A 51,833-nucleotide genomic window follows, 5' to 3' on the forward strand; every position below is an offset into this window, starting at 1 on the left:
CTGAAATGACGTGCAGTGACGATTAAAAAGTGTGAAGGCGATCCTGACTATAAAGTTAACTGCATATCACAGGCCTATAAGTATTTGTTTTGTAGGCAAAAAACTATTTTTAATTTTTAACAAAATGTTCACGATCTCGCCCTGGCCCAGAGTGCGACCAAAACGTGCAAATCGGCAGCAGAAAAACACTACAATCGACCCCGCACCTGAAGGACATCTGCGGTTATGCTCGGGTTAAGCCCGCCGCATTACACTCATTTCCACCGAACACGACTCGAGGACATCATGAACAGAACGACGGCTTTGTTGCTCTCTCTTTTTCTGATCACAGGTAGCGCCCTGGCACAGGACGAAGGGAGCCAGACCTTCTCCGTGGATGCGCTGACCTTCAATCTGGACTGGAATGACACGCAGTTTGACTGGTCCCAGAGCAACTGCTTCGATCTCGGGAGCGGTGACACGGCCGCCGCCGACTGCAAGAGGATCAACCTCAGTCTGGAGGACGAGACGCAGCGCAACCAGCCCCCCAGCACCAACCAGATCAGCACGCAACCGGATCAATGATCCCCCTGACAGGAGCCTTGATGCGATGACCCACATGACCATGACTTCCCGCGGCGCACTGCTGCTCTCCCTGCTTCTGGTTCAGGGAATGGCCTTTGCTGCCCCCCCTTCCAAACACGATGACGACATCCGGATCTCCACCGACCAGGGTCGGGTAAGCCTGGATTGGGACGACAAGGAGTACGAGTGGTGGCAGCACAACTGCCTGGATGTCAGCACCCGGACCAGCCGCATCCAGCTCAACTGCGACAACATGGATGGAAAATACCGCGACCATTACAACCGCAGCATTCACAGTGGCAACAACCCGGGTCAGGGCCATGACAAGCCCAAGAACAAGCACGGCGGCAACGGCCACCAAAAACACTGACCAGCATGCCCATGGACATGGTTGAGGGGCCTGTGGCCCCTGGAGTCATGTCCCCTACCAGTAGTTTTCCATGCTGATATTGCCGGGGGCGCGACGCAGGTTCTTGGCAAGCCCCAGCCCGAGCAGGGTCTGCTGAGTCTCTTTCACCATGGCGGGGTTGCCGCAGATCATCACCTGGCTCAACTCGGGGGAGAAGTTCAGCCCCACCCTCGCCTGCAAGCTGCCATCGACGATGGCTGCCGGGATGTGCCCTGCCATCGCCTCCGGCCAGGTCTCACGACTGACGAAGGGAACATAGCGAAAACGCTCGCCATGCTGCTCGGCAAAACGGGCGATAAGCGGCTGATAGCTGAGCTCTTCCCCTTTTCTCACCCCGTGTACCAGCACCAGATGCTCGAAGCGGTCGAAGACCAGTCCCTCGGCCAGCATGGCGAGGAAGGGGCCGATGGCGGTGCCGGTTGAGAGCAGCCAGAGGTCCCGTCCCGGGGGAATCTCATCCAGGGTCAGAAAACCGGTGGCCTGGGACTGCACCAGCAGGCTGTCGCCCACCTGCAGGGAACCGAGAGAGGGACTCAGCTCACCGCTGGGGATCTCCACCAGATAGAATTCGTGATAGGGCGTGCCGGGAGGATTGACGAAGGAATAGGCACGCTGGACTCGACGCTCGCCCTGCTCCAGGGCCAGCTTGGTGAATTGACCCGCCTTGTAGGGGGCAAGTTCCGCCTCCACACGCAGGGAGAGCAGGGTGGGTGTCCACTCGATGCGCTCGATGACCCGACCTTCGACCCAGGCAGCCATAAAGGTTCTCCTCCAGAGGAACAGACCTTCACTTTACCCCTTGATCTGAAAATAAAAAACCCGCGCATGTGCGCGGGTTTTTCTGCAAGAGCGGAACGCTATTACAGAGCAACAACCTGGATTTGTACGGTTGCTTTGACGTCAGCGTGCAGCTGAACAACAACTTCGTACTCACCGGTGTTACGCAGAACGTTGCCCATGCGGACTTCGCTCTTGGCAACGGCTACGCCGGCAGCAGTGATGGCTTCAGCCACGTCACGGGTACCGATGGAACCGAACAGCTTGCCTTCGTCGCCAGACTTGGAGGCGATGACAACGGCAGCCAGCTCACCCAGCTTGGCAGCGCGCTCTTCGGCAGCAGCCTTGTTGGCAGCCAGTTTGGCTTCCAGCTCAGCGCGACGAGCACCGAAGGCTTCGATGTTGGCCTTGGTGGCCATAACAGCTTTGCCTTGCGGGATCAGGTAGTTACGGGCATAACCAGCTTTTACGGAAACTTGGTCACCCAGACCGCCCAGTTTGGCGATCTTATCGAGCAGGATAACTTGCATTACCTTTCCTCTATAAATTTCGTTGAGTTAGGCGTAAGCGCCGGGCCGATTCTTACTTGTTGTGCAGATCGGTGTACGGCAGCAGAGCCAGGTAACGAGCACGCTTGATGGCGCGTGCCAGCTGACGCTGATACTTGGCGCGGGTACCGGTGATACGGCTCGGTACGATCTTGCCAGATTCAGTGACGTAGTTTTTCAGAGTAACGATATCTTTGTAGTCGATCTCGGTAACGTTCTCGGCGGTGAAGCGGCAGAACTTACGACGACGGAAATAACGTGCCATGGCCTTTATCCTCTAATGCGGTGATCTAAGAATTACTCTTCGGAAGACGCTTCAACAGCATCTTCGCGACGCTCGTCGTCACGACGGGTGAAGCGCTCTTCCTTGGCCTTGGCCATCGGAGAAACTTCAGTCACGGCGTGCTTGGTGCGCATGATCATGTTGCGGATAACGGCATCGTTGAAGCGGAAGTTGGTTTCCAGCTCATCGATAACGGCCTGTTCAGCTTCTACGTTCATCAGAACGTAGTGAGCCTTGTGCAGCTTGTCGATCGGGTAAGCCAGTTGACGACGGCCCCAATCTTCCAGGCGATGAATGGTACCACCAGCGGTGGTGATAGCGCCGGTGTAACGCTCGATCATGCCAGGTACTTGCTCGCTCTGGTCCGGATGAACCATGAAGACGATTTCGTAATGACGCATTTTAGCTCCTTACGGATTAATTCAGCCTCCGCCCAGGTGCAGCCAGACCTCGGAGGCAAGGAACATAGTGATGTTTAGACGCTGCTTTCTAGGGCGGCGTATTGTACGAAATCACCTCTCCCACTGCAACTGGCGAAGCAAGATGTTTTTCTCGATGAGCCCGATACAAAACTTTAATTGATAACAATTATCATTTAGATCCATACTCTCCTCATATCCCCACGGAGGATGACAGTATGCAACCTGCGCTCACCACGGCCATCCCGGCCCGCAAATTCAAGCTGACCCTGCTCGGCCCCGCCTTCATCGCCGCCATCGGTTATATCGACCCGGGCAATTTTGCGACCAATATCCAGGCCGGCTCCACCTTCGGCTATCAACTGCTGTGGGTAGTGGTGTGGGCCAACCTGATGGCCATGCTGGTGCAGACCCTCTCGGCCAAGCTCGGTATCGTCACTGGCAAGAACCTGGCGGAACACATTCGTGATCGTCTGCCCAGGCCCGCAGTCTGGGCCTATTGGGTGCAGGCCGAGATCATCGCCATGGCCACCGATCTCGCCGAGTTCATCGGCGCTGCAGTCGGCTTAAAACTGCTGCTCGGCATCACCCTGCTGGAAGGAGCCTGCATCACCGCCGTGGTCACCTGGGGGATCCTGATGTTGCAATCCCGCGGCCAGAAGCCGTTGGAGTTCGTGGTGGGAGGCCTGCTGCTGTTCGTGGCCGCCGCCTACATCGTCGAGCTGATCTTCTCGCGCCCCTATCTGCCGAGTCTGCTGGAAGGGGCACTCTTCCCCGGCCTCCCCAATGGTGATGCTGTCTATCTTGCCGCCGGTGTGCTAGGTGCCACCGTGATGCCCCATGTCATCTACCTCCACTCGGCCCTGACCCAGCACACCCAGGAGCAAGGCACGGTGACCCAGCGACTGCACAGCACCCGGATCGACGTGGCCATCGCCATGACCATCGCCGGCTTCGTCAACCTGGCCATGATGGCCATGGCGGCAGCCGCCTTCCACAGCTCCGGCAACCAGCAAGTAGCCGAGCTGGAGTCGGCCTACCAGACCCTCACCCCGCTGCTGGGCCAGGCGGCCGCGACTCTGTTCGGCCTCTCCCTGGTCGCCTCCGGCATCAGCTCTACCGTGGTGGGCACGCTGGCCGGCCAAGTGGTGATGCAGGGCTTCGTGCGCTTCACCATCCCGCTCTGGCTGCGCCGAGCCATCACCATGGCTCCCGCCTTCGTGGTGATCGCCATGGGCCTCAACACCACTGAAATCCTGGTGTTGAGCCAGGTAGTGCTGAGCTTCGGCATCGCCCTCGCTCTCATTCCGCTGCTGATCCTGACCGGTGATCGCGCCCTGATGGGGGCACATCGCAATCACCCCGTCACCCAGGCCGTGGGGCGCCTCATCGTCGCCCTGGTGATCGGCCTCAATGCCTATCTGCTGGTCACCACCCTCTAACGCCATCTTGAGGCTCATTGACCCGGGTTGATGAGCCTCTTCGCACTTTCGCGTATGCTGCCCCTTTCCCTTCTCATCATCTCGTTGCGGGAGCCCTGCCATGGAACATACCCGAGCCAGCTTCGTACTGGGCCACCATCAGGAACAGGCCAGCGTTGTCTGTTGCAAACAGGGGGATCCGACTCTGCTGGTCACCGACCTCACCCCCTTTCATCCCCAGAGCCACCTCTGGCCCGATCAACCCGGTGACGTGGGCACAGTGCGCTGGGAAGGGGGGGAAGCGGCCGTGGGCCCCTGCCGCATGGGCGCCATCAGTCCCGAGGGCGAGCTGTTCGTGGATACGGAGATTCCGGTCAAGCGGGGGGCGGATGGGTGGGCTTTCGTGGTGGTGCATCCCCTCGCCGGTTCCCATCACCTTGCCATTGGCTCGCCTGTGGAACTGACAGTGGATGCCGAGGCACGCCATGCCCTGAGCCTGGGCCACAGCGCCTGCCACCTGGTGGCACTGGCCCTCAATCGGGCGCTCACGCCCTATTGGCGAAAGGAGACAAGCGAGCTGGACGCTCTCGGGCAGCCGGATTTCGACCGCCTCGCCACCCAGCACTCCCGGGTCGAGCCCAGAGGATCAAAGGAGCAGTACCGGATCGGCAAGAGCCTTCGAAAAAAGGGAATTAACAGCGAGGCACTGCTGGCCGACCTCGACAGGATAGCGATCCAGGTCAACGAGCAGCTGATGCGCTGGCTCAAAGAAGGAGGCGAGATCCGCCGCAGCCGGGCCGGTGATGCCATCATCGATTCCCGCTACTGGCATGGCATGGTGGACGGTCGGGAGATCACCATTCCCTGTGGCGGCACCCATGTGGGCACTCTGACCGAGTTGGGCCAGGTTCAGGTGACGCTGGCCTCCAGTGAAGAGGGATTTACCCTCACCACCCGGGTCACCCCCTGAACCACCCCAGCCCTCCTGATGCCGCACCGCCCTGACCGGGGCGGTGTCCCGACAGAGAGACCGCAGGCAGATCAGCGCGGCGGTATCTCACCCCGGGCTGCTACCCCATGGCCACGGGGTAGCAAAAAACCATGCGATGCACCACGGGTGAGGGGCCACTTGCCCCTTTCCTGGCGCCTGACGGCGTCAGGCAGGCTCCCTTCGCATCCCCATGTGAGGGATGTCATCTTCCAGATATCCTTCCCCTTCGGCCACGAAACCATGCTGGCCGTAAAAACCTTGCAGGTGGGCCTGTGCACCGAGCCAGATGCTGTGTGCAGGCCAGCGAGCCTCGCACTCTCTGACCGCTTGCGCCAGCAGGCGGTGACCCAGTCCGCCCCCCCGCGACGTGGGAGAGGTGACCACGCGGCCGATGGCGGCGCCGCTGTCATCACCAATGCCGGGTGCCATGATGCGGGCATAGGCCGCCAGGTGATCCCCCTCACGACCGAGCAGATGCAACACGCCGTCACGGCGATCCAGCCCGTCCAGATCCTGGAAGGGACAGGTCTGCTCCACCACGAACACCTCGGCGCGCAGGGCAAGCAGCTCATACAATTCATCCGTGGTCAGCTCGGACCAGGATTTCATACTCCAGTTCATGAATGACTCCTGTTTAATGGGGTCTGACAGCATAATCTTGCTCCCGACGAGGGGCATTAACCTTGGTTAAGTTGGCCCCCTTCTCATCCAATGCGGACATGGTCGACAAAGAGCCGATCTCTGCCCAGGTTCATCGGCAATCCCTTCTGGCTCAACCCTGAACGCGCGTTTTCAGCCGCCTGCGGATGCGGCTCAGGCTGATGGGGGTGATCCCCAGATAGGCGGCAATCTGGTGATCCGGAACCCTGGCATCCAGCGCGGGGAAGCTTCGCAGAAAATGCTGATAGCGCGCCTCTGGGCCCCCGGTCAGCAGCAACAGCTCTTTCTCCTCCTTGATGCGCAGTTGCACTTCAAGGAGATGGTGATACCAGGCGGGCCAGCAAGGGAGTCGGCGCAGATCCGCCAGCGGAAGAAGCTGCAGCCGGCAAGGCTCCAGCGCCTCCACGCTGTAGCGGGCGGGCTCACCACTGAGCAGGTGGTGGAAGTCGATAAACTCGTCCCCCTCCCAATAGAACTCCTTGATGTACTCGCGGCCATCCGCCAGCACCACCTTGGCCCGCAGCAACCCCTCCTCCACTCTGACCAGCAGCGCCGGACTGTCACCGGCATGCCAGAGGCAGGAGCGAGGGGGCAAGGTCAGGGAGCGGACAAAAGAGAGGAGGCGCTCGGCCTCCTGCTCATCTGCAACCCGTTCCCAGACAAAGGGGGGTCTGTCGGTCATCGTCTTGTCAGACGCGGCGCTGGCGCACGGCTTCGAACAGGCAGACACCGCTCGCCACCGAGACGTTGAGGCTGGATACTGCCCCCGCCATGGGGATGCTCACCAGCTCGTCGCAATGTTCGCGGGTCAGGCGGCGCATCCCCTTGCCTTCGGCCCCCATCACCAGCGCCATGGGACCGGTGAGTTTGGCCTGATAAAGATCGTGATCCGCCTCGCCGGCGGTACCCACGATCCAGACGCCGCGCTCCTGCAGCTCGCGCAGGCTGCGGGCCAGGTTGGTGACCTGGATGAGCGGCACCACTTCGGCAGCGCCACAGGCGACCTTGCGCACCACGGACGTGAGGCCTGTGGCCTTGTCCCGCGGCACGATCACCGCATGCACCCCGGCCGCATCGGCACTGCGCAGACAGGCGCCGAGATTGTGCGGATCTGTCACCCCGTCCAGTACCAGCAGGAAGGGCGCTGTCTCTTGCGCCGCCAGACCGTCCAGCAGGCTGGCCAGGTCGTGCTCGGCCAGCTTGGGCGCTTCAATCACCTTGGCCATGATGCCCTGGTGATTGTTGCCTTCCGCCTTGTCATCCAGCGTCTTGCGGTTCACGCTCTGCACCCTGATGCCGAGTGACTCCAGCTCGGCCAGCAGGGGATGCAGCCGCTCGTCATCGCGGCCCTTGAGAGCCCACACCTCGATGAAGCGCTCGGGGGTGCGCTCCAGCAGCGCGGAGACGGCGTGAATGCCGTAGATCAGTTCAGTACTCATTTAGTGCTCTTGGCCTTGTCGCGAGCCTTTTTGCTCGGTCGTCTGTTGCTGGGCTTGGCACGGCCACCCTTGTCGGATTTACCGCTCTCCTTGCCCTCTTTGCGTTTCTCGTGGCGCTGGGCGCTCTTGGCCTTCTCTTTCTTGATCTCGGCCTGCTTGCGCGCCATCTCCTTGGCGTTCTTGCCGGTGGCCTTGAGGGGCTCTTCCACCATCACGAAGTCGATCTTGCGATCGTCCAGGTTCACGCCCATCACCTTGACCCGCACCTTGTCACCCAGACGATAGCGACGGCGGAAGTTCTCGCCGATCAGCTGCTGGTGCAGCGGGTCGAACTGGTAGTAGTCGTTGGTGAGGGTGCTGACGTGCACCAGACCGTCGATGTGGATCTCCGCCAGACGCACGAAGAAGCCAAAACCGGTGACGCTGGCGATGACGCCGTCAAACTCGTCACCCACGTGATCCAGCATGTACTCGCACTTGAGCCAGTCTGCCACGTCGCGGGTGGCATCATCGGCACGGCGCTCCGTCATGGAGCAGTGCTCGCCCATGGGGTCCACTTCTTCCAGCTGGTAGTGGTAGCCACCGCTCGGGGTCCACTTGTGGCGCAGGTTGCCCTGCTGCTCCTTGGCGGTCTGATACTTGATCGCCCGGTGCAGGATGAGATCCGGGTAGCGACGGATTGGCGAGGTGAAGTGAGCGTAGGACTTCAGGGCCAAGCCGAAGTGACCGATGTTGTCGGCCTGATAGATGGCCTGACGCATGGAGCGCAGCAGCATGGTGGAGAGCAATTCCGCATCCGGGCGCCCTTCGAATTTGGCGGCCAGGTCGGCAAAGTCCTTCGGCTCGGGCTCCAGGCCTCCCTTGAGCTCCAGACCCAGTTCGGCCAGGAAGTCACGGAAGCCGGTCAGACGCTCCTCGCCCGGGCGGTCGTGCACCCGGAACAGGGCGGCGGCCTCGTTCTTCTCGATGTAGCGGGCGGCTGCCACGTTCGCCTGGATCATGCACTCTTCTATGATCTTGTGGGCGTCATTGCGCACCAGCGGTACGATACGGTCGATCTTGCGCTGGGCGTTGAAGATAAAGCGGGTCTCCTCGCTTTCGAACTCCACCGCACCGCGTTGATGGCGAGCATGCTTGAGCGCCTTGTAGAGGTTGCTCAGCTCCTCGATGTGGCCCACCAGCGGATCATACTGCTGACGCAGCTTGGGATCGCCATCCAGGATCGCCGCCACCTTGGTGTAGGTCATGCGGGCATGGGAGTTCATCACCGCTTCGTAGAACTTGTAGCCGGACATGCGGCCAGCGGCGGAGATGGTCATCTCGCACACCATGCAGAGGCGGTCAACCTGCGGGTTCAGGGAACACAGGCCATTGGAGAGCACCTCCGGCAGCATGGGCACCACGAACTCGGGGAAATAGACCGAGTTGCCGCGCTGATAGGCTTCGGTGTCGAGGGCCGTGCCCGGTTTCACATAGGCAGAAACGTCGGCAATAGCGACCCACAGGCGCCAGCCGCCTCCGCGCTTGGCTTCACAGAAGACAGCGTCATCGAAGTCACGGGCGTCTTCCCCGTCGATGGTGACCAGCGGCAGGGCACGCAGGTCGATACGGCCCTCTTTGGCCTTCTCCGGCACCTGCTCGCCGAGACCGGCGACCTCCTTGGTCACCTCTTCCGGCCAGGTGTGCGGAATGCCGTGGGTACGCAGGGCGATCTCGATCTCCATACCGGGCGCCATGTTCTCACCCAGGACTTCCAAGACGGTACCGACCGCATTGAAGCGGGCAGTGGCGCGCTGGTTGATGCGCACGACCACGACCTGGCTCTGGCGAGCCCCCTTGTTCTCCCCTTCCGGGATGATGATGTCCTGGCCGATGCGGCTGTCATCGGGTACCACAAAACCGACGCCGTTCTCGACGAAGTAACGACCGACGATGTCCGCCTCGCGGGATTTGAGCAGGCGCACCAGACGCGCTTCCTGACGCCCCTTGCGATCGATCTCGGTCGGCTGCACCAGGGCATAGTCGCCATGCATCAGGCGCTGCATCTCGCGGTTGTTCAGGAAGAGATCCGCTCCACCACCCTCGGGGCGCAGAAAACCGAATCCATCTTTGTGGCCAAGCACATAGCCTTTGACCAGATTCAGGCGATCCGGCAGGGCGTAACATTGGTTGCGGGTGAACACGAGCTGCCCGTCGCGCTCCATGGCGCGCAGACGACGTCGCAAGGCTTCCAACGGCTCTTCATCGGTCAGCTTGAGGACCTTGGCCAGCTCTTCCCGGGACATGGGTTTCTCATGGCCCTTGATGAGCTCCAGCAGCATCTCGCGACTGGCGATGGGGTTTTCGTATTTTTCGGCCTCGCGTTGGAGGAAAGGATCTTTTTGAGACATAAGCAGGCCTTAGGGTAGGTAATAACGCAGACATTATATCGGAGGGGGGAGCTAATGGCATCCATCGACTGCCTTTTGGCCATTCTCTCTGTCATACTGGACACAGTTTGCAGGTATGTGAGACTCGGAACTCATGAGCAAGGACTCGTTCGCCCAATCTGCCGCCTATTTGAAACAGGCGGTTCCCCTGATGATCAAGTATCAAATTCCCACCACGCCGAACAACTATCACCTTTGGTACAGCTATGTCTCCGGCGACATGCCCGAACTCAACCATGCCGTCGATCAGGCGATAAAACAACAGGGGACCTTCTCCCTGACCACCTGTGAGCGTCTCTACCACCAGCACCTTGCGGCTCAGGACGAGCAGCAGATGGAGGCGATGAAACTCAACCTGGCGGCCATGGCCAGCGAGCTGAGTCACTCGATGCAGGATGCCATCTCCGATACCGGGCTGTTTCAGGAGATGCTCGACAAGAGTTTCGACAAGCTGAGCAAGATAGACGACGAGGGGCTCAGCCTGGAAGACACCATGGGGATCCTGCGGGATCTCGTGCGCGAGTCACGTGACGTACGCATGTCCACCCTCCACTTTCGCAACCAGCTCAGCAGCGCCGAGAAAGAGATAAAGGAGCTGAAACAGGCCCTGAACGAGACGAGAAAGCTGGCCACCGAGGACCCGCTCACGTCTCTGCTCAATCGACGCGCCTTCGATCTCGAGATGGACAGCCTCATTCGCAGCAAGCAGCCCTTCTCCCTGATCCTGACCGATATCGATCGCTTCAAGAACTTCAACGACGAATACGGACATCTGCTGGGGGACCAGGTGCTGCGCATCGTCGGCAAGCGGCTGCGAGAGGCCAGCAAGGAGGGCATCACCGCCTATCGCCTGGGGGGTGAGGAGTTTGCCCTCTTGGTGCCAAACCGCGCCCTGGCGCTGACCCGCCAGATGGCCGAGAGCCTGCGTCGCGTCATCGAGCGGATGTCGATTCTGGATCGCAAATCCGGGCGACGCATCGATCACATCACCGCCTCGTTCGGTGTGGGGGAATACATCCCCCAGGAGACGGCAGACACCCTGATCGAGCGTACCGACAAGCTGCTCTACAAGGCCAAGGAGCTGGGACGCAATCGGGTGATGCCACTGCCCTCCTGATCCCACCAGATGCAAAAAGGCCGGTCATTGACCGGCCTTTTTCATGCTTCCCTTATCGGGATCAGAGGCTTTTCAGCTTCTCTTCCGGCAGGGCCAGCTCGTCATTGTGGTTGACACCGATACCGCGCTCCAGCACATGGCGGGCGATGGCATGGGCCTCTTCCAGCGAGTGCATGCTGTAAGTACCGCACTGGTATTCGTTCAGCTCGGGGATCTTGCTCTGCTCCTGCACGGTCAGCACGTCGCTCATGGCGGCCTGCCAGGCAGCGCCAACACGGGCTTCATCCGGCGCACCGATCAGGCTCATGTAGAAGCCGGTGCGGCAACCCATGGGAGAGATGTCGATGATCTCCACCCCATTCCCATTGAGATGGTCACGCATGAAGCCGGCAAACAGATGCTCCAGAGTATGGATGCCGCGTTCGGAGAGGATCTCCTCGTTCGGCACGCAGAAACGCAGGTCGAACACGGTGATGGTGTCCTTGTTCGGGGTCTGCATGGTCTTCGCCACCCGCACTGCCGGGGCGGCCATGCGGGTATGGTCGACGGTAAAACTGTCCAATAACGGCATTTCTGACTCCTGATTTGGTTACCAGAACCAGCCCCCGCTGGAGAGCTGATCCTTGCATTGTCGATACTGGGCACCGTAGCGTTGGGCACGGGCCTCCACCTTGCGGGAGACCTTCATCAGCCATCCCTTGCTGCGGTAGCTGCCACGTCGATAGCCCCCCCAGCCTTCGTGATAATTCAGATACTGGCCATAGGCATCCCACTTGGACGTGCCATTGAGCCGCTGTGCCTTGTGAGTGTACCAGCCCATGAAATCGATGGCGTCGGCAAAGTCGTCGCGATCGCTCCAGCCGTTGCCGGTTTCCCGCTGATAGTCGGCCCAGGTTTCGTCTTTCACCTGGGCATAGCCGTAGGCTGAACTGGCCCGCCCGGTGGGGATGAAGAGGAAATACTGCATCGGCGGCTGGGCATCATGCACGAAGGAGGACTCCTGGTACATCATGGCCATCACTACCTGGACAGGTGTCCCCCACTTCTCGTTCATCTTGAGCGCCGCCTCGTGCCACTCGGGTTTCTCCCGAAAGATCTGGCACAGGTTTTCCGGCTGTGCCGGCGGCCGGGTACTGCACGCGGTGATCGCCATCAAGCACGCCGCCACGACCCCGATACGGTACAACGACATCAGGGCAACAGACTCTTGCTGTTCATCACAGGGCACATCCACCACATCAGATCGCGTCTTCGTTCTCTTCACCAGTACGAATACGAATGACGCGCTCTACCTCGCAGACGAAGATCTTGCCATCACCGATCTTGCCGGTACGCGCTGTGTTCTGGATGGCTTCCAGGCAGGCATCGAGATCCTCGTCCTGCACCACCAGCTCCACCTTGACCTTGGGCAGGAAGTCGACCATGTACTCGGCACCGCGATAGAGCTCGGTATGGCCCTTCTGGCGGCCGAACCCCTTGACCTCGGACACTGTCATGCCGTTGATGCCGATCTCGGCCAGGGCCTCGCGCACATCGTCCAGCTTGAACGGTTTGATGATGGCTTCAATCTTCTTCATGGTGACTCCTTACCAGTTCTGTTTGCCGAACCCGGACGTGATGGGATAGCGGCGGTCCTTACCAAAGTTGCGAGCCGTGATGCGGGGGCCGACGGCGGCCTGACGGCGCTTGTATTCGTTGAGATCCACCAGACGGATCACCTTGCGTACCACCGCCTCTTCGAAACCTTCCGCCACCATGTCGGCGACAGACGCATCCTCTTCCACGTAGCGCTTGAGGATGGCATCCAGAATGTCATAGGGGGGCAGGCTGTCCTGGTCCACCTGATCAGGTGCCAGTTCGGCCGACGGGGGACGATCGATGACCCGCTGCGGGATCACGTACTCCACGCTGTTGCGATATTCGCACAGCTTGAAGACCAAGGTCTTGGGGACGTCCTTGAGCACATCAAAGCCACCCGCCATATCGCCATACAGCGTGGCATATCCCACGGCCATCTCGCTCTTGTTGCCAGTGGTCAGCACGATACGGCGGCGCTTGTTGGACAGCGCCATCAAGAGTACACCGCGGCAGCGGGCCTGCAGGTTCTCTTCGGTGGTGTCGCGGGCGGTCCCTTCAAACAGAGGTGCCAGCTGCGTCATGAAGCCTTCGAACATGGGTTCGATGGAGATGATGTTGAACTCCACCCCCATCCGCTCGGCCTGCTCCTTGGCATCCTCCACGCTCATCTGGGCGGTGTATCGGAACGGCATCATCACCGCCTGCACCTTGTCCGCCCCGATGGCGTCGGCCGCAATGGCCAGGGTCAGCGCCGAGTCGATACCACCGGAGAGGCCCAGCACGGCGCCCTGAAAACCGTTCTTGGTGACATAGTCGCGCACCGCCAGCACCAGGGCCTGATAGGTCTCGGCCAACGGCTCCAGCGGTGCGGCGGGTTCCCGCTCCTTCACCGGCTGACCATCGGCAAAGCGCACCAGCGCCAGCTCTTCGGCAAATGGAGCAAGCTTGTGGGTCAGCTCGCCCTGGCTGTTGAACACCTTGGAGCAGCCGTCGAAGATCAGCTCGTCCTGGCCGCATACCTGGTTGAGGTAGATGAGCGGCAGGCCGGTCTGATCGCAGCGTTCCGCCATCAGCTCGCGGCGGATCCAGGGTTTTTCCTGATCATAAGGAGAGGCATTGATGGTGAGCAGCAGCTCGGCCCCCGCCGCCTTGGCGGCCAGCGCCGGACCCGGCTGCCAGAGATCTTCGCAGATGAGCAAACCCAGCTGATGGCCACGGAACGGCACCACACAGGTATCGGCCGCCGCAGTGAAGTAGCGCTTCTCGTCGAACACCCCGTAGTTGGGCAAGTCCTGTTTGAAATAACGTGCCCGCAGTTGACCGCGCTCGTAGAGAGACGCCGTATTGTAAAGCGCCCCCTCTTCGCGCCAGGGATGGCCCACCAGAATGGCACATTGTCCCTGCCATGCCGCGATGCGGGACAGAGCGGCCTCGACCCGGATCATCAGGTCGGCGCGCAACAGCAGATCCTCAGGCGGGTATCCTGTCAGGGCCAGCTCGGAGCAAACCAGCAGATCGGCCCCTTGCTGATCGGCCAGGGCTGCTGCCGCCAGTACCTTGTCACAGTTATCTTCGATGGCGCCTACCGTCAGATTTAACTGGGCAAGCATCAGAGAGAGGGCTTTTGCCATGGCGATGCATCTTGAATTCGAAAATGATGGGGAATAATAAAGAAAAGGCGCTGGCTGTGCCAGCGCCTTGGCTCCCTCAGCAAGCCTTAGGGAGAACAGGTCAGGTTTGCGGCATTGGTGACGCCGTTGTTTACCAGCAAGGTACAGGGACCGCTGATGACCTGACCGCTGGCTGGCGGAGTCATGGGGATACTCAAAGAACTCGGCTTAAGCAAGAAGGTCGAGTTGCCCGAGTAGGAGAAGTTCACCACCAGAGTGCTGTTCTGCTCAGCCGTGCAAGTATAGATTGCCGTCTGGTTGTCGCTGCTCGGCTTGTCTATCTGGCAAGTGGCCCCGGAGGTCGAGGTATTCATCGACAGGTTATTGAAGACATTTTTCTTGCAGGCGATAGGGGTCGGATCATTGTTCTTGGTTTTCTCCAGGCACTGTACCTTGCCTGTGACCGTCAGCAGAGGCTGCGTGACAATCCCAGAGTCAATCTTGACGGCCAACTCTGTACTGAGAGCCAGGCTCTGATCCCTTGGTGAAATCAGCGTAGCGGTAATCCCCGAGTTACCCTGATAAACGGTGGCCCTGACCTTCACGTTTTGCAGCACCTGGTTACTGTCCTTGGTGGATTTCTTGGCAACCAGATAACCACGGCTGTAACTGCCGAAGTAATAGTTATTGAGATCCACTATGGTATCGACCGGTTCATTGCTGACGGTGGCATAGTCGGTCACGGCCCCCCCGAGCTGGCCACTGAGCGGTGTCATGGACCACTCAGCCAACATGGTCAGGTTGATATCCTGAAATGGCACCTTGGCCAGATAACCAGTGACACTGGTGTCTATCCCGGTCAGATAGGTAGGATTCAGAACATCGACATATATTCCACGGGCAATCAGCTGGCGCGTGCCGGTATTGATCGTGATCCCCGTAACGGCGTCTCCACCAGGCGCAACGTTGGCAGGAATCTGAAGCCATGTGGGAAAATCACTTATCGCAGGCGCGCTCACCGTCGGGGTCGAGGTCCAGTTCAGGGTCTGTTTCTGCCAGTCGATATAAGCCTTGACCACATACTGGATGTAATTCTGGTAACTGACCTGATTCGCCGCCTTGGCCAAGAAATCCGAGGTAGTGACAATAACCTGGACCAGGTTCCAATCAGGGAGGGAGCGATAGTACCCATCCAGTCGCACAAACCGGCAAGCATCCACATAGGTGCCGCTGGCCGCTACGGACAGGGCGCTGTTATAGCGCTGCCTACTGGTATTGAGCGGTGCGTAGTAGCTGAGAAAACTTCCTCCCGAACCATCAAAATGATCTTTGCAGCAGCTTGTGCAGAGCGCTGGCTGATTATTGCCGCTGACTGTTCCGGTCTGCTTGGTCTGTTGTGCCCCTGTCTTCCAATAGAGCTGGCTGGTGGCAGTACTGTAGGGCTGGCCCGGCAGATAGGCACTCAAAGTGGAACCATAAGTGCAGGCGCAACTTACCGAGCTGATATCTTGCTGGATTTGCTGGGTATTTCCCTGGTTTGCAGGCTGGTAGGTCACTGTTTCAAACTGCACCTCCTTGCCGACAGTGTTGTTTTTGGCCACCACTGTTGGAGAAGGTTTGCTGGTTTCCTGTCTGCTGCCGTTGCCGAGATCGATTGAGATCACGTCCGGCGCAACCCCCGGGGTGTAATTGATCTTCGGCCCTGTCCGAGCTGTATCCAACCCCCCATTCAACTGTTCCACGGTCAATGATTCAGTGGGGGAGACATAACCCGTAAGCGCGACCGAGGTAGTCACCCCTTCGCTGTTGGTCCAGCTCACTGTGGTATTGATCTGCTTTCGCCCAGGGTAGTTCAGCAAATACCCTGCAGGAGCGGTGTTCTGCCATGCAGAAGTGGCTCCGTTCCAATATTGGTTGACCACAGTCCAGGCCAACGTGTAGCTGTCGCCAGACTGGCTCTTGGTCGTATTGCCACTCGCAATGGCCGTATAGGCAGTGAGCGGGGCCGTCGCCGTCACCAGACTGTTGAAGTTACGAAATTCCTCGATCTTGGATTCTGCGAGTCGCATGGCAATTTCATAACGCCGCCCATCCTGGGAGGCCGTCAGGGTCGACTTCGACAGCATCACCAGCCCGACCACCCCCACCCCCAGCACAACCAGGGTTACCAGTATCTCAAACAGGCCAAATCCTTTTTGCCGTTTCATTTACTTGTCCTCTACCAGTCGCGCCAGCTGCCAGGCACCTGTTTAAGAGTCTGGAAGGCGGCGCCTGTCTTGATATTGCTCAGCGCGGCCGCATCATACTTGGCATCATAGGTACCATTCGCCTTGCCCAGCTTGAAGTTGGCTGCCAAGGCACCATTGACTATGGCCCCACCGGTGAGCTTGATATCCGTGGTTACCGTAGCTGGATGTGAAGAGTACGCAAATACCAGCCCATATAATTGACGGTTACCATTGATGGTCAGGCTGCCATCCTTGATGATCAATACCACTGGAGCTGATTGAGTTCCAATATTGGAACCGGGATTACAATCGCCATTGACAATGACAAGCCCCGTCGTCGTCGGCCCCAGACCATTGCAATTATTGACTATCTGGTTGGCTCTTGACTCTATGTTGGCCCAGCCAGCGGCATCGTCATTCTCATTGAACAAATACCACACCAAGTCGGTTGGAAAATCGGGATCACTATCCTTGATATCCGACTGTTTATTGCCCGGCTGGCTGATGTTGGCACTGCAACCACCAGCGTAATCCCCCTGATGGCAGGTCTGGCCGGACCCCGTATTCAGATCTACATAATCATTGGTCCAGATGGAAAGTGGTACTCCGGGCCCCCCTCCATTGGGATTGGCAACAACGGTAAAGTTACCCCCGACCGCCATTCCCCCTGCGACAGTCAGAGGCGCGGCAGGTGTCCCTGCCAGCACGTTGCTTTGCACATATCGAGCCTCGACAGCCGCCTGCGCCTGGCTGTTGCTCAGGCTGGCCGCAGAGCGAATCCGGATAGGTGCGATGGGCGTGGTACTCCCGGCAACCACGGAAAAGGGAGTTATGCATTCAACCGTCAGGGTATAAGTCCCACCTGCACCTGATGGAGAAAACGAGTTGCCTGACCAGGCAGGGATAGAAGAGGGGCAAGACGCCCCTTCAGCAGATAGTCGGCCAAAACCATAGGAGAGCCCCTGCTCTGCCAATGCCATCACTTGACGATAGAGGGTTTCATTCAATGTGATGCGGCGATCCGCCACCAACAACTTGCCCACCAGCAGAGTGACCGCCAGCAGGATCAACAACAGGATCAGTGTGACGGTGAAAGTCGTAAAACCGGACTGGATTCTCATATCAGTATCCGTCATTGCGCAACTTGATATCACGCTGCAAGTTCAAGGTCAGCTCAGTATTGTCCTTGTAGCGGCCCGAAATGTTGAGTTGAATTGCCCTGGCACCGCTCACCTGACTGCTGGAAAGCAGACGATAAGTAAGCTGGGTTATTTCTATGGTGTTATCGGTCGAAATGAGGCTACCGCTATTACAAGTGGGACTGGCCCCCGTAGCGAGTTTGACTCCCTTATCTGTGCTGCTGTAACTATAAAGCCGAGTTTCCAAGCTGCTGGACGGGCTGTTGTTCAGCACACCGTTTTCATTGTCATCATAACTAATCCTGATGCAGCGATAGATGTTGGAACCTGTTGCGGTTTCATCCATCAGGTCGGTGCTCGCATCGAAATAGAAGGGGGATGGGAGTGCACCAGATGCCAATCGAGTCGAGGTAGCGGCACTGGCATCATAACCTGCCCGCTCGATATCGCGGGCCATCATGTCGGTGATCGCCTGAACCTCCTGATTGAGTCGACTCACCTTCATGGCCGTGCCATTTGCCCTGAGAATCGTCGCGAAAAGCGTCGTCACCGCAGCCACCAGTAGCAAGCCCGCCACCATGGAAACCATCAACTCCACCAGACTGAAGCCTGCATGTCGCCTCAACATGTCGGCACCCCGCTCACATTGCTGACGGCACAGGTACGAACCCGTCCAACATTGTTGGTAACGACCCGCATGGCGTAGCTACCGGATGAGATGGCAATGTTACCAGCCGTCAGCGTTCCTCTGCGAGGAGAAATATTGAGCGGCCTGATATTGGTCGCCGACTCACTGTAACTCGCCACCAGAGTGATACCGGGGAATTCGCTGGCATTCACCCCTTTCCGCCCCTCGATGCTGGAACAAGCATCGGCACAGCTATTGCAGCTACCGTCGATATGCACCCGGTAGCACCAGTTACTGGTACCACTATTGAATAGCAGCAGATTGAGCGTCTGATTGCGTTTGACCGCCTCGGATTTGAGCAACATGACATCGGTATAGATAGCCTGTGTGGCAGCCCTCACCATCTGCTCCTGCCGCAATGACTGATAGCTGGGCAAGGCAACGGCAAGCAGCAATGCAGCCACCGTCATTGCCAGTAACAGCTCAATCAGGGTGAAACCGGAAACACGTCCTGCTGTGCGCATCATTTAGCCCAAGACTCCTTTCTTTTTGCCCATGCCAGTAGAGCCCACCGTCAGTACTATTCTATAGTATCAAACCGTTTCCAGAGCGTGCCGCCCATGAGAACCAAACAATCAGGTATTACATTGCTGGAGCTGCTGGTTGTGGTGGCTGTCGTCGCCATCCTGGCGGCTGTAGCCTACCCGAGCTTTACCGATGGGTTGCATAAGTCTCGTCGCGCCGAGGCAATCAAGGGCCTGCTGAGCATGCAGCTCAAGCAGGAGGAATTTCGCATATCCAATACGAGTTATAGCGGAACACCAGCTCAAGTGGGTAACCCAACAAGCGATTACTACACCTTCACCATCTCTGGCGCTACCGCTACGGTTTATACCCTGATAGCCACAGCCAAAGGCAGCCAAAGCAATGATTCAGGCTGTACTACTCTGACCCTCAACAAGGCCGATACCAAGACGCCATCTGACTGTTGGAAGTAACTCACTGCGGACCAGTTACACCGAAGCCACAAGCTGATTCGACTGCGTAGTCAGTTTCGTGTTTTGGATCAATGAGTTAAATGATGTGGCCCCAGCGTCAGCTGGATAGACAAGAGTGCTATGGTGACCATCGGCTTGATGAGCGTGAAACCAAGGTGCGCAAACATCCTGTTATGCACAGTGCCAAGCCCTCCGTAAGTTCCATCCATGTTGGGGTCGGCATCAGGAAATGTCGAAATTTCAACCAGAACTATCGACATTGTTAATGGCAAAGCAGGCTTCAAACGAGAACACCCGCTGCTTTTATTATGGAAAACGAAACGCTAGTCACAAAAATGCCGGCGCTGGGCCGGCATTTCTATTAGAGGATACGAAGTTCGGGGGGGACCTCAAACACCACGTTTTCCTCGCGACCCGGATGTTCGGTCACTATCTTGCCCCCCAGCTCGCGCAGGCGACCAATGACGTTCTGTACCAGCACGTCGGGTGCAGAAGCCCCTGCCGTCACCCCGATACGTTCCACACCGTCCAGCCACTGTGTCTCAATCATGGAGGCATCATCGATGAGGTAGGCACGAGCCCCCACCTTCTCGGCCAGCTCCCGCAGGCGATTGGAGTTGGAGGAGTTGCGCGACCCCACCACCAGCATGGCATCCACCAGCCCGGCCATCTCCCGCACCGCGTCCTGACGGTTCTGGGTGGCGTAGCAGATGTCGTCCTTGCGCGGCCCCTGGATCTTGGGGAAGTGCGCACGCAAGGCATCGATGACGTCAGAAGTCTCATCCACGCTGAGGGTGGTCTGGGTGACGAAGCAGAGATCGTCCGGATTCTTCACCCGGAGTTTCGCCACATCCTCCGGCGTCTCTACCAGATACATGCCCCCCTCGGGATTTTCGTACTGGCCCATGGTACCGATCACCTCGGGGTGGCCGGCATGGCCGATGAGCACGGCCTCGGAGCCCTTGCGACTGGCGCGATGGACCTCCATGTGCACCTTGGTCACCAGCGGACAGGTGGCATCGAACACCTTGAGGGCGCGGGACTTGGCCATCTCGCGCACCGTCTTGGCCACGCCGTGGGCGGAGAAGATGACGATGCTGTCGTCCGGCACCTCGTCCAGCTCCTCGACGAAGACGGCGCCCGCCTCCTTCAGCTTGTTCACCACGTAGCGGTTGTGCACCACCTCGTGGCGGACATAGATGGGGGCACCGAACTTCTCCAGCGCGCTCTCGACGATGCTGATGGCCCGGTCGACACCGGCGCAGAAGCCACGGGGGTTAGCCAGCAGAATATCCATCAGTGAACCTTCTCCTCGTCATCAACCCCCAGGATCTCCACCTCGAAGGTGACGGTGTGACCGGCCAGGGGGTGGTTGAAATCGACCGTGACCGACATCCCTTCCACCGCCCGGATGATCCCGGGCAGCTCGCTGCCGTTGGGCTGGTCGAACAGTATGATGGTACCTACCTTGGGCTCTACATCGGCACCGAACTTGGCGCGGTCGAGATGGTAGATGTTATCGGGGTTGGAGAGGCCAAAGGCCTCTTCCGGCACCAGGGTGAAGCTCTTGCTCTCCCCTGCTCGCAACCCCAGCAGGCATTGCTCGAAGCTCGGCGTCAGACTGCCGTCTCCCATCCGCAGACGGGCCGGCTTGCCGTGCAGCGCCGTGCTGTCGGCCACCGAGCCGTCTTCCAGTTTGATAGAGAAGTGGAACAGCACGCTGCTGTCCGCAGCAATCGACTGGCTCATGAGGTCGCGTCCTGTTTTTTCTCGCCACGGAAGCCATCCAGCACGATCATGGCGGCACCGATGAAGATGAAGCTGTCCGCCAGGTTGAACGCCGGCCAGTGGGCACGCTGCCAGTAAAAGTCGAGGAAGTCGACCACATGGCCCAGCACCAGCCGGTCAAACACGTTGCCGAGCGCCCCGCCGATGATCAGGCTGTAGGCGATACCGCTCCAGCGCTGGGTCACCGACTGCTTGCGCAACCAATGGATCAGCAGACCGCAGATGGCAAACGCCAGCAGGGCGAAGAACCAGCGCTGCCAGCCCCCCTGATCGGCCAGGAAGCTGAAGGCCGCCCCCTTGTTGTAGACGTGGACCAGGTTGAAGAAGGGGGTGATCTCCACCCCCGGATAGCCAAACGGCAGCAGCTTGACCACGGCGAGCTTGCTCGCCTGGTCCAGTACGAAGGCCAGCACCGCCAGCCACAGCCAACGCAGGCCGGTTTTGTTGTTCATCTCGTTCTGAGTCATGTTCATCAGGCAAATTGACGCGTTTCGCCGTCACCCTCGACGTTGGTGACACAGCGGCCACAGATCTCTTCGTGACCCGCGATGGTGCCCACGTCTTCCACATGGTGCCAGCAGCGGTCGCACTTGGCGGCGGCAGACTGCGCCACGCAGAGCCACAGGTCGTCGCGCTCGGTCGCCACGGCCTCTGCCGGTGCGGCATCGACGCTGACCACCCTGGCCTTGGAGGTGAGCAGCACGAAGCGCAGCTCATCGGCCAGGGCGTTCAGGCGGGCAGCCAGTTCCGGCTTGGCGAACAGGGTCAGTTCGGCCTGCAGGGAGCCACCGATGCGCTTCTCCCCACGAGCCACTTCCAGCGCCTTGTTCACTTCACCGCGCACGGCGAGGATCTCGGCCCAGAACTCGTCGTTCAGCACTTCGCCCGCTTCCAGCCCGAACAGGCCGTCGTACCACTCCTCGGTGAAAACGAATTCGCCACGCTCACCTGGCAGCAGAGCCCAGATCTCGTCGGCGGTGAAGCTCATGATGGGCGCCATCCAGCGCACCATGGCCTCGGCGATATGATAGAGGGCAGTCTGGCAGGAGCGACGGGCCAGGCTGTCAGCCTTGGCGGTGTACTGACGGTCCTTGATGACGTCCAGATAGAAGGAACCCATCTCGATGGAGCAGAACTGCATCAGCTTCTGGGTCACGCCGTGGAAGTTGTACTCGTCGAACGCTGCCACAATCTCGGCCTGTACCGCCTTGGCACGGCCCACGGCCCAACGATCCACCACCACCATGTCGGCAGGTGCCACCATGTCGGTCGCTGGATTGAAGCCGTTGAGGTTGGCCAGCAGGAAGCGGGCGGTGTTGCGAATACGACGATAGGCGTCGGCCGAGCGCTTGAGGATCTCGTCGGAGACGGTCATCTCGCCGGTGTAGTCGGTGCTGGCGACCCACAGACGCAGGATGTCGGCCCCCAGCTTGTTCATCACGTCCTGCGGGCTGACCACGTTGCCGATGGACTTGGACATCTTGCGGCCCTGACCATCCACGGTGAAGCCGTGAGTCAGCACCTGGTTGTAGGGAGCCTTGTCTTTCATGGCGACGCCGATCATCAAGGAGGACATGAACCAGCCACGGTGCTGGTCAGAACCTTCCAGATACATGTCGGCCGGCTTGCCGTTGAACTCGGGACGGGCATCGACCACGGAGGCATGGGTAGAGCCGGAGTCGAACCAGACGTCCAGGGTGTCGGGCACCTTCTCGTAGTTGTCGGCGTCCGCGCCCAGCAGCTCGGCCTTGTCCAGATCCCACCAGGCCTGGATGCCGGACTGCTCGACCCGCTTGGCCACCTCTTCCATCAGGCGGACGGAATCCGGGTGCAGCTCCTGGGTATCCTTGTGAACGAACAGGGAGATGGGCACGCCCCAGGTACGCTGACGGGAGATGCACCAGTCGGGACGATTCTCGACCATGGCCTGAATGCGGTTCTTGCCCCAGGCCGGCACCCAGCCGCTCTGGCCGTGCTGGGCAATGCCCTCTTTCTCGATGCGCTCGATCTCTTCGAGGGCACGCTTGCGCAGACCCTTCTGCTCCATGCTGATGAACCACTGCGGGGTGGCACGGAAAATGATCGGGGTCTTGTGGCGCCAGCAGTGCGGGTAGGAGTGGTTGAACACCTTGTGGTGAAGCAGGGCGCCGCGCTCGGTCAGCACCTCGACCACGGAGGCGTTGGCCTTAAACACGTGCTGGCCGGCAAACAGCTCGGTATCCGGCAGATAGACGCCGTTGCTGCCAACCGGGTTGGCCACTTCCAGGCCGTACTTTTGACCGACCACGAAGTCTTCCTGACCGTGGCCAGGGGCGGTGTGCACCGCACCGGTACCGGCGTCCAGGGTGACATGGTCACCCAGCACCACGGGCACGTCGAAGTGGTAGAAGGGGTGGTTGAAGCGCAGCAGCTCGAGCGCCGCGCCCTTGGCGTAGCCCAGGTTGTGGAACTTCTCGATGCCGGCCCTGTCCATCACGTCCTTGACCAGCTCGGCGGCCAGGATCAGGCGCTCGGGATTGTCGCCCTCAACCTGCACCAGTGCGTAGTCGAGATCGGCATGCATGGCGATGGCGCGGTTGGCCGGCAGGGTCCAGGGGGTGGTGGTCCAGATCACGGCAGAGATCACGCCCTTGCCGGTGTGGCCTTCGGCGCAGTCAAACTTGGCGGCGACGGCAGCCTCGTCGACGGCCTTGAAGCGCACGTCGATGGAGGGGGAGTTCTTGTCGTAGTACTCCACTTCGGCCTCAGCCAGCGCGGAGCCGCAGTCGGTACACCAGTGCACCGGCTTGGAGCCCTTGTGCAGGTGGCCGTTGGCCACGATCTTCGCCATGGAGCGGATGATGTTGGCTTCAGTGCCGAAATCCATGGTCAGGTAGGGATGTTCCCAGTCACCCAGCACGCCCAGACGGATGAAGTCGGTCTTCTGCGCTTCGATCTGGGTCTTGGCGTATTTGCGGCACTCGGCGCGGAACTCGGCGGCGGAAACCTTCTCCCCCGGCTTGCCGACCATGCCTTCCACTTTCAGCTCGATGGGCAGACCGTGGCAATCCCAGCCCGGCACATAGGGGGAATCGAAGCCGGAGAGGCCCTTGGACTTGATGATGATGTCTTTGAGGATCTTGTTGACCGAGTGACCGATGTGAATGCTGCCGTTCGCATAGGGGGGGCCATCGTGCAGAATGAAAGAAGGCTTGCCCGCTTTGGCGCGGCGAATGGCGCCGTAAAGATCCTGATCGTACCAACGTTTCAGCATGTTGGGTTCGCGCTTGGCCAGATCGCCACGCATCGGAAACTCTGTTTCCGGCAGATTCAGGGTGTGTTTATAGTCGCTCATCAGTCCTGGGTTCCCTTCTTTTCTAAAAGAGTGCTGGGTAAATGAAATTGTGGCAGCCCGAACCAGGCTCGGGCCGCCAGGGCATCTCGTTCGATCTGCTCTTTCAAGGCGGTGAAAGAGTCAAACTTCTGCTCTTCGCGCAGCTTGTGGCGAAGCAGCACCTTGACCTGCTGACCATATAGATCACCAGAAAAATCAAATAGATGTACTTCCAATCTGGCTTGTGTACCGCTCAAGGTCGGCCGTACACCCACATTGGCGACACCGGGGAAAGTCTTGCCGGAACATATCACTTCCACCGCAAACACGCCACCGACCGGGACAACCTGGCGTTTGAGGGCCAGATTCGCGGTGGGAAAACCTATGGTGCGCCCCAGCTTGTCACCATGGGCCACCCGGCCGCTGATGGCATAGGGGCGACCGAGCATCAGCTCCACCTCCGCCATGCGACCCGCTTTGAGGGCCTCGCGCACCAGGGTACTGCTGACCCGCTGGCGGGAAAGCTGGAAACTCTGGGTGCTGATCACCTCGAACCCGAAGCGCCGACCGGCCTCCTCCAGCAGGTGGAAGTCCCCTTCCCGCCCCTTGCCGAAGCGAAAGTCGTCGCCGACCACCAGATAGTGCACGCCGAGTTTCTCCACCAGCAGTTGCTCGATGAAGGTGCTGGCTGCCTGCTCGGCAAAACGATGGGTGAAACGCACGCAGAGCATGCGATCGATCTGCATTCCCTTGAGAGCTTCGTACTTCTCCCGCCAACGGCTGAGGCGGGCGGGCGCGGCACTGCCCGCAAACAGCTCCAGCGGCTGGGGTTCAAACAACATGACGCAGGCCGGCAGGCCAAGTTGGGCGGCCTTCTCCTGCAAACGGGCCAACACCGCGTGGTGCCCCTGATGAACCCCATCGAAGTTGCCTATGGTCAATACACAGCCCCGGTGACGGGGCTTGATATTGTGAATGCCGCGAATAAGCTCCATCAGTGCCTTGTGCGTTGCTGCCATGGAAATCGGCGGATTATATATCAGGCAGCAGGCAGGGTCAGCCCTGCCGTTGACCCGATTTAGCCATCCCGCCCGCTTCTCGGACTCGGCCAGGAGCATCGCACCTCGTTGGCGGGTCAACCCGACAGCCCCTGAGACCGCTCCCCTATCTCCCCTGTACTGTCCCCATCCCTTGCAGCTAGCTCCTTATTGCTGATCGGCTCTCAGGTGACGTGGCCGGATCCCCAATGCCAAGAGGACAATGCCGTACAGTGCTCCGCCCAGGCAGAGCAGCAGGGTCAACTCCAGGCTGGCCTTGCCCATGCTCCAGGCCCCCCATTGGGGGAGATCCGGTGATAGATAGACCAGAAGCCCCCCCATCAAGACCGTTGCCGCCAAGAGCTTGAGGCAGAACAGCCCGGTGTTGCGGGAAGGGCGATAAACATCCTGCTGATAGAGCCCCTTGAACAGCAGTACGGCATTCAGGGTGCCGGAGCAGGCGGTCGCCAGCGCCAGCCCGACGTAGCCGAGCGGATAGATGAAAATAAGGTTGCACACCATGTTGGCTACCATGGCCATGATGCCGATACGCACCGGCGTCCTGGTGTCCTGGCGGGCGTAATAACCGGGGGCCAGTACCTTGATGAGCATCAAGGAGAGCAGCCCCGTAGTGGAGGCCAGCAGGCTGGCACTCGACATGCTCACCTCGTGCAGACCGAACTCACCGCGCATGAAAAGCACCCGCAGTATGGGCTCGCGCAGCACGGCGATGCCGACCATGGCTGGCAAGCCGAGCAACATCACCATGCGCACCCCCCAATCCATGGTGCGAGAAAAATCAGCCGGATCCGCATCCACGTGTTTCCTGGCCAGGGCAGGCAGGATCACCGTGCTGATGGCCACCGCAAAGAGGCCGAGGGGAAACTCCAGCAACCTGTCCGAGTAATAGAGATAGCTGATGGCACCGGTAGCCAGAAACGAGGCCAGCATGGTGTTGATCAGCAGGTTGATCTGGCTGACCGACACACCGAACAGGGCCGGGATCATCAGGGTACGGATCTTCACCACCCCGGGATGGTGCCAACCCCACTTGGGCCAGACCAGCATGTTGAGCTGGCGCAGAAAAGGATACTGGAACAAAAACTGGACCAGACCGCCGAGGAAGACACCGATCGCCAGGGAGATTTCGGGGCGCTCCATCAAGGGCGCGATCCACCAGGCCGCCGCAATCATGGTGATGTTGAGGAATACCGGCGTGAAGGAGGACACGGCAAAACGGCCAAAGGTATTGAGAATGGCCCCCGCCATGGCGGTGAAGGTGATGAACCAGAGGTAGGGGAAGGTGATCTTGAGCATCAGACTGGCCAGCTCGAACTTCTCCGCCGCCGGTCCGCCATGCAGCCAGTCCCAGAACCAGCCCCAGCCAAAGAGAGCCGTCAGGACACCGGAACCCAGCACCCCGAGCAGAGTGACAACGGTGACGATGCCACCCAGGGTGCCCGCCACCGCCGCCAGCAGCTCCCGAACCGCCTGCTCGTCACCGTTTTTCTTGTACTCCGTCATCACGGGCACGAAGGCCTGGTTGAATGCCCCTTCGGCAAAGAGCCGGCGCAAGAAGTTGGGAATGCGATTGGCGAAGAAGAAGACGTCTGCGGCCACCCCGGCACCGAGCAAATTGGCGATGACCACATCGCGCACCAAGCCCATCACACGGGATGCCAACGTCATTCCGGACACAATCATGCCGGATTTGATCAATTTCTTACTCAAGACGAGGCCTCTGGAACTGTCGGAAAGAAAAGAATGCTGTTAGAATCGGCCGACAGTTTAACCGTCTCCCATCTGACACACCACCGGGGGGCGGTGTTTATTTGCACAAATCATTTGACAATATGTGGTTGGGAAGGCATATTTCCGGGCCTTTTCAATACACTCGCTAAGACAGTTTTAGGAGTTTTACCTTGGCTAACATCAAATCTGCTAAGAAGCGTGCTCTTCAGTCAGAGAAACGTCGTCAGCACAACGCCAGCCGTCGTTCCATGACCCGTACCTACCTGAAGAAAGTGATCGCTGCCATCGCCTCTGGTGACAAGGCTGCTGCCACTGCCGCTTTCGCTGTTGCTCAGCCGATCATGGATCGTATGGCGACCAAAGGCCTGATCCACAAGAACAAAGCTGCTCGTCACAAGAGCCGCCTGTCTGCCCAGATCAAAGCCATGGCTTAATCAGCATCCGCTGATGAAAGCTGAAAAAACCGGCCTAGTGCCGGTTTTTTATTTGGGGTCGCTACAGTACAGTCTGTGCAACAGTCCGATCATCTCACGCACTTCATGGCTGCGCAGGGAATAATAGACCGTCTGGGCCTCCTTCCTCGTCGCCACCAGCTCATCCCGGCGCAACACCGCCAGATGCTGCGACATGGCTGACTGACTCAATCCCAATACCTCGTTCAGCTCGCCGACCGACAGCTCTCTATCCAGCAACTGGCACAAGATAAACAGCCGCCGTTCATTGGCCAATGCCTTGAGCAGGGTGACGGCACGCCCGGCATTCGCTTCCATTTCTTCCAATTGCATCTCACCCTCCTCTTCCAAGACAGGCATCATAGCGCCGTCACCGTCGATTTAAAACGAGAGGCTTGCTGGCTGAATGGCCGTGAAATCCTCCTGCCCCGCAAAGAGGAAGGAGAAATCACTTTCGCATACCCGCTTGACCGCAGGATGTTGGATCATCCGCTCGGCAAAGATGACGTAATACTCCTCCATCAGATCCTGGGTTTCACCTAGCAGCATCACCTCCTCCCCCTCCAGGATCTCTTCTCGATAGATGGTCGGAGCCATGAAGATGCCCTGGTTGAAGAAACCGAACGCCTTCATCAGCGCCGCATCGTCGAATTCTCCCAGAATGCTGGGGGAAATTCCCTGCTGCTCGAACCACTGGGTCAGTTGACGACCCATGGCGGTACGGCGGCCCGGGATGAGCAACTTGCGCTCTTCCAGGCAAGCAGGGAAAGGCTGGGAGGGCAGAGGCGCCTTGCAGAAGAAACTGACGCCGCATCCCCCCAGGCGCTTGGACAGCAACCCGGCATGCTGGCTGGAGTCCACCGGGCAGTCAGAGAGGATCATGTCGAGCTTGTGCTCGCTCAACTGCTCCAGGAGCAGTTCATGGGTCGACTCGAAGCAGCGCAGGTGAATGGAACCGTCATTGGGGATCACGGAGAGCAGTACCCGGCTGGCAAGACGCTTGGAGAGTGCATCGGCGATGCCGACGTCGAACAGGATCTGGCTCTCCTTGCGGTAATTGACGATATCCAGCATCTCGTAGGAGAGGCTGAACATCTTGTCAGCATAGCGAAACACCAGTTGGCCAAGCTCGGTGGCCTCAAGGGAGCGCCCCTTTCTGATCAGCAACTTGCCGCCAAGACGCTGCTCAAGCAGTTTGATCTGACCGGTCACGGTCTGCGGAGTCAAAAAGAGGGCTTCCGCCGCCTGCGTGACGGAGCCCTTCTTCTGAGTCATCCAAAAATAGTAGAGATGGTTGTAGTTAATGTGTGACATAGCACCGCAATCCCATGATATTCAATGAATCGTAAGGGTTATAAAGTGGCACTAGAGGCCATAATCAGATGTTGCGCCGCCATTTTGCCGCCATTGCTCCAGCGGATTAAGCCGGGCAGCCTCTTCCAGATGGTCGGGGGCGAAGTGGGCATAGCGCATCGTGTCACGGATGTTCGCATGACCCAGGATTTTCTGGAGAACCAGAATGTTGCCGCCGTTCATCATGAAGTGGCTGGCAAAGGTATGCCGCAAAACATGGGTGAGCTGCCCATCCGGTAACTCGATCCCGGTCGTCTTCAACGCCCGCCCGAAATCCAGATAGCAGGGAGTAAACAAGCACCCACCTTTCACGCCAGACATCAACTCATCGTAAAGCACCGGGCTGATCGGCACCGTCCGGTTTTTATTGCCCTTGGTGTTGGTATAAGTGATCCGGTACGGGGTCACCTGCGAAGTGGTCAGCGCCTCCGCCTCTCGCCAACGTGCACCAGTCGCCAAACAGATCTTGATGATGAGAGCCAAGTCTGGGTTGGGATACTGCTGGGCAGCATGGAGGAGTTCAGCAATCTGCCCCGGCAGTAAGAAGGTCATCTCAGAGTCGGGCGTCTTGATGCTTGTCGTCATTTGCAACGGGTGGGCATGTTGCCACTCCCCCAACCGGATAAGCTCACCAAACACGGCTTTGAGAAATGCCAGCTCCTGATTGACCGTTCGGGCGGTGATCGCCTTTTTGGCTCCCACATTCCAACCGTTGTCTATCTCGCCAGCCATTCGCTTGGCCCGATAGTGCGCCCACATCGAGGGGGTGATGTCGATCGCCTTGGGGTTGCCCATTCCGTTGCAGATGATCTGCAGCTTGGCCAAGCGAACCTCACTGCGTTTTAGGGTCTGGCCGTGCAACTTGTACCAGAGGCCGATTAGCTCCTGCAGGGTACGATGCTCCTTCGCATCCTTCCCAAGCCAGGGCTTGGCCTGATGCTCATCCAGGATGAATCGCTCCCAGGCCAGCGCCTCCCCCTTGGTGACGAAGCGCTTGCGTTTGCGGGGTCCGGAACGCCCCTGAGGGTAGACCTCAACCAACCAGGGATTGGCTGAACCATCGGAAAGTTTACGAACAGTCATAGGGGCACAAATAGAAAAGGCGCCAAGCGCCTTAGTGAATCACAGCCAGCCGAAGCCTTTAGCCATTAGACCAGCCAAACCAAGCGTGACTGTTATGATCGCCCCGAACAACAGCCGAAAATCTGCGCGCATTTCAGCCCGGACTTGCTTGAATTCTTCTGAGACAGACTTGAAGCCATCCTGCATCTCAGAACGAACCAGTTTGAATTCCTCAGATACAGATTTGAATTCTTCAGACACAGATTTGGAGTCTTCAGCAGACTCAGCACGAAAGGCCTTGAGGTCTGATTTCAGTTCGGCAATGTCCCGCTTGATGTACTCGACATCAGACTCGAGGCGAGCTACTCGTTCTAGCACGTTATTATCTCCCCCATCACCACCTGTTGGTGTATTGCCTGAGTCTACAGGACTGCGGGACCGATGCGCAAAATTACCGCGAACCACGTTATTCACTCCCCTCTCCCTGTACAGGCAACGAGTTATCAGAGCCCCATTGGGTGTGGCTTCTATCAGGAGCGATCCATTCGGCATTGATGAGCAACATGGTGCCGCAATGCTCACAGGTCAACGGAAACACCACTTCCTGACTACCACCCAAGGCAGAAGGCAGCACGTGAGGAACGACCAAAGGAACATCTTCAGCAGCAGGCGCGGACGTGCCGAGCGAATGCTTGTACATCAGTGGCAATGAAAACTCGGCGTTGTTACACAGCGCACACCGTGGCGTGATGCCTAGTCCGTCAAAATAGGCATGCAGATTGTCTTGCGTCACCGCTCTGAATCGCGCGGGTATCTTGAGATGAGACATAGGCAGTTCCTAATTCCACGCCCGTTATCGTTTTAAAAAAGCACGGTGCTCGATGACCGTGGCAATGATGCTGATAGGGCACACATCTGAACGCATGACCGGGTAGTCATCATTAAGCGGGGTCAGCTCGAACACCTCTTGGCCTGCATCGTTGTAGCCGCGCGGGCGATATTTCTTGAATGTCGCTTCTTCACTGCCGTTCTTGGCGATCACATAGTCACCCGGTTTTGGCACCACGTCGGGGTCAGCGATTAGCAGGTCCCCTTCGGTGAAGCGGGGCTCCATCGAGTTACCACGCACCCACAGACCAAAGCCACAGGGACCGATCTCGACGCTGGCGCTCACGAACTCGACATTGCCGTCAAAGCCGCTGGCCTGTTCGCACATCTCCCGCCAGTTACCTGCCTGGACATAGCTCAGGATCGGCACCCGATTCCCTTGCGGGATCACTGTCGGTTCGACGTTTGATTGCTCGGGCGAGCCTTTGCCCGTTGATAGCCAGTGAGCCGATACCCCAAACGCTTTTGCAAGTGCCACGAGATTATCGCCACTTGGCGCGTACTCACCCTGCTCCCATTGCGAAATAGATGCCTTATTGACACCAACTAACTCACCCAACTTTTGTTGGGTAAGGCCATGTTTTTTCCGAAGTTCTTTGATGCGTTCGCTTTTCATGGTTAAGGAATATAAACCATATGAGGTTGTGAATGCTTGACACACCTAGTTGTGAAAGCTTAACCTTTGGCTTGTTTGGAAATCACAACAAGTTAAGCAATCTACACACCGAGGTGTGACTATGAAAACAAACTATGCCGTCGAATATTTCGGCTCCAAGGTGGCCCTTGCTAGAGCCCTAGGTATTCACAAGGCGGCCGTATCCCAGTGGGGAGAAAACGTGCCAAAAGGCCGCGCCTACCAGATCGAGGTGCTGACCGGCGGCCAGCTGAAAGCCAATCCCACCCAGTCCACTCCTGCTAGCTCTGCACAGTAAGGGCCACACCATGACGCCATCCATCGCTGTTTACACCTTCCCGGTTTGCTCCAAGGAAAAGTTCGCCGAACTGGCCGGTTTCACCGAGGACTTGGTCCAGACCATGATCGAGGACGGTCGTCTGCCCATCCTGCCAAAAACCGGGCTGAGACAAAAAGTGCTCATCAATTTGGAGGCGCTGCGCCTGCAGTGCCAAGCCTCGGCACTTGTCTCTCGTTGAGTCTCTGTCATTCAAGGAAAGGCAACCATGTTTGAACAGACTGCATCCAAACAGCATAGCTATGAGGCTGCGTGCGCACTTTTCGCAGCAAGGTACAACCTCGCCGAGGTGGCCAGGTCAGCAGAGATTGGGGAGCAGATGCTGCGCAACAAGCTGAACCCTGACCAGCCGCATCAGCTGACGGCAAGGGATCTGGTTGCCCTCTACCACGCCACCGGTGATGACACCCTGTTTGATGGCCTGCTGTTTGACTGCGGCCTGACTGCCGTTCGCCTGCCCGCCGCAGCTACCGCAGCCCCAGAGGCTCGCGCCCAACAGGCGCTCAATGCGGGGGCCCAGATCCTGGGCGTCACGGCCCAGGCTACCACCCTCCTCGCCGGTGACCGCGTCACCAAATCACACCGAAACACCGTCGTCACCGGCATCTGGGCAGGCATCGAGCACCTCGTGCTGTTGGCCACCGAAGTCGAAGACCGCTTTCACGCCGTCCCTGGTCTTGCGTGTGCTGCCGACATGGCCCGCGCAGCCCTCGGCGCATAGGAGACCAGACCATGAGATTGATTTGCCCCCACTGCGGTTACCACGCGAACACCCGAAACTCCACAAAAATGAGCCCGCTGACAGGCCACGCCTATTACGCCTGCAGCAATGTCGACTGCGGCCACACCTTCAAGGCCGCGTTTGAAATCGTCGGCACCATCAGCCCATCCGCCATGCCCAATCCGGCCATCGTGCTGCCGTCCTGCAAGGGCGTGGGCAAAAACTGCAAAACCATGTCGAAGAGCGTCCCGCTCAAGGAGCCAGCATGAAACTTCGCGCAGAGCAGCCGGGGCTGATCCCGCTGCCTTTTCTGCTGTTCAACCGCGCCACCGTCGTCACCAGCGGCGACGAGCCGGTGATGCGCAACACCACCCGTTTCGACGGCAGTTATCTGGAAGACAGCGAGGGCCGCCGTGGCGCGCTTCGCTTCCAGCCGTGCCATCAACCTCGCCCGCACTGGCTGACCAAGCTGCTGCAGGCATAACCGGAGGGCCACCCCATGAACACCGCACAGATTTTTGAGCTCGTTCAACAACCCAGCGCCGCAGAAGTGGCGCTGGCAGAGATGCGCGCCCAGTTCGGCCGCAATGGGGCGGCCAGCCGCTGGTCACGCCTGCCGACCCGGGCCCGCGCCGTCATCTGTTACGCCGCCGGGGTGTCGACCACCCAAGCCGGGCGCGAGCTGGACCAGTTCGACTTTGACCAACAAGAGGCGATCCGCCTCGCCCTGGGTGAGCTGATGGCAACCCTGCATGAGTTTGATGGCGGCGTGCTGCACCGCCGCGAGTGGCACCGCACCACCCGCCGTATTGAGGGGCCGACCCGCAGCGAGCAGGAACAGGCAGAACACGAGAACAAGCGCCGGGCCGAGCTCAACAAGCAGGCCGGCATGTTGGAAAGCCGCAGAGCGGTTTTGCAGAAGGTGGCCGAAAGCGGCCAATAAAAAACCCCGCTATCGGTGTTGGCGCACCAGCGGGGCTTTCAATCAATCAGCGAGGTAAACCTCATGAACAATCTTACAGCAGAACAGGCGATCCGCAAAGTCGCGAACAGCCTCATTAATACCCACCGCCCCCAGCTCGGGGCCTGCCACAGCCTCGCAATTGAGGCGAGCCTTGAGGCGCTGGCCGAGCTGGCCGATGAGCTGGCCCTGCTCGACATCTACGCCGAGCTGACCAAGCGCCTCGAGATCCTGCAGGGTGGCCAGCGGCCGCCGGTGCTGGTTTGCAGCACTCCATCCGGGGATCTCGCTTTCCTCAAGCTGTTCAACGAGTTCGCCATCGCCAACCCTCAAGCCGCCGACGAATGGCTGTTTACCGATGCCAAGGGCTGCTTTACATGGCAGGACGATGAGCAGGGACTGGTATTCATGCCGCCAGAGGTTGAAGTCGAGCAGTTGGCTGATGGTGACCTGCCGTTTATGAACGGCCCGCACATCATCGGCGTGGACATGGCGGCCCCAGTCCATGACGTCACCGTGATATTCCAGCCGCCCTTTGCCCATGCGCTGCAAGGGGGTGCCCAATGATCGCCATCACCGCCAAGCACATCGCCCCCTCTCCCGCCGATGCCGTCGCCTACCTGGTGCGCCATGGCTACATCAAAGTGCGCGGTCACTGGCTCAGAGGCCAGCGTCACGCCGCCCGTATCGAAACCCTGGCCTCCGGCCGCGCCTGTGTACTGGAAGGAGTAGCAGCATGAGCAAGGTCTATGTGAACCCCATGGCAATGCGGGCCCGTCTGTGTGCCGAGTTGGCGGTGCTGGATTTGTCAGGGGTAGCCACTGACTCGGCCTGCGGTTTGGGAAATTGGTTCGACGATCTCGGCGAAGCGCTTTCTGGCGAGTTCGTCGGTGAAGTGAATACCAGCATGGTCGCCATGTCGCTTGCAGTTGGACGCATGAACGAAATGTCAGCAGTCGAGCTGAGCCAGCGTATGGATGCCTTCGAAGACACCGGAGAGCTGGTCGCGCAGTTACTGGCGGAGGTGAATAAGGTTGTTGGCCTGCGCCGAGAGGATTTGGCTGTCACTCGGTCAGCGGTGTTGCTGCTGGCGATGTATGGAGCGCTGGCATTGGCCAGCCGAGAAGCCAATGCAGACAGCGAAGATGAGGAGTATCCGGCATGAGCAACACCATCATGACCCTCGCCTGCTTGAAGCAGTGGATAGCCGAGAACGAAGCGCGCCTGGTGCCGACCGCCCCGCTCTGCTGCTGCGGTGAACTGGGGATCTCCATCCGTATCGAGGCAGGCTATGTCGCCATCGACGAGCCGGATTTCAGCGACATGGAAGGGGGTGCCCTGTGACTGATGACATGTTCGAACTGGAGCCGCCGATCGACGAGCTGGGCGGCGCCGAATCTGGCCCGGCCCACATGCAGCCGCCGGCACCGGTCAGCCCACTGACCAAGCACTGGGAGGCAGCGCAAGAGGAGTTCAGCACCTCGGGCAGTGATGCCCGCCGAAACCGCAACATCGCCCAGGAGTTGCTGGCCCTGGGCGCCATCCGCGCCGTGTATTGGCTGGCGCTGGGTGGCGGTGAAGTCGCACTGGCCAAAGAGATCGCCGAGTGGTGGGCCGAGTGCGAGCCACTCCACGGACTGGGGGAGACCATCAAATGATCCACGACTTCTGGCTTGATGCCATGTTGAGCGACGCGGCGCGCCGCCGGGAATACCAACTCGAATTACTGGATGCCCGTCGCCGTCCCTGCCGCCCCCACCGATATATCAAAACCCTGCTGGTCATGGTGCGCGCTGCCCGCCGTTGCGAACGCCAATCTGCCGCCCGTCTGCGCCAGTCATACAACGGAGGCGCCATCTAATGACTCACCAAAAACCAGCCGGGCTTGCCCCGGCTTTGGGCATCGCGCGCCCTGCAAACAGCCATATCGTGACGCTTGAGCCCTGCACCAAGTGCCGCCAGATGGCGGTTTGTCTGCCGGTTGCGGGCCGACACGGTCGCCGCTCTTACCCCTATTGCGTCGAAACCTGCTGGCCGCTGGCCCGCGCCGCCAGTGAAACCGTGGTGAAGACCGTCCCGGCCAACGCCCGCCCCTCAATGCGCTGCAGTTGCTGCGGCGAGTTCGGCCATGTGCGCCCGGTCATCCTGGTCGGCAACCGGCTCACCAGCCTGTTTTTCTGCGAGGCCACCTGCTGGTCTGATCGGCTCGCCACCCTCGACATGGTACCGACCTGCTCCACCTGCGGCCGCTACCTGCAACCCAACGAGTATGTGACCGAAAAGTGTGGGGTGTGCAAATGATGGACGCCATCACCAACCTGCACGGGATCCAGCTTCCCCAGCACTACCTGGTCGGGCACCACGCCATCAACATGGCCGGGGCGGCCGAGCAACTTGCCCGCATCGAGTGGCACGTTGCCAAGCCGCTGGCCGCGACCTTCCTGCGCCGCTACCCGGCCAATCCCAAGACCGCCAACATCTGGCTGCGCCGCATGGTCGACGCCTGCGCCGCCGCACAGAGCCGGTTCCCGGTACCGGTAATTGATCTTCGCAACGATGTGCGCCGCGAGCTGGTTGCCGCCGAGTGGGCACGTCGCTGCCAACAGCTGCTGGCGCGGGCCGGCAACGAGCGCACCGCTGCCGAGCTGCTGGCCGATATCGGGGCCCAGGCCAAGGCGTGGCACTTCTGCCCGCCCCTACCGATCCACCCGCGCACCAAGGTCGAGCGTCTGCTGGGCCGCCCACTGAGTCAGGAAGAGCGGGACGACCTGAACGACGAGGTGGATAAGTTCGAAGGGGCCGCCGCCAGCCTGCTGGTGCGCCTGCTCGACGAGTCGTGGTGGCTGCGCAAGATCAACCGCGCCTGGGCCATCTACTGCGAGCTGATCGCCATCCTCACCGGCCAGGTGCGCAAGGGGGTCAGCCCCTACGCCAGTGCGCACGCAGTGCGTGAGTTCACCCAGCGTAAAGCAGCCCAGCAAGCCTGGATGGCTGGCATGAGCGCCGTCAACGAAGAGCTGGGGCAAGAGATTGACCTGGTCGATGCGGTGATGGGCTCGGTCGCCAACCCCGAGATCCGCCGTCATGAGCTGATGGTGCGTATGCGGGGCTTTGAAGACATGGCACAGGAGCAGGGCAAGCTGGGCCTGTTCCTTACCCTGACCGCCCCCTCCAGCTATCACGCCTGGCGCCAGGGCAGCAAAGACAAGGCGAAGACCTACCAGAACGAGAAGTTCAACGGCGCCTGCCCGACCGAGACCAACCGCCTGCTGTGCAAACAGTGGGCCCGCTTTCGGGCCGCCTTGGCCCGCGAGGGGATCATGGCCTTCGGTTTTCGGGTGGTGGAGCCGCACCACGACGGCACCCCGCACTGGCATTGCCTGCTGTTTATCAACCCCGAGCACCAACGCGACTTTCTGACCCTGCTCGCCTACCACTTCACCGCCGCCGAACGGGCCGAGCTCAAGATGCCCAACGGCGACCAGCTCGATGCGCTGGCCGAGCTGAAAGTCCGCAACAAGATGCCGCGCATCAAGTGGCTGCTCGATGTGAACAGCCCGGCGGTGGTCAAGGCCATCAACCCACGGGTGAACTGGAAGGAGATCGACCCGACCAAGGGCAGCGCCACCGGGTATATCGCCAAATACATCGCCAAGAACATCGACGGCCACAAGGTCGGGATGGACTACGAGGCAGAGGCCCCGGTCGACCACACCACCATCGCGGTCGCGGCCTGGGCGAGCTGTTGGCGTATACGCCAGTTTCAGCAGATAGGCGGCCCGGCTGTGAGCGTGTGGCGCGAGTTGCGCCGACTGGGTGACGAGGTGATCGAGTGGGATTGCATCTTGGAAGCAGCCCGCTATGCAGCGGACAACAAAATGTGGGGCCGCTTTATCGAGGTCATGGGCGGCATTGATACCCCGCGTAAAGACCATCTGATCAAGCTCTCCAAGCGCCTCGATGAAGCCGCCAACAAGTATGGCGAGGATGTGCTGCGCCTGATGGGGGTGATCACCGACATCGGTATGACCACCGCCATCACCCGCACCGAGGGCTGGCAGATAGTGCGCAAGGGCGTCACCGGGTCGGGTTTGGGCGAGCAGCGCGAGCTTGCAGTGGGCGAGCAGCGCGAGCTTGCAGTGGGCGAGCGCAGCGAGTTGCCCTCAGGCGGCGGCAGCCGCCCCCCTCGGAGTTCTGTCAATAACTGTACGGAAGGATCCAAATCAGGGGTGAAAGGATCCGCTCTGGCTAAAGAGCTGGGCCGAATGGGTCTTGATGAAAGCAACGCCGCCCTGCTGCTGCACGGCAGCATCATCCACGCCGACGGCCAATATGTGCGACTGGTCGGCGATCGGCTGATTGTGACCCGCAACTGGCCGGGGGCTGGCGATGCCGTGGCTGACCAGCTGACCGCCGAGGTCGAGGCAGAGCAGGCCAGCAACCGGGCCGCCAGCAGCGACAAGCTGAAACAGCAGGCCCGCGAGCTGATGCACTCCGGCGGCAACGTCACGGAATGGCTGGCCGCTCTGCCGCTGGCGCAGGCCGAAGAGGCGATAGCCATCTTCACCCGCCTGCTGGATGACGAAGAGGACAGGGCCAGTTACCAGCCCACCGAACAGGAGCAGGCCCGCGTCGCGAGCATGCAAGCCGACAACGACCGCCATCAGGCGGAGATTGCCAAGGCGCGGGCGCGCCTGGGCGTGGAATGAGGGGAATGAAGATGAAAAACGTAATGCTGGATCTGGAAACCATGGGCAAAGGCCCGCGAGCGGCCATCGTCACCATCGGAGCCGTGTTCTTTGACCCGATGACCGGTGAACTGGGTGCCGAATTCGAAGCGCATATCCACCTGAGTGATAGTGCCAGATTCGGTGAGATGGACCCTGACACCGTGTTGTGGTGGCTGGGGCAGAGTGATGAAGCGCGCGCAGCCATTGCCTATGACGTAGATGGCGAAAAGCGGATGGCACTTCTCCAGGCACTGCAAAAGTTTCAGGAGTGGCTGATGGCCAACGGGCAAGAAGGCAAACGACCCTATGTGTGGGGTAACGGTGCTGGGTTTGACTGCACCATCATGGCCAACGCCTATGAAGCGGTAAGAAAAGTGCACTTCATTGGCTACTGGAACGGATTCCAGGATAGGGATGTGCGCACCGTTGTTGATATGGGGCGTGACCTGCTGGGCTTTGACCCGAAAAAAGACATGCCATTCGAGGGGGTTGCCCACCGAGCGCTGGACGATGCCAAGCATCAGGCCCGCTATGTCAGCGCTATCTATCAGGCGCTGGCTTCAAATCAAAACCAAAAAGGAGAGTAATGATGAAAAACGCTGATATGCCGGCCATGCCTGTATCTGGGTCTGATGGGCAGCCAATAGATGTCTTTTCGCTGACCGATGGCCGAGGATCAAATTTGGTCTCAAGTGGTATGACAGTTGGCATGACAAAACGCGAAATGATGGCGATGCACTTCAGTGCAGCCCTGATGAACAACCCGAATTGGGATGACATGACGCAAAATGATGTTGCGATGTTTGCTGTCGGCCAAGCGGATGCCACGCTCAGGGCGCTGGAAGAGTGATAAGTATCGTCACTGTGGCAATCGCCCATGACAGGCTTGTGTTGCGCTCCCCCAATACGGGGAGCGCAAATTGAGGATTTGACGAAAGAGCAGCAGACATAAGCACGATAAATATATCAGATGCAATCGAAGCCAATAATTACGCCTGCTTGAGATGGAGGACACATGAAGCACGACAACGACCATCTGAAATTCCCGTCGGGCAATACGGTTGAATTTTGCCGCAAGAAAGCCAAAAAGCTGGTGAAGGAAGAGAAGGCGAAAGGTAAGGAATTGAAGCTATCCAGAGCTCTGGACGTGGTAGCCATCAGCAACGGGATCCCGGGCGGCTGGGCCGAGGCAATGAATCAGATGGAGATGGAGGCTGCATGCTCCACGAAATGAAAGACTGGATTCGTCGCCATGTTGAGGCATGGCTGGTACTGCTGGCCGCCAAAATCCTGATCGGCCGGAACGTTCATCGCAGCAAGGCCGTATCTCGCAAGGACAACAACAGCATGTGGTACATGGCCGAAGACCTGGAGCAGATAGCCAAGCGGATGCGGAACAAGTACGAGGGGCCGAAAGCATGAGCCTATTTCAATGTGAGCACTGCGGTTGCTGCGAGAACACCGCACTATCAAGCCAGGGATTCGTCAATGGAATGGAGCGTTTTTATGACTGGTCGTATGCACCAGAACGAAAAGGATTGAAGCTTTGTAGCGCATGCGGCCCGACCAGCTTCGCATCTGGCAAGCCAACTGAATACGGAAAGTGGCATGGTCGTTTCCCCAGAACGTTTCTGCCGATGGGGATGTTTCACACCAACCGCGTCGGCAACTTGGCACACAACGAAACCGGCAGCGAGAATTTTCGGGATTTTGAGATAGCCAGTAAGGAAGGCGAGGAGGCCGCATGCACCACGAACTGAAAATCCTGCCGCGCTACTTCCAGCCGGTACTGGACGGCGCCAAGCCGTTCGAGATCCGCGACAACTCTGACCGCGGCTTTCAAGAGGGCGATACCGTCACCCTCAACGAGTGGGACGGCGAACGCTACACCGGCCGCAGCGCCAAACGCCAGATCACCTTCGTCACCGACTATGCCCAGCAGCCGGGCTATGTGGTGTTCGGGATGAAGGAGCATGCGGTATGACTGACATCATCAACCGCGCCGACGTCGAGCGCCTGCTGCCGCTCTGCCAGCGGCTCTGGCCCATCCTCCATCAACACCCGCCGGGATCGGCGGGTCGTGCCGCCATCACCAGCACGCTCGACAACATGCCGGCCACTGACCGCCATCTCTGCGATCTGCTGCTCGACCGCATGGAGCGGGTCATCCGGTTCGAGGATACCTGGTTCCCGTTCTACCTGGGCGAGGTCGACACCCTCACCCCACCGGTGAAGGCCAAGCGGGTGCTACCCACTGGCCCCACCGCCAAGCAGGTATGGAAGGACACCCGGGCGCGGCAGGGTGCATTTGCCAGAAGGGGGTCGGTATGAGCAAACCAAAGGAGGCTACGGAGCGAAAGCAGGCCCAGCGTGCGAGACAGGCCGCTCTAGGCATCAAGCGGGTGGAAGTGGCGCTCTCCACTCACGAACGCGAGCAACTGGAGACCCTGCGCCGGGCTAGAGCCGGATCCGGTCAACCCTACAGCGCCGACGAATACATCAGCACCCTGCTGCGTCGTGACTGGGAACGCTGGCTGGAACAGGAAGCCGAGCTGAAACAGCAGATTTGCCCGAACTGCGACTGCGCATTGCCGGAAGGCTGCGGAGGAACCTTCAAGGGAGAGGCAGAGTGCTGGCACACCCAGGGCGACAAAGTGATCGCCCTGTAGTGGCAGAAATAGGGGATTGTGTCAGGTCACGTTTACCACATTGTGACCGGACACATTTTTTCGTCTGGATTTTGTGACCGGGAGAGCAAGCTGATGTTGGAGAGCGCGAGAATGAAAGGATCTGACGGAAAGTGAAGGATCGCAAAAAGGATCCGTTATCCACCGCGCGGCCAACGCTGGCGCGGGGAGCCGCTCCCCGCCCCCAGTCGTTCACCTGCATGATTTTTCACACATAAAGCGGGCAGGCGAGGCGGGGTCCCGATTGCGCGCCAGCGCTGCGCAGGGGGTCGTAACAGGCCGCCATGGCTCACCGGTGAACGCAGGGAGAGCCAGCCGGATTTGGGCGCGGTGCTGAGTGGGTTTGAAGGGCGATCGCGTAGCGGGCCGCTGGCGAGCCTAGGCGGGGGATCGTCCAGGTGAACCAGATGGAGGCCGACCGATGCCATGCGCCGGCAAAAGAAAACCCCGCCAGGTGGCGGGGTGTCGGGATGCGATCGGAAAGGTCAGCGCGGCAGGTCGCCATGGCTGGCCTGCTCGATGCCGGCGGCCAGCTTGTAGGGGTTGAACCGGATCACCTCCTCCCCTGCCCAGTCATTGAGCGCCAGCAGGCTGGCCTTGATGCTGTCGATCTCGTTGATGTCGAACACCTGGGCGGCCTTGGTCACATCGCCGAACCCGCCCGTGCTGTTCGGCATCACTCCCATCAGCTGGGGCGGTACCCGGTGGGTGGCCAACTGGTCGTCGCGGCTGACGTTCTTGATGGAGAGAAAATCATCCTTGGCCGCCACCTCGGCCACCGGGATCAGCTTCACCCCGTCCTTGCTGCCGTTCGGGGTGTAGAGCAAGAGGTTGCGGAAGTTGCCGGGCCCCTTGCTCTGGCGCAGCGCCTCACGCAGGGCCGCAATGTCGCCCTCGTTCTGCACCGCGTCGGTGATGTGCATGATGAACCCAGCGTGGGATCCATTCTCGTAATACTTGCGGCGGAACAGGGTGGCCGACTCGTTGAGCAGGGTAGAGTTTAGCCCGCCGACATAGTCGGGGATGCCGTAGATCTCCTGGTTGATGTCGCTCTCCATCACATGGCCAACCCGCCCGGCCGGCAGCGCCTGCTCCTGGCCGGGCTGGGCAATCCACCAATAGGTGTCCAAGTCCAGGGCGCGCCGGGTGTACTTGGCCCGCAGGTGGTCATAGCGCAGCACCCCGCCGAGTCGGTTCTGCACCGCCTGCAGATAGCCGTTGCCGAAGATCAGATAGTCCAGCGCCAACCCGGTGAAGGCGGCCAGGCTCAGTTTCGGATGCGGGATGAAGCAGGAGCGCAGGATATTGCGCTTAACCTGAATGGCAGAGGCATGGTGTACCCCGGCCCGATAGACCCGCGACAAGCCATTGAGGGAAAGGGGCGGCTCGTACCAGCGGCCGTTGTGCATGGCCTCCAGGTAGTCGAACACCTCCCGTTGCGATAAGACGGGCACCGGCTCGCCAAAACTGAACGCCTCGATGGCCGCGCCGGGTTTCTGGGTCGCCGTCACCGGCGAGGTATGGCGCTGTGGGCGGCGCTTTCTCATGCGAAAATCTCCATCATGCTGGTATTGGCACCGGTGGCACCTGCCAGCGGTTCATGTAACAGGGCCTGCATCGTGGCCCAGGCAATATCGGCGTGGCTGGTTTCCTCTGACCGGCTGGCCTCAAAGGTCGGCAGCTTGCCGCCCGCGGTCACGGCGCGGCGGATGCTCATGAACGCCTGGGCGAGGTCGGTCCAACCGCTGTCAAACTCCAGCCGCCCCTTGTTCATCACATCCTGCGCCTTCATCACCATCTGGATTTTCACGCTCGGGTTGTACTGGATAGGGGTCGCCGCCGGGTAGAACTGCTTCACCAGCTGGTAGACCCCCTCCCCGATCCCGGTCGTATCGATGCCGATGTAGCACACGTTGTAGCGCTCGCACATGGCCTTGATGGCTCGCGCCTGGGCGTCGAAGTCCATCCCGCTCCAGCGGTGGCGCTCCAGCACCCGGAACTTGCCGCCGGGCACCGCCGGCGGAGCCAGCACGGCGCAACCCGCGCTATCCCCCTGCCCACCCTTGGCCGGGTCATAGCCGATCCACACCGGCCGGCTACCCAGCGGACGCAGGGCAAAGGGCTTGTAGTCGTCCCACAGTTCCCAGCTGTCGACCATGCAGCGCTGCAGGGTGACGAGCGGGAACACGCTCGAGGTGTCATCCATGAAGATGCACATCAGCAGGTTGAGGTATTCCTCCTCGGAGTACTCGCTGCGCAGCTGATCCAGGTCGAACAGGTCGCAGCCACCGCGCACCGCATCTTCGACCGTGACAATCTGCCGCCACTGACCATCGGCGCACAGCTTACCGCTGGCAAGATTGGCGTGGCTCAGGTCAATCTCGACCCGGTCTGCCTTCGCCTTGCCACGGTTGAAGTTGGCGCCGGACCAGAACGCATAGGCGGGATGGGAAAGGCTGGATGGGGTGGAAATGTAGGTCTGGCGCCACTTCTTGTGCATCGCCATGCCGGAAGCCACCTTGCGGAACTCCAGGAAGCCATGGATCCAGAAGTACTCATCCATGTAGATGTTGCCGTGGTAGCTCTGGGCGGTGCGGGCGTTGGTGCCGAGGAAGTAGAGGTGCGCTCCGTTCGGTAGCACCATGGGGTCGCCCTTGAGCTCCACCCCCTCCTCCTTGGCAAACTGGATGATGTACTGCTTGAACACATGGGCCTGCGCCTTGCTGGCCGACAGGAAAATCTGGTTGCGCCCGGTGACCAGGGCATCGATGAAGGCCTCGAAGGCAAAGAAGTAGGTCGCCCCAATCTGGCGCGACTTGAGCAGATTGCGGATCCTGTGCTGGTTGCCAGCCTCGTACCAGGTGCGCTGGTAGCCAAACATGGTGGACTCGAAGCGCTCGATCAGCCGCTCTTGCTGTTCGGGCTCCACCACATTGCGCTCGGGTGCCTTCTTCGGCCCCTTGTTACGGTTCGCCACCTTGGGGTTGAGGTCGGCCTCGTTGCCGCCCTTGCTGTATTTGTTGACCCGGGCGATGCGCTCCAACTGCCTGCCCAGCAGGTCAATCTCCTTGAAGTCGCCGCCGGTTTTCACCTCCTTGGCGATCAGCTGGCACATCCGTGCCTCGATGGCGAAGTCGACCCGGTCAATGGGTTTGATGTCATCCCAACCATCGCGGGATTTCCAGGTGGCGACCGTCCCCTCGGGGGTCGCCAGCAGCTCCGCAATGGCTCGGATCTTGTACCCCTGAAAGTACAGGTGCATGGCCTGCCTGCGGGGTTCGATATGGGGGAAGAGTAAGGGTGCTGTCATGGCGCCAGTCTACCCAGTCGCTACCGCTCAAAACGTCCCCGCGCCAGTGTGCCAGCGCCGTACACACTGGCCGCCGATTGCACGATCCCACCTGTCACCCAGACCATAACCGCGACATCACCACCCAATCACCAAAGGGATCCCAACCCATGGCAAAGTCCAAATTTTTCCGTGTTGCCGTAGAAGGGGGCACGACCGATGGCCGCGCCATCACCCGCGAATGGCTTGAGCAAATGGCCCAGCGCTACAACCAGTCCACCTACGGCGCCCGGGTCAATATGGAGCACATCCGGGGGATTGACCCCAACGGCCTGTTCAAGATGTACGGCGACATCACCGCCGCCAAGACAGAAGAGGTCACCATCGAGGGCGAGAAACGCCTGGCCCTGTTCGTGCAGATTGACCCGACCCCGGAGTTGATCGAACTGAACAAGAAGCGCCAGAAGGTGTACACCTCGGTCGAGATCCACCCCAACCTGAACGAAAAGGGTGCCTACATGATGGGGCTGGCCGTCACCGACAGCCCGGCCAGCCTCGGCACTGAAATGCTGCAGTTCTGCAGCAAGGCCACGGTCAATCCGCTGGCCTACCGCAAATACCATCCGGAATGCCTGTTCACCGAAGCCTTGGAAACTGTCATCGAACTCGAGGAGGAAGGTGAAAAAGGCCCTGGTTTGCTGGAACGGGTCACCGCGCTGTTCTCCACCCACAAGAAGCAATCCACCGCCGATTTCAGCGATGTACACCAGGCCGTCGAGACCGTCGCGAAAGAGGTCACCACCCTCGATGCCGGCATGCAGAAGAAGTTCACCGAGCAGGCCCAGACCATCACCGAGCTGACCAGCAAGCTGGAAGACACCGCCAAGGCACTGGCAGACCTCACCGCCAACCTGGAAGGCCAGGAAGCGCTCAGCCACAAGCGCGATCCCGCCACCGGTGGCGATGGCACCACCATTCAAACCGACTGCTAAGGACCATGCCCAATGCGTAACGAAACCCGCCAGAAGTTCAACGAGTTCACCGGCCAGGTGGCCAAACTCAACGCCATCACCAGCGCCATGGTGCAGTTCAACGTGCAGCCCAGCGTCCAGCAGACCCTGGAAACCAAGATGCAGGAGTCCGTCGCCTTCCTCTCCATGATCAACATGGTGCCGGTGGATGAACTCAAAGGGCAGAAGGTCGGCATCGGTATCAGCAGCACCATCGCCGGCCGCACCGACACCGCCACCAAAGACCGCCAGCCCAACGATCCGACCTCGTTGTACGCCCACGACTACGAGTGCGCCCAGACCAACTACGACACCCTGATCGGGTATGCCAAGCTCGACGCCTGGGCCAAGTTCCCCGATTTCCAGACCCGTGTCCGTGACGCCATCATCACTCGCCAGGGGCTGGATCGCATCATGATCGGCTGGAACGGTACCAGCGCCGCCAAAGACACAGACCGCAACGCCAATCCGCTGTTGCAAGATGTGAACGTCGGCTGGCTGGAGCACATCCGCCAGGATGCACCGGCGCAGGTCATGCAAGAGGGCGTGCAGGGCAGCGGCAAGATCTACATCGACCCCGCCGCCGGCGACTATAAGGATCTCGACGCACTGGTGTTCGACGCCGTGAGCGAGCTGATCCAGCCGTGGCATCAGGACGACACCGAACTGGTGGTCATCTGCGGCCGCAAAATGCTCTCCGACAAATACTTCCCCATCATCAACGATGCGGGTGACAACCAGAACAAACTGGCCGCCCAAGTGCTTGTCAGCCAGAAGCAGATCGGCGGCCTCAAGGCCGTGCGTGTCCCCTTCTTCCCGGAAGACGCCCTGCTGATCACCAAGCTCAGCAACCTCTCCATCTATTGGCAAGAGGGCGCCCGCCGCCGCCATATCGAGGAAGAGCCCAAGCGCAACCGCATCGTCAACTACGAAAGCTCCAACGACGCCTACGTGGTGGAAGACTACGACTGCGCCGGCCTGGTCGAAAACATCGTCATCGGGCCTCGGCCGTAAGGGGATAGCATGACACCCGCCCGTCGCCACCGCGAAAGAGTACTGGCCGCCCTGCAAGGGGCGGCCAATCCCCAATTCGACCAGATGCGCGCCAACGCCTACGAGCTGCAGCTGATGCAGCTGGCCGAACACCGCCGCACCCTCAAGGGCATCCAGAGCATCGAGCGCAAGATCGACGCCAAGCGCACCATGCTGCCTGTCTACAAGCCGTGGATTGATGGCCTGCTGGCCGCCGACCGGGGCGGACAAGATGACGTCCTGGTCACCGTCATGCTCTGGACCCTCGACACCGGCGATCTCGAAGGGGGCTTCAACATGGCTGACTACGTGATCCGCCATGGCCTAAGCACCCCGGACCGCTACGAGCGCACCGCCGCCACCCTGATCGCCGAAGAGGTCGCCGACACCGCCATCAAGCTGCAAGAAGCAGGCGCGGGCCCCAGTTATGGCCTGCTGTGCGCTTACCTCGAGCTGCTGACCGACTGCGACATCTTCGACCAGGTGCGCGCCAAGTTGCACAAGGCCGTGGGCCGCGCAGCACTGGCCGAAGGCTTCAAGGAGCAAGCCGCCGAGCACTATCAACGCGCCATCGAACTGCACGACAAGGTGGGCATCAAGAAAGAGCTCGAAGTGCTGGAGCGGGAAATCAAGAAGCAAAAAGCCGCAGAGCTGCCAGTCGCCAGCGACGTAAGCGCCGCCTCTGTTACGGCACCGGCCAATGCCGAGGCCTGCCAAGAGCACGCCACCGAACAGCAAGGCCCCGCCCCCGGCGAGGCCAGCTAACCGAGCGAACCCCGCACCCTGGGCGGCTCGGGCCTGACGAATGCCAACGGCATACCAGACGGCCCGACCACCGCCCAACAAACGGGCTACCACCAGAACCAGGAGCACCATGAGCACCGGATTCATCGCCACCGCACCGACCGCACCGGATGAAGGGCAAGTCACCAGCGATCCATTCTGGCCAGCAATATCACTGGCAGACCTGCGCGACACCGTCCGGCTCGATGGCACCGTCACCACGGCCCGCCTCAAGCATGCCGTGATCGACGCCATCACCAGCGTCAACCGGGATCTGGCTGACTGGCGCCGCGCCCGTGAGGCAGAAGGGGTCGCCACCCTGGCCGCCGTACCGGGCGAGGTCATCAATGGCGAATCGGCGTACCTGCACAGCTACCGACGCGCCGTCTATGCCATGACCCGCGCCAACCTGCTGGAGCGTTACACCGACTACAGCGCCACCGGTGATGGCGTCAAAGGGGCCGATGCCAAAATCATCAGCTCTGACGACCTCTACCGCGACGCCCGCTTTGCCATTCGCGACATCCTCGGTACCACCCACATCACCGTGGCGCTCATCTGATGGAGCTGCGCAGCCAACAGGGTGACACCCTCGACCTCATCCTGTTCCGGCACTACGGCTACACCGCAGGCATCACCGAGCAGGTGCTCGCACTCAACCCCGGTTTGGCCGCGCTCGGCCCCATCCTCCCGCCCGGAACCCTCATCACAATGCCAGCGGCCCCCACCCAGGCCGAGCAGCCGCTGATCCAGCTATGGGACTGACCATGAGCCGCCTCGACGACGAACTCGAACGACTGGCCGACATCAGCGAGCAGCAACTCGCTGCCCGCATCCACGCCGCCCGCATCAGTGGCACCGGCCCGCACTACTGCATCGACTGCGAAGACCCAATCCCGCAGGCGCGCCGCGAAGCACAGCGGGGCTGCGAACGCTGCGCCGAGTGCCAGACCATCTACGAATTCCAAACCGCTCGCCACTACGGCAGCAAACGATAAAAACAGGAGAGCACGATGCCAGAACCCATTTCATCCAGTGCAGCAACCAGCACCCTGAGCGCCTTGGCGTTGCTGTCCCTCTTCCCGGGCGTGGACCCCGGCGTCCTGCTCGGTGCATTCGCCGGGGCGCTGGTGTTCATCGCCACCACCGCCGAGCTGGGCAACCTGCGCAAAGCGGGCCTGTTCGTTGCCGCCTTCGTGGCGGGGGCACTGGCGGCGCCGCTGGTTGCCGCCATGCTGGCCAGCGTACTGCCACTCAGCGTCGAGGTCCCCAGGGCTGTCGGCGCAATGCTCGCCTCGGCGCTGGCCGTCCACCTGTTGCAGTGGATCCTGCGCAAAACGCCGGAAGACCTGCTCAAACTCCGCAAAGGGGGCTGACATGCTGACCATCCTCTACGCCATGATCTGCGCCGCCATCGCGCTGCGTATCGCCACCTTCAACCGCAACGGGGGCGACTATCGCCCCCTCCCTGCCGTGCTGGCCTGGCTGCTCACCTTCGCCGCCGGTTCCGTGCCCATGCGTGCCCTGATCGGGGCACTGCCCGCTCCTGACCCCGCCGCCGTCCTGTTGGCCTCTGTCGTACTCACCGCCCTGATCGGCTCCCGCGGATCCGTCATGCGCCTACTGCCGCGCCGTCGTCAGCAACCGACCACCGCCAGCCACCTGAACGGGAGGTTTCAACCATGAGCCTGAAAAAAGGGGATACCGGCGCCGCCGTCGCCGACCTGCAGCGTCGCCTGGCCAAAGCCGGTTATCCGCTCGATCCGGATGGCTGGTTTGGCGATGCCACCGAGCGCGCCCTGCTCGCCTTTCAGCGGGACTACATGATCACCGCCATCGGCCAGGCTGGCCCCCGCACCATGGCCGCCCTGCTCGGCAGCGAGCGGGGCAACCAGTTGCGCATCGGCGACATGCAGGCTGGCGCTGACCTGCTGGGCCTGCCGCTGGCCACCATGGCCACCGTCGCCCAGGTCGAGAGCATCGGCGAGGGGTTCACCACCGACATGCGCCCGGTGGTGCTGTTCGAGCGGCATGTGTTCTACAAGCAGCTCACCCAGCACCTGGGCAAGGGCACTGCCGACCAGATGGCCGCCCATTACCCCAACCTGGTCAACCCCAAGCGCGGCGGCTATGCGGGCGGGGCGGCCGAGTGGGAGCGGCTGCAACTCGCCATCAGCCTGCACCGGGATGCCGCCATCGAGTCGGCCAGTTGGGGGATGTTCCAGATCATGGGCTTCCACTGGCAGGCGCTGGGCTTTGCCTCGGCCAGCGACTGGCAGGCCGCCATGCAGCGCAGCGAGGTCGAACACCTCACCGCCCTGTGCCGCTTCATCCAGCAAGATCCCGCCATGCACAAGGCCCTGCAGGGTCGCAAGTGGGCTGACTTCGCCCGCCGCTACAACGGCCCTGCCTACAAAGACAACGACTACGACACCAAACTGGCCAAGGCATACGACCACTTTGCCAAGGTCTATCCGGTGAAGGAGGTGGCTGATGTGGCGTAGCCTGCTGCGCTCCCCCCTCACCTGGTTGCTGATCGCCTTGGCCGTCGCCCTGGGCGGCTGGGGCTGGTCTGCCACCTCGGCGGCAACCGCCAAGGGCCAGGTCACCACCCTGCAAAGTGACCTCAAGGCCGCAGATGACAAGGCCAAAGGGGCCGCGCAGCGGGAACAGGGCAAAGACACCGCGATCAATACCCTGAACACCGAACTGGATATCCAGGCAACCGCCGCCGCCACGCTGCAACGCCAGCTTGGCGATCTGACCATCACGGCCGCCAACCGGGCCGACACCATCAAGAGGCTCAAACGTGAAAATGCTGAACTCAAGGAGTGGGCTGATCGCCCTCTGCCTGATCCTGTTATCAGGTTGCTCAAGCGCCCCACCATCACCGGCGCCGCAGATTATCAGGCTCACCTGTCAGGGGCTGACTCCCTGCCAACTGCCGGCCGCCAGCCCGGTCAATAACGGCGACCTCATGGATCAGCTGACCCAGACCGAGGCCGCCTGGGCCACCTGCGCCGCCCAGGTAGACAGCTTTATCGCCTGCCAGCAACGGCACCTGAACGGGAGGGAACATGGAAAAGCCAAAACAGATCCGTGAGGTGCTGACCCGCTGCGTGCCCCACCTCAAGACCAACCCGGACAAGCTGCACATCTTCATCGCCCCGGGCAATGTCGAAAGCACCGGCGCCCGCTCGCTCTCGTTCGAGTGGCAATACCCACTCACCATTGGCATTGAGGACTTTGCCGGCCACCCGGATCAGATCATGGTGCCGCTGCTGGCCTGGCTGCGCCAACACCAGCCCGAGCTGATGACCAACGACGAGCAGCGCAAGGAGGGCATCACCTTCGAGGCGGAATACCTCGCCAACGACCTGATGGATCTCATCATCACCGTCAAGCTGACCGAGCGAGTCAGAGTGTGGCAAAACGAACAGGGGATAGGCTGGGAGCACCTGCCAGAGCCGCCGGAAGACCCTTATGACGGCATCACCTGGGAATTGTTCATCAACGGGGAATATCAGCCATGGCCACCGACGAACTGAGCCGCCTGACCAGTTGGGCCGATGGCTTACTGGCCAGCATGGAGCCCGCCGCCCGCCGTCAGTTGGCGGGCGAAATGGCCCGCACCTTGCGCGCCAGCCAGGCCCAGCGGATCCGCGCCAACCTCCAGCCAGATGGCAGCCCTATGGCCCCGCGCAAGCCTCAGCCCAAGCTGAAAAAAAACCGGGGGCGCCTGCGCCGCAAGATGTTCTTCAAGATAAGCAACCCAGCTTGGCTCAAGGCCCGCGCCAATGAACATCAAGCCGTGGTCGAGTTTGTCGGCACTGCCAACCGCCTCGCCACCATTCACCAATATGGCCTCAAAGACCGCATCAAGGGCCGTGAGATCTCATACCCGGCGCGGGAACTGCTCGGCATCACAGAAAAAGAGCGTGACCAGCTAGAAACCACCCTGCTCGCCCACCTCACCAAAGGACTATAACCACCGCCGCCAGTGTGCCAGCGCCGTACACACTGGCCGCCCCTCGCCTTCCCGGCCATTGCCCAAAACAATGGCCCCATGCAACCGACCCCGACTGAACTCCAACGCCTGATCGACAACCTGATCCGCATCGGCACCGTGACCGCCGTGCGATCCGGCGAATGTCGCGTCAAAACCGGCGACCTCATCACCAACTGGCGGCCCTACGCAACTGCGCGGGCCGGGAAGAATCGCACCCGCCATCGCCTCTCCATTGGCGAACAGGTGCTGATGCTCTCGGTCAGCGGCGATTTGCGTAATGCCTACATCGTCGGCCCCATCAATTGCGCTGCCTTCCCAGAGCCCTTGGCGGACGATGACAACCCGGATCTCGACCGCACCGAATACAGCGATGGCGCCGTCATCGAATACAACCCGACCACCGGCGCGCTCAACGCCACCGGCATCAAGTCCGCCAATATCGCGGCCTCCGTCACCGTCAAGCTGATCACCCCTCTGGTGGAGTGCACCCAGGCCCTCAAGGTCGGTTCGACCATCGAGGCGGGCGGCAAGATCACCGCCCCCAGCGCCAAGATTGGCGGCATCGAGGTGACCACCCACAAGCACGGCAACGTCAGCACCGGCAGCGGCACTTCCGGGGGCCCGCAATGAACTGGCTCGGCATGAATGCAGCCACCGGCCGCGCCATCAGCGCCACCGACCACATCATCCAGTCGGTGCGCGACATCCTCATCACCCCGGTGGGATCCCGCGTCATGCGCCGCGACTACGGCAGCGA

At 60.3% G+C, this 51,833-nt stretch carries 74 protein-coding genes (1 of these 74 running past the window's edge); 44 read left to right on the forward strand and 30 right to left on the reverse strand.

All coding sequences use genetic code 11. The features are described 5' to 3' along the window. Window positions 1–285: 285 nt before the first annotated feature. Together J9892_RS07130 and J9892_RS07135 are read left to right on the forward strand one after the other, a co-directional pair. On the forward strand, window positions 286–564 hold the full coding sequence (locus J9892_RS07130; RefSeq protein WP_174722078.1) for a hypothetical protein: 279 nt from the start codon (window positions 286–288) through the stop codon (window positions 562–564). 25 nt (window positions 565–589) lie between these two features. After that, complete coding sequence (locus J9892_RS07135; protein ID WP_223916276.1) at window positions 590–934, forward strand: hypothetical protein; 345 nt, start codon at window positions 590–592, stop codon at window positions 932–934. Between the two features lie 54 nt (window positions 935–988). Here the strand turns inward: J9892_RS07135 and J9892_RS07140 are convergent, their stop codons facing one another. From J9892_RS07140 to rpsF, 4 genes are all read right to left on the reverse strand, one after another. Beyond that, a complete protein-coding gene (locus J9892_RS07140; protein WP_210538127.1) occupies window positions 989–1,732 on the reverse strand; it encodes a ferredoxin--NADP reductase in 744 nt (247 codons plus the stop codon). Between the two features lie 101 nt (window positions 1,733–1,833). Then, window positions 1,834–2,280, reverse strand: coding sequence for a 50S ribosomal protein L9 (gene rplI, locus J9892_RS07145; RefSeq protein ID WP_010673120.1), 447 nt, complete (start codon window positions 2,278–2,280; stop codon window positions 1,834–1,836). Between the two features lie 52 nt (window positions 2,281–2,332). Further along, window positions 2,333–2,563, reverse strand: coding sequence for a 30S ribosomal protein S18 (rpsR, locus tag J9892_RS07150; RefSeq protein WP_005313392.1), 231 nt, complete (start codon window positions 2,561–2,563; stop codon window positions 2,333–2,335). 32 nt (window positions 2,564–2,595) lie between these two features. Continuing rightward, the gene (rpsF, locus tag J9892_RS07155; protein WP_005331771.1) at window positions 2,596–2,982 is read right to left on the reverse strand and encodes a 30S ribosomal protein S6; all 387 of its coding nucleotides are present in this window, start codon (window positions 2,980–2,982) and stop codon (window positions 2,596–2,598) included. Window positions 2,983–3,218: 236 nt separating this feature from the next. On the opposite strand from rpsF, the gene J9892_RS07160 reads away from it, so the two are divergent. Both J9892_RS07160 and J9892_RS07165 read left to right on the forward strand, forming a co-directional pair. Further along, entirely contained in the window at window positions 3,219–4,442 is a 1,224-nt protein-coding gene (locus tag J9892_RS07160) for an Nramp family divalent metal transporter (RefSeq protein ID WP_210538128.1), read from the forward strand. 100 nt (window positions 4,443–4,542) lie between these two features. Further along, window positions 4,543–5,391, forward strand: coding sequence for a hypothetical protein (locus J9892_RS07165; RefSeq protein WP_210538129.1), 849 nt, complete (start codon window positions 4,543–4,545; stop codon window positions 5,389–5,391). Window positions 5,392–5,577: 186 nt separating this feature from the next. Here J9892_RS07165 and J9892_RS07170 read toward each other — a convergent pair whose 3' ends face one another. The 4 genes from J9892_RS07170 to rnr form a co-directional block, all read right to left on the reverse strand. Continuing rightward, window positions 5,578–6,033, reverse strand: a complete 456-nt coding sequence (locus J9892_RS07170) for a GNAT family N-acetyltransferase (protein ID WP_049636452.1) — start codon at window positions 6,031–6,033, stop codon at window positions 5,578–5,580. Window positions 6,034–6,184: 151 nt separating this feature from the next. Beyond that, window positions 6,185–6,754: a Crp/Fnr family transcriptional regulator gene (locus tag J9892_RS07175; protein WP_210538130.1), complete on the reverse strand. Its 570-nt coding sequence runs from the start codon at window positions 6,752–6,754 to the stop codon at window positions 6,185–6,187. 7 nt (window positions 6,755–6,761) lie between these two features. After that, window positions 6,762–7,511, reverse strand: a complete 750-nt coding sequence (gene rlmB / locus J9892_RS07180; RefSeq protein ID WP_041214488.1) for a 23S rRNA (guanosine(2251)-2'-O)-methyltransferase RlmB — start codon at window positions 7,509–7,511, stop codon at window positions 6,762–6,764. Continuing rightward, window positions 7,508–9,901: a ribonuclease R gene (gene rnr, locus J9892_RS07185; RefSeq protein ID WP_210538131.1), complete on the reverse strand. Its 2,394-nt coding sequence runs from the start codon at window positions 9,899–9,901 to the stop codon at window positions 7,508–7,510. The genes rlmB and rnr overlap by 4 nt, the downstream gene beginning before the upstream one ends. A 133-nt stretch (window positions 9,902–10,034) precedes the next feature. On the opposite strand from rnr, the gene J9892_RS07190 reads away from it, so the two are divergent. Further along, window positions 10,035–11,057, forward strand: coding sequence for a GGDEF domain-containing protein (locus J9892_RS07190; protein ID WP_041214487.1), 1,023 nt, complete (start codon window positions 10,035–10,037; stop codon window positions 11,055–11,057). Between the two features lie 61 nt (window positions 11,058–11,118). On the opposite strand, the gene luxS is transcribed toward J9892_RS07190, so the two are convergent. The 8 genes from luxS to J9892_RS07230 form a co-directional block, all read right to left on the reverse strand. After that, a complete protein-coding gene (gene luxS, locus J9892_RS07195; RefSeq protein WP_043153085.1) occupies window positions 11,119–11,628 on the reverse strand; it encodes an S-ribosylhomocysteine lyase in 510 nt (169 codons plus the stop codon). 18 nt (window positions 11,629–11,646) lie between these two features. After that, window positions 11,647–12,249 carry a transglycosylase SLT domain-containing protein gene (locus J9892_RS07200; RefSeq protein WP_043153148.1) on the reverse strand — a complete coding sequence of 201 codons (603 nt, stop codon included), beginning with the start codon at window positions 12,247–12,249 and terminating at the stop codon, window positions 11,647–11,649. A gap of 46 nt (window positions 12,250–12,295) precedes the next feature. Next, on the reverse strand, window positions 12,296–12,634 hold the full coding sequence (gene glnB / locus J9892_RS07205; protein WP_005308848.1) for a nitrogen regulatory protein P-II: 339 nt from the start codon (window positions 12,632–12,634) through the stop codon (window positions 12,296–12,298). Window positions 12,635–12,643: 9 nt separating this feature from the next. Then, window positions 12,644–14,266 (reverse strand): NAD+ synthase, encoded by a 1,623-nt coding sequence (locus tag J9892_RS07210; protein ID WP_124243877.1) that lies wholly within the window; start codon window positions 14,264–14,266, stop codon window positions 12,644–12,646. Window positions 14,267–14,352: 86 nt separating this feature from the next. Beyond that, on the reverse strand, window positions 14,353–16,452 hold the full coding sequence (locus tag J9892_RS07215; protein ID WP_109421808.1) for a prepilin-type N-terminal cleavage/methylation domain-containing protein: 2,100 nt from the start codon (window positions 16,450–16,452) through the stop codon (window positions 14,353–14,355). 11 nt (window positions 16,453–16,463) lie between these two features. After that, on the reverse strand, window positions 16,464–17,594 hold the full coding sequence (locus J9892_RS07220; protein WP_113979012.1) for a PilX N-terminal domain-containing pilus assembly protein: 1,131 nt from the start codon (window positions 17,592–17,594) through the stop codon (window positions 16,464–16,466). A 1-nt stretch (window position 17,595) separates the two neighbouring features. After that, a complete protein-coding gene (locus J9892_RS07225; protein WP_109421807.1) occupies window positions 17,596–18,240 on the reverse strand; it encodes a prepilin-type N-terminal cleavage/methylation domain-containing protein in 645 nt (214 codons plus the stop codon). Further along, on the reverse strand, window positions 18,234–18,764 hold the full coding sequence (locus tag J9892_RS07230) for a GspH/FimT family pseudopilin (RefSeq protein WP_109421816.1): 531 nt from the start codon (window positions 18,762–18,764) through the stop codon (window positions 18,234–18,236). Before J9892_RS07230 ends, J9892_RS07225 begins: the two co-directional genes overlap by 7 nt. 96 nt (window positions 18,765–18,860) lie before the next feature. On the opposite strand from J9892_RS07230, the gene J9892_RS07235 reads away from it, so the two are divergent. Then, window positions 18,861–19,238: a type IV pilin protein gene (locus J9892_RS07235; protein WP_171864922.1), complete on the forward strand. Its 378-nt coding sequence runs from the start codon at window positions 18,861–18,863 to the stop codon at window positions 19,236–19,238. Between the two features lie 361 nt (window positions 19,239–19,599). Here J9892_RS07235 and ispH read toward each other — a convergent pair whose 3' ends face one another. The 6 genes from ispH to murJ all read right to left on the reverse strand — a co-directional run bounded on the left by ispH (window position 19,600) and on the right by murJ (window position 27,107). Further along, window positions 19,600–20,535 (reverse strand): 4-hydroxy-3-methylbut-2-enyl diphosphate reductase, encoded by a 936-nt coding sequence (gene ispH, locus J9892_RS07240; RefSeq protein ID WP_210538132.1) that lies wholly within the window; start codon window positions 20,533–20,535, stop codon window positions 19,600–19,602. Further along, on the reverse strand, window positions 20,535–20,987 hold the full coding sequence (gene fkpB / locus J9892_RS07245; RefSeq protein WP_042079281.1) for an FKBP-type peptidyl-prolyl cis-trans isomerase: 453 nt from the start codon (window positions 20,985–20,987) through the stop codon (window positions 20,535–20,537). The genes ispH and fkpB overlap by 1 nt, the downstream gene beginning before the upstream one ends. Next, a complete protein-coding gene (lspA, locus tag J9892_RS07250) occupies window positions 20,984–21,499 on the reverse strand; it encodes a signal peptidase II (RefSeq protein ID WP_042079282.1) in 516 nt (171 codons plus the stop codon). The genes fkpB and lspA overlap by 4 nt, the downstream gene beginning before the upstream one ends. Further along, the gene (ileS, locus tag J9892_RS07255; RefSeq protein ID WP_043153062.1) at window positions 21,499–24,360 is read right to left on the reverse strand and encodes an isoleucine--tRNA ligase; all 2,862 of its coding nucleotides are present in this window, start codon (window positions 24,358–24,360) and stop codon (window positions 21,499–21,501) included. Before ileS ends, lspA begins: the two co-directional genes overlap by 1 nt. After that, window positions 24,360–25,334 carry a bifunctional riboflavin kinase/FAD synthetase gene (gene ribF, locus J9892_RS07260; RefSeq protein ID WP_010673098.1) on the reverse strand — a complete coding sequence of 325 codons (975 nt, stop codon included), beginning with the start codon at window positions 25,332–25,334 and terminating at the stop codon, window positions 24,360–24,362. Before ribF ends, ileS begins: the two co-directional genes overlap by 1 nt. 210 nt (window positions 25,335–25,544) lie before the next feature. After that, window positions 25,545–27,107: a murein biosynthesis integral membrane protein MurJ gene (gene murJ / locus J9892_RS07265; protein ID WP_210538133.1), complete on the reverse strand. Its 1,563-nt coding sequence runs from the start codon at window positions 27,105–27,107 to the stop codon at window positions 25,545–25,547. 191 nt (window positions 27,108–27,298) lie between these two features. Here murJ and rpsT point away from each other — a divergent pair, with 191 nt between their 5' ends. Further along, a complete protein-coding gene (gene rpsT, locus J9892_RS07270; RefSeq protein WP_005308808.1) occupies window positions 27,299–27,562 on the forward strand; it encodes a 30S ribosomal protein S20 in 264 nt (87 codons plus the stop codon). 48 nt (window positions 27,563–27,610) lie between these two features. Here rpsT and J9892_RS07275 read toward each other — a convergent pair whose 3' ends face one another. From J9892_RS07275 to J9892_RS07300, 6 genes are read right to left on the reverse strand one after another with little or no spacing between them, the layout of a single operon-like run. After that, window positions 27,611–27,913 (reverse strand): metalloregulator ArsR/SmtB family transcription factor, encoded by a 303-nt coding sequence (locus J9892_RS07275; RefSeq protein ID WP_029313781.1) that lies wholly within the window; start codon window positions 27,911–27,913, stop codon window positions 27,611–27,613. A 48-nt stretch (window positions 27,914–27,961) separates the two neighbouring features. Then, complete coding sequence (nhaR, locus tag J9892_RS07280) at window positions 27,962–28,894, reverse strand: transcriptional activator NhaR (RefSeq protein WP_210538134.1); 933 nt, start codon at window positions 28,892–28,894, stop codon at window positions 27,962–27,964. A gap of 51 nt (window positions 28,895–28,945) precedes the next feature. Next, window positions 28,946–30,016, reverse strand: a complete 1,071-nt coding sequence (locus J9892_RS07285; protein WP_210538135.1) for a tyrosine-type recombinase/integrase — start codon at window positions 30,014–30,016, stop codon at window positions 28,946–28,948. 39 nt (window positions 30,017–30,055) lie between these two features. Further along, window positions 30,056–30,469: a hypothetical protein gene (locus tag J9892_RS07290; RefSeq protein WP_210538136.1), complete on the reverse strand. Its 414-nt coding sequence runs from the start codon at window positions 30,467–30,469 to the stop codon at window positions 30,056–30,058. Then, complete coding sequence (locus J9892_RS07295; RefSeq protein ID WP_210538137.1) at window positions 30,462–30,824, reverse strand: hypothetical protein; 363 nt, start codon at window positions 30,822–30,824, stop codon at window positions 30,462–30,464. The genes J9892_RS07290 and J9892_RS07295 overlap by 8 nt, the downstream gene beginning before the upstream one ends. 24 nt (window positions 30,825–30,848) lie before the next feature. Continuing rightward, complete coding sequence (locus J9892_RS07300; protein WP_210538138.1) at window positions 30,849–31,499, reverse strand: helix-turn-helix domain-containing protein; 651 nt, start codon at window positions 31,497–31,499, stop codon at window positions 30,849–30,851. 121 nt (window positions 31,500–31,620) lie between these two features. Here J9892_RS07300 and J9892_RS07305 point away from each other — a divergent pair, with 121 nt between their 5' ends. The 22 genes from J9892_RS07305 to J9892_RS07410 all read left to right on the forward strand — a co-directional run bounded on the left by J9892_RS07305 (window position 31,621) and on the right by J9892_RS07410 (window position 40,935). Continuing rightward, window positions 31,621–31,815, forward strand: coding sequence for a Cro/CI family transcriptional regulator (locus tag J9892_RS07305; RefSeq protein WP_210538139.1), 195 nt, complete (start codon window positions 31,621–31,623; stop codon window positions 31,813–31,815). A 10-nt stretch (window positions 31,816–31,825) separates the two neighbouring features. After that, window positions 31,826–32,035 (forward strand): Cro/Cl family transcriptional regulator, encoded by a 210-nt coding sequence (locus J9892_RS07310; protein ID WP_210538140.1) that lies wholly within the window; start codon window positions 31,826–31,828, stop codon window positions 32,033–32,035. Window positions 32,036–32,062: 27 nt separating this feature from the next. Further along, complete coding sequence (locus J9892_RS07315) at window positions 32,063–32,575, forward strand: phage regulatory CII family protein (protein ID WP_210538141.1); 513 nt, start codon at window positions 32,063–32,065, stop codon at window positions 32,573–32,575. Window positions 32,576–32,586: 11 nt separating this feature from the next. Then, window positions 32,587–32,844 carry an ogr/Delta-like zinc finger family protein gene (locus tag J9892_RS07320; RefSeq protein WP_210538142.1) on the forward strand — a complete coding sequence of 86 codons (258 nt, stop codon included), beginning with the start codon at window positions 32,587–32,589 and terminating at the stop codon, window positions 32,842–32,844. After that, window positions 32,841–33,059, forward strand: coding sequence for a hypothetical protein (locus J9892_RS07325; RefSeq protein ID WP_139744007.1), 219 nt, complete (start codon window positions 32,841–32,843; stop codon window positions 33,057–33,059). Before J9892_RS07320 ends, J9892_RS07325 begins: the two co-directional genes overlap by 4 nt. A 15-nt stretch (window positions 33,060–33,074) precedes the next feature. Then, the gene (locus J9892_RS07330; protein ID WP_210538143.1) at window positions 33,075–33,518 is read left to right on the forward strand and encodes a hypothetical protein; all 444 of its coding nucleotides are present in this window, start codon (window positions 33,075–33,077) and stop codon (window positions 33,516–33,518) included. Window positions 33,519–33,581: 63 nt separating this feature from the next. Then, window positions 33,582–34,103, forward strand: a complete 522-nt coding sequence (locus J9892_RS07335; RefSeq protein WP_210538144.1) for a hypothetical protein — start codon at window positions 33,582–33,584, stop codon at window positions 34,101–34,103. Continuing rightward, window positions 34,100–34,276, forward strand: coding sequence for a hypothetical protein (locus J9892_RS07340; protein ID WP_202605904.1), 177 nt, complete (start codon window positions 34,100–34,102; stop codon window positions 34,274–34,276). Before J9892_RS07335 ends, J9892_RS07340 begins: the two co-directional genes overlap by 4 nt. Then, a complete protein-coding gene (locus J9892_RS07345) occupies window positions 34,273–34,701 on the forward strand; it encodes a hypothetical protein (RefSeq protein WP_210538145.1) in 429 nt (142 codons plus the stop codon). Before J9892_RS07340 ends, J9892_RS07345 begins: the two co-directional genes overlap by 4 nt. Beyond that, entirely contained in the window at window positions 34,698–34,880 is a 183-nt protein-coding gene (locus tag J9892_RS07350; RefSeq protein WP_210538146.1) for a hypothetical protein, read from the forward strand. The genes J9892_RS07345 and J9892_RS07350 overlap by 4 nt, the downstream gene beginning before the upstream one ends. Continuing rightward, window positions 34,877–35,194: a hypothetical protein gene (locus J9892_RS07355; protein WP_104452387.1), complete on the forward strand. Its 318-nt coding sequence runs from the start codon at window positions 34,877–34,879 to the stop codon at window positions 35,192–35,194. Before J9892_RS07350 ends, J9892_RS07355 begins: the two co-directional genes overlap by 4 nt. Next, window positions 35,191–35,397, forward strand: a complete 207-nt coding sequence (locus J9892_RS07360; protein ID WP_210538147.1) for a hypothetical protein — start codon at window positions 35,191–35,193, stop codon at window positions 35,395–35,397. The genes J9892_RS07355 and J9892_RS07360 overlap by 4 nt, the downstream gene beginning before the upstream one ends. After that, entirely contained in the window at window positions 35,397–35,837 is a 441-nt protein-coding gene (locus J9892_RS07365) for a hypothetical protein (protein WP_246876637.1), read from the forward strand. The genes J9892_RS07360 and J9892_RS07365 overlap by 1 nt, the downstream gene beginning before the upstream one ends. Continuing rightward, window positions 35,834–38,245, forward strand: coding sequence for a replication endonuclease (locus J9892_RS07370; RefSeq protein ID WP_210538148.1), 2,412 nt, complete (start codon window positions 35,834–35,836; stop codon window positions 38,243–38,245). The genes J9892_RS07365 and J9892_RS07370 overlap by 4 nt, the downstream gene beginning before the upstream one ends. A gap of 5 nt (window positions 38,246–38,250) precedes the next feature. Beyond that, the gene (locus tag J9892_RS07375) at window positions 38,251–38,853 is read left to right on the forward strand and encodes a 3'-5' exonuclease (RefSeq protein ID WP_210538149.1); all 603 of its coding nucleotides are present in this window, start codon (window positions 38,251–38,253) and stop codon (window positions 38,851–38,853) included. 2 nt (window positions 38,854–38,855) lie between these two features. Continuing rightward, window positions 38,856–39,116 (forward strand): hypothetical protein, encoded by a 261-nt coding sequence (locus J9892_RS07380; RefSeq protein ID WP_210538150.1) that lies wholly within the window; start codon window positions 38,856–38,858, stop codon window positions 39,114–39,116. A 165-nt stretch (window positions 39,117–39,281) separates the two neighbouring features. Then, window positions 39,282–39,500, forward strand: a complete 219-nt coding sequence (locus J9892_RS07385; RefSeq protein WP_210538151.1) for a hypothetical protein — start codon at window positions 39,282–39,284, stop codon at window positions 39,498–39,500. Beyond that, the gene (locus J9892_RS07390; RefSeq protein WP_210538152.1) at window positions 39,485–39,688 is read left to right on the forward strand and encodes a hypothetical protein; all 204 of its coding nucleotides are present in this window, start codon (window positions 39,485–39,487) and stop codon (window positions 39,686–39,688) included. The genes J9892_RS07385 and J9892_RS07390 overlap by 16 nt, the downstream gene beginning before the upstream one ends. Further along, window positions 39,685–40,026: a hypothetical protein gene (locus J9892_RS07395; protein WP_210538153.1), complete on the forward strand. Its 342-nt coding sequence runs from the start codon at window positions 39,685–39,687 to the stop codon at window positions 40,024–40,026. Before J9892_RS07390 ends, J9892_RS07395 begins: the two co-directional genes overlap by 4 nt. Beyond that, entirely contained in the window at window positions 40,011–40,250 is a 240-nt protein-coding gene (locus J9892_RS07400; RefSeq protein ID WP_210538154.1) for a DUF3850 domain-containing protein, read from the forward strand. Before J9892_RS07395 ends, J9892_RS07400 begins: the two co-directional genes overlap by 16 nt. Next, window positions 40,247–40,597, forward strand: coding sequence for a hypothetical protein (locus J9892_RS07405; protein ID WP_210538155.1), 351 nt, complete (start codon window positions 40,247–40,249; stop codon window positions 40,595–40,597). Before J9892_RS07400 ends, J9892_RS07405 begins: the two co-directional genes overlap by 4 nt. Beyond that, window positions 40,594–40,935, forward strand: coding sequence for a hypothetical protein (locus J9892_RS07410; RefSeq protein WP_210538156.1), 342 nt, complete (start codon window positions 40,594–40,596; stop codon window positions 40,933–40,935). The genes J9892_RS07405 and J9892_RS07410 overlap by 4 nt, the downstream gene beginning before the upstream one ends. Before the next feature lie 503 nt (window positions 40,936–41,438). Here J9892_RS07410 and J9892_RS07415 read toward each other — a convergent pair. Beyond that, on the reverse strand, window positions 41,439–42,500 hold the full coding sequence (locus J9892_RS07415; protein ID WP_104452379.1) for a phage portal protein: 1,062 nt from the start codon (window positions 42,498–42,500) through the stop codon (window positions 41,439–41,441). Then, window positions 42,497–44,263, reverse strand: coding sequence for a terminase ATPase subunit family protein (locus J9892_RS07420; RefSeq protein WP_210538157.1), 1,767 nt, complete (start codon window positions 44,261–44,263; stop codon window positions 42,497–42,499). The genes J9892_RS07415 and J9892_RS07420 overlap by 4 nt, the downstream gene beginning before the upstream one ends. 149 nt (window positions 44,264–44,412) lie before the next feature. On the opposite strand from J9892_RS07420, the gene J9892_RS07425 reads away from it, so the two are divergent. The 15 genes from J9892_RS07425 to J9892_RS07490 form a co-directional block, all read left to right on the forward strand. Next, a complete protein-coding gene (locus tag J9892_RS07425) occupies window positions 44,413–45,234 on the forward strand; it encodes a GPO family capsid scaffolding protein (protein WP_210538158.1) in 822 nt (273 codons plus the stop codon). A gap of 12 nt (window positions 45,235–45,246) precedes the next feature. Next, window positions 45,247–46,266, forward strand: a complete 1,020-nt coding sequence (locus J9892_RS07430) for a phage major capsid protein, P2 family (RefSeq protein WP_182926956.1) — start codon at window positions 45,247–45,249, stop codon at window positions 46,264–46,266. 9 nt (window positions 46,267–46,275) lie between these two features. After that, window positions 46,276–47,049: a phage terminase small subunit gene (gene gpM / locus J9892_RS07435; RefSeq protein WP_103858615.1), complete on the forward strand. Its 774-nt coding sequence runs from the start codon at window positions 46,276–46,278 to the stop codon at window positions 47,047–47,049. A 109-nt stretch (window positions 47,050–47,158) separates the two neighbouring features. After that, complete coding sequence (locus J9892_RS07440) at window positions 47,159–47,629, forward strand: head completion/stabilization protein (RefSeq protein ID WP_210538159.1); 471 nt, start codon at window positions 47,159–47,161, stop codon at window positions 47,627–47,629. Further along, window positions 47,629–47,832 (forward strand): tail protein X, encoded by a 204-nt coding sequence (locus tag J9892_RS07445; RefSeq protein WP_128313118.1) that lies wholly within the window; start codon window positions 47,629–47,631, stop codon window positions 47,830–47,832. Before J9892_RS07440 ends, J9892_RS07445 begins: the two co-directional genes overlap by 1 nt. Window positions 47,833–47,834: 2 nt before the next feature. Continuing rightward, complete coding sequence (locus J9892_RS07450) at window positions 47,835–48,065, forward strand: TraR/DksA C4-type zinc finger protein (protein ID WP_043162862.1); 231 nt, start codon at window positions 47,835–47,837, stop codon at window positions 48,063–48,065. A 15-nt stretch (window positions 48,066–48,080) separates the two neighbouring features. Further along, window positions 48,081–48,443, forward strand: a complete 363-nt coding sequence (locus tag J9892_RS07455; protein ID WP_041214915.1) for a putative holin — start codon at window positions 48,081–48,083, stop codon at window positions 48,441–48,443. A gap of 1 nt (window position 48,444) precedes the next feature. After that, entirely contained in the window at window positions 48,445–48,753 is a 309-nt protein-coding gene (locus tag J9892_RS07460; protein ID WP_128313117.1) for a phage holin family protein, read from the forward strand. Then, window positions 48,750–49,571, forward strand: a complete 822-nt coding sequence (locus J9892_RS07465; protein ID WP_210538160.1) for an N-acetylmuramidase family protein — start codon at window positions 48,750–48,752, stop codon at window positions 49,569–49,571. Before J9892_RS07460 ends, J9892_RS07465 begins: the two co-directional genes overlap by 4 nt. After that, the gene (lysB, locus tag J9892_RS07470; protein ID WP_210538161.1) at window positions 49,561–50,034 is read left to right on the forward strand and encodes an Rz-like lysis system protein LysB; all 474 of its coding nucleotides are present in this window, start codon (window positions 49,561–49,563) and stop codon (window positions 50,032–50,034) included. Before J9892_RS07465 ends, lysB begins: the two co-directional genes overlap by 11 nt. Beyond that, complete coding sequence (gene lysC / locus J9892_RS24575) at window positions 49,925–50,170, forward strand: Rz1-like lysis system protein LysC (protein ID WP_246876639.1); 246 nt, start codon at window positions 49,925–49,927, stop codon at window positions 50,168–50,170. The genes lysB and lysC overlap by 110 nt, the downstream gene beginning before the upstream one ends. Further along, complete coding sequence (locus tag J9892_RS07475; protein WP_210538162.1) at window positions 50,145–50,615, forward strand: phage tail protein; 471 nt, start codon at window positions 50,145–50,147, stop codon at window positions 50,613–50,615. The genes lysC and J9892_RS07475 overlap by 26 nt, the downstream gene beginning before the upstream one ends. Then, window positions 50,597–51,055, forward strand: coding sequence for a phage virion morphogenesis protein (locus J9892_RS07480; RefSeq protein WP_210538163.1), 459 nt, complete (start codon window positions 50,597–50,599; stop codon window positions 51,053–51,055). Before J9892_RS07475 ends, J9892_RS07480 begins: the two co-directional genes overlap by 19 nt. Before the next feature lie 78 nt (window positions 51,056–51,133). Beyond that, a complete protein-coding gene (locus tag J9892_RS07485; RefSeq protein WP_210538164.1) occupies window positions 51,134–51,706 on the forward strand; it encodes a phage baseplate assembly protein V in 573 nt (190 codons plus the stop codon). After that, window positions 51,703–51,833, forward strand: partial view of a GPW/gp25 family protein gene (locus J9892_RS07490; protein ID WP_210538165.1) — the 5' end (the start) only. The gene runs 229 nt beyond the window's last position; only the first 131 of its 360 coding nucleotides appear in the window; its start codon is at window positions 51,703–51,705; its stop codon lies beyond the right edge, outside the window. Before J9892_RS07485 ends, J9892_RS07490 begins: the two co-directional genes overlap by 4 nt.

It is taken from the genome of Aeromonas sp. Prich7-2 (genome assembly GCF_017939255.1).
In the GTDB taxonomy this organism is placed as follows: domain Bacteria; phylum Pseudomonadota; class Gammaproteobacteria; order Enterobacterales; family Aeromonadaceae; genus Aeromonas; species Aeromonas caviae.

Excerpts from the sequence above, each read along its gene's own strand:
- J9892_RS07365 (WP_246876637.1), top strand. The coding sequence starts at position 35,397 with ATGACTCACCAAAAACCAGCCGGGCTTGCCCCGGCTTTGGGCATCGCG.
- gpM (WP_103858615.1), top strand. The coding sequence starts at position 46,276 with ATGACACCCGCCCGTCGCCACCGCGAAAGAGTACTGGCCGCCCTGCAA.
- nhaR (WP_210538134.1), bottom strand. The coding sequence starts at position 28,894 with ATGTCACACATTAACTACAACCATCTCTACTATTTTTGGATGACTCAG.
- J9892_RS07230 (WP_109421816.1), bottom strand. The coding sequence starts at position 18,764 with ATGCGCACAGCAGGACGTGTTTCCGGTTTCACCCTGATTGAGCTGTTA.
- J9892_RS07345 (WP_210538145.1), top strand. The coding sequence starts at position 34,273 with ATGAGCAAGGTCTATGTGAACCCCATGGCAATGCGGGCCCGTCTGTGT.
- J9892_RS07350 (WP_210538146.1), top strand. The coding sequence starts at position 34,698 with ATGAGCAACACCATCATGACCCTCGCCTGCTTGAAGCAGTGGATAGCC.
- J9892_RS07375 (WP_210538149.1), top strand. The coding sequence starts at position 38,251 with ATGAAGATGAAAAACGTAATGCTGGATCTGGAAACCATGGGCAAAGGC.
- J9892_RS07405 (WP_210538155.1), top strand. The coding sequence starts at position 40,247 with ATGACTGACATCATCAACCGCGCCGACGTCGAGCGCCTGCTGCCGCTC.
- rnr (WP_210538131.1), bottom strand. The coding sequence starts at position 9,901 with ATGTCTCAAAAAGATCCTTTCCTCCAACGCGAGGCCGAAAAATACGAA.
- J9892_RS07315 (WP_210538141.1), top strand. The coding sequence starts at position 32,063 with ATGTTTGAACAGACTGCATCCAAACAGCATAGCTATGAGGCTGCGTGC.
- J9892_RS07485 (WP_210538164.1), top strand. The coding sequence starts at position 51,134 with ATGCAACCGACCCCGACTGAACTCCAACGCCTGATCGACAACCTGATC.
- J9892_RS07450 (WP_043162862.1), top strand. The coding sequence starts at position 47,835 with ATGAGCCGCCTCGACGACGAACTCGAACGACTGGCCGACATCAGCGAG.
- J9892_RS07235 (WP_171864922.1), top strand. The coding sequence starts at position 18,861 with ATGAGAACCAAACAATCAGGTATTACATTGCTGGAGCTGCTGGTTGTG.
- J9892_RS07440 (WP_210538159.1), top strand. The coding sequence starts at position 47,159 with ATGAGCACCGGATTCATCGCCACCGCACCGACCGCACCGGATGAAGGG.
- J9892_RS07455 (WP_041214915.1), top strand. The coding sequence starts at position 48,081 with ATGCCAGAACCCATTTCATCCAGTGCAGCAACCAGCACCCTGAGCGCC.
- J9892_RS07370 (WP_210538148.1), top strand. The coding sequence starts at position 35,834 with ATGATGGACGCCATCACCAACCTGCACGGGATCCAGCTTCCCCAGCAC.
- J9892_RS07200 (WP_043153148.1), bottom strand. The coding sequence starts at position 12,249 with ATGTCGTTGTACCGTATCGGGGTCGTGGCGGCGTGCTTGATGGCGATC.
- J9892_RS07225 (WP_109421807.1), bottom strand. The coding sequence starts at position 18,240 with ATGTTGAGGCGACATGCAGGCTTCAGTCTGGTGGAGTTGATGGTTTCC.
- J9892_RS07215 (WP_109421808.1), bottom strand. The coding sequence starts at position 16,452 with ATGAAACGGCAAAAAGGATTTGGCCTGTTTGAGATACTGGTAACCCTG.
- ribF (WP_010673098.1), bottom strand. The coding sequence starts at position 25,334 with ATGGAGCTTATTCGCGGCATTCACAATATCAAGCCCCGTCACCGGGGC.
- ispH (WP_210538132.1), bottom strand. The coding sequence starts at position 20,535 with ATGGATATTCTGCTGGCTAACCCCCGTGGCTTCTGCGCCGGTGTCGAC.
- J9892_RS07425 (WP_210538158.1), top strand. The coding sequence starts at position 44,413 with ATGGCAAAGTCCAAATTTTTCCGTGTTGCCGTAGAAGGGGGCACGACC.
- J9892_RS07325 (WP_139744007.1), top strand. The coding sequence starts at position 32,841 with ATGAAACTTCGCGCAGAGCAGCCGGGGCTGATCCCGCTGCCTTTTCTG.
- J9892_RS07340 (WP_202605904.1), top strand. The coding sequence starts at position 34,100 with ATGATCGCCATCACCGCCAAGCACATCGCCCCCTCTCCCGCCGATGCC.
- J9892_RS07165 (WP_210538129.1), top strand. The coding sequence starts at position 4,543 with ATGGAACATACCCGAGCCAGCTTCGTACTGGGCCACCATCAGGAACAG.
- J9892_RS07135 (WP_223916276.1), top strand. The coding sequence starts at position 590 with ATGACCCACATGACCATGACTTCCCGCGGCGCACTGCTGCTCTCCCTG.
- rlmB (WP_041214488.1), bottom strand. The coding sequence starts at position 7,511 with ATGAGTACTGAACTGATCTACGGCATTCACGCCGTCTCCGCGCTGCTG.
- J9892_RS07330 (WP_210538143.1), top strand. The coding sequence starts at position 33,075 with ATGAACACCGCACAGATTTTTGAGCTCGTTCAACAACCCAGCGCCGCA.
- J9892_RS07390 (WP_210538152.1), top strand. The coding sequence starts at position 39,485 with ATGCTCCACGAAATGAAAGACTGGATTCGTCGCCATGTTGAGGCATGG.
- J9892_RS07310 (WP_210538140.1), top strand. The coding sequence starts at position 31,826 with ATGACGCCATCCATCGCTGTTTACACCTTCCCGGTTTGCTCCAAGGAA.
- J9892_RS07360 (WP_210538147.1), top strand. The coding sequence starts at position 35,191 with ATGATCCACGACTTCTGGCTTGATGCCATGTTGAGCGACGCGGCGCGC.
- J9892_RS07175 (WP_210538130.1), bottom strand. The coding sequence starts at position 6,754 with ATGACCGACAGACCCCCCTTTGTCTGGGAACGGGTTGCAGATGAGCAG.
- luxS (WP_043153085.1), bottom strand. The coding sequence starts at position 11,628 with ATGCCGTTATTGGACAGTTTTACCGTCGACCATACCCGCATGGCCGCC.
- J9892_RS07445 (WP_128313118.1), top strand. The coding sequence starts at position 47,629 with ATGGAGCTGCGCAGCCAACAGGGTGACACCCTCGACCTCATCCTGTTC.
- J9892_RS07210 (WP_124243877.1), bottom strand. The coding sequence starts at position 14,266 with ATGGCAAAAGCCCTCTCTCTGATGCTTGCCCAGTTAAATCTGACGGTA.
- J9892_RS07320 (WP_210538142.1), top strand. The coding sequence starts at position 32,587 with ATGAGATTGATTTGCCCCCACTGCGGTTACCACGCGAACACCCGAAAC.
- J9892_RS07460 (WP_128313117.1), top strand. The coding sequence starts at position 48,445 with ATGCTGACCATCCTCTACGCCATGATCTGCGCCGCCATCGCGCTGCGT.
- lspA (WP_042079282.1), bottom strand. The coding sequence starts at position 21,499 with ATGAACATGACTCAGAACGAGATGAACAACAAAACCGGCCTGCGTTGG.
- J9892_RS07400 (WP_210538154.1), top strand. The coding sequence starts at position 40,011 with ATGCACCACGAACTGAAAATCCTGCCGCGCTACTTCCAGCCGGTACTG.
- J9892_RS07475 (WP_210538162.1), top strand. The coding sequence starts at position 50,145 with ATGGAAAAGCCAAAACAGATCCGTGAGGTGCTGACCCGCTGCGTGCCC.
- lysB (WP_210538161.1), top strand. The coding sequence starts at position 49,561 with ATGTGGCGTAGCCTGCTGCGCTCCCCCCTCACCTGGTTGCTGATCGCC.
- J9892_RS07410 (WP_210538156.1), top strand. The coding sequence starts at position 40,594 with ATGAGCAAACCAAAGGAGGCTACGGAGCGAAAGCAGGCCCAGCGTGCG.
- J9892_RS07190 (WP_041214487.1), top strand. The coding sequence starts at position 10,035 with ATGAGCAAGGACTCGTTCGCCCAATCTGCCGCCTATTTGAAACAGGCG.
- J9892_RS07160 (WP_210538128.1), top strand. The coding sequence starts at position 3,219 with ATGCAACCTGCGCTCACCACGGCCATCCCGGCCCGCAAATTCAAGCTG.
- rpsF (WP_005331771.1), bottom strand. The coding sequence starts at position 2,982 with ATGCGTCATTACGAAATCGTCTTCATGGTTCATCCGGACCAGAGCGAG.
- J9892_RS07395 (WP_210538153.1), top strand. The coding sequence starts at position 39,685 with ATGAGCCTATTTCAATGTGAGCACTGCGGTTGCTGCGAGAACACCGCA.
- J9892_RS07170 (WP_049636452.1), bottom strand. The coding sequence starts at position 6,033 with ATGAACTGGAGTATGAAATCCTGGTCCGAGCTGACCACGGATGAATTG.
- J9892_RS07300 (WP_210538138.1), bottom strand. The coding sequence starts at position 31,499 with ATGAAAAGCGAACGCATCAAAGAACTTCGGAAAAAACATGGCCTTACC.
- J9892_RS07285 (WP_210538135.1), bottom strand. The coding sequence starts at position 30,016 with ATGACTGTTCGTAAACTTTCCGATGGTTCAGCCAATCCCTGGTTGGTT.
- glnB (WP_005308848.1), bottom strand. The coding sequence starts at position 12,634 with ATGAAGAAGATTGAAGCCATCATCAAACCGTTCAAGCTGGACGATGTG.
- fkpB (WP_042079281.1), bottom strand. The coding sequence starts at position 20,987 with ATGAGCCAGTCGATTGCTGCGGACAGCAGCGTGCTGTTCCACTTCTCT.
- J9892_RS07130 (WP_174722078.1), top strand. The coding sequence starts at position 286 with ATGAACAGAACGACGGCTTTGTTGCTCTCTCTTTTTCTGATCACAGGT.
- J9892_RS07220 (WP_113979012.1), bottom strand. The coding sequence starts at position 17,594 with ATGAGAATCCAGTCCGGTTTTACGACTTTCACCGTCACACTGATCCTG.
- ileS (WP_043153062.1), bottom strand. The coding sequence starts at position 24,360 with ATGAGCGACTATAAACACACCCTGAATCTGCCGGAAACAGAGTTTCCG.
- J9892_RS07420 (WP_210538157.1), bottom strand. The coding sequence starts at position 44,263 with ATGACAGCACCCTTACTCTTCCCCCATATCGAACCCCGCAGGCAGGCC.
- rplI (WP_010673120.1), bottom strand. The coding sequence starts at position 2,280 with ATGCAAGTTATCCTGCTCGATAAGATCGCCAAACTGGGCGGTCTGGGT.
- J9892_RS07385 (WP_210538151.1), top strand. The coding sequence starts at position 39,282 with ATGAAGCACGACAACGACCATCTGAAATTCCCGTCGGGCAATACGGTT.
- J9892_RS07415 (WP_104452379.1), bottom strand. The coding sequence starts at position 42,500 with ATGAGAAAGCGCCGCCCACAGCGCCATACCTCGCCGGTGACGGCGACC.
- J9892_RS07295 (WP_210538137.1), bottom strand. The coding sequence starts at position 30,824 with ATGTCTCATCTCAAGATACCCGCGCGATTCAGAGCGGTGACGCAAGAC.
- J9892_RS07465 (WP_210538160.1), top strand. The coding sequence starts at position 48,750 with ATGAGCCTGAAAAAAGGGGATACCGGCGCCGCCGTCGCCGACCTGCAG.
- rpsR (WP_005313392.1), bottom strand. The coding sequence starts at position 2,563 with ATGGCACGTTATTTCCGTCGTCGTAAGTTCTGCCGCTTCACCGCCGAG.
- J9892_RS07430 (WP_182926956.1), top strand. The coding sequence starts at position 45,247 with ATGCGTAACGAAACCCGCCAGAAGTTCAACGAGTTCACCGGCCAGGTG.
- J9892_RS07380 (WP_210538150.1), top strand. The coding sequence starts at position 38,856 with ATGAAAAACGCTGATATGCCGGCCATGCCTGTATCTGGGTCTGATGGG.
- J9892_RS07275 (WP_029313781.1), bottom strand. The coding sequence starts at position 27,913 with ATGCAATTGGAAGAAATGGAAGCGAATGCCGGGCGTGCCGTCACCCTG.
- J9892_RS07480 (WP_210538163.1), top strand. The coding sequence starts at position 50,597 with ATGGCCACCGACGAACTGAGCCGCCTGACCAGTTGGGCCGATGGCTTA.
- J9892_RS07140 (WP_210538127.1), bottom strand. The coding sequence starts at position 1,732 with ATGGCTGCCTGGGTCGAAGGTCGGGTCATCGAGCGCATCGAGTGGACA.
- J9892_RS07305 (WP_210538139.1), top strand. The coding sequence starts at position 31,621 with ATGAAAACAAACTATGCCGTCGAATATTTCGGCTCCAAGGTGGCCCTT.
- J9892_RS07335 (WP_210538144.1), top strand. The coding sequence starts at position 33,582 with ATGAACAATCTTACAGCAGAACAGGCGATCCGCAAAGTCGCGAACAGC.